This is a genomic window from Microbulbifer sp. CNSA002, from assembly GCF_047324085.1.
Classification (GTDB): Bacteria; Pseudomonadota; Gammaproteobacteria; order Pseudomonadales; family Cellvibrionaceae; genus Microbulbifer.
Map to the genome: position 1 here is coordinate 1,556,030 of NZ_CP172449.1, position 57,043 is coordinate 1,613,072.

Here is a 57,043-nt window from a genome sequence, read left to right on the forward strand (position 1 = left end):
AAAAAACGGTACTTTTCACTTAACACCTTGTATCCATACCTTCCAGTTACAGCGGCTTCTGCCGCAGTGCTATTTCTTGCTCTATGGTGGCCCAGTTCTGTTATCAATAATGAAAGTCGTACAGAGCTGCTAGTGAGTGGTGATTGGCTGCTGGACGAAGATATGGATATCGAGATGATTGAGGATATGGAGTTTTATCAGTGGTTGGCGGAGGAGTTGGATGGGCACTCTTCGTAGTGTTTTATTCATCATATCTATGTGTGCGCTCGTATTTCCAGGTACTACCGAGGCGGAGGAAGCTGAGCCTCTGCCGGAGGAATTCCTGTTATTCCTGGAAGAGTGGGTCGATGAACAAGGTGATGTCGTTATCCCTGAAGATCCCGAGTTGGTTCAAGGTCCCGGGCAACCCCAAGAAGGCACCAAAAGCAAAGATATATGGCTGGGGGACAGTCATGACTAAAACCCTGGTCACAACTTGTTTGATGGCAGCCTCACTGCTTTGGGCTGGTATGGCGTGGTCGGTGGAGTGGAAAAGCCTAAGTGATAGTGATCGCAAGCTGTTACAGGGTATGGAAGAGCGCTGGCCCAACATGTCTGATAGCCAGCAGGAGAGGTTGTTGCGGGGTGCGCGTCGATGGAACTCAATGAGCCCTGAGCAGCGTGACAATGCTCGGCAGCGCTATGAAAAATGGCAGTCTCTGCCCCAGGAACGCCGTAATCAGCTGCGGGAATCTTATCGACAGTACCGCGCCCTGCCGGAAGGCAGGCGTGAGAGTATCCGTGAGGCTCGTGAGAGATATCGGCAGATGTCCCCCGAACAGAGAGAGCAAGTGCGCGAGCGCTGGCGGGAAGCTAGGGGCGATAGGAGTGAACCGCAAAGGCCCAGGGGTGATAGGGCTCGGGGAGAGCGAGCGCAAGGGGATAGACTCAGGGAAGATGGGCCTAGGAGGGACAGGTCCGATGAAAATAGACCTAGAGGAAACCGGCACAGAGAAGACCGACCAAGGGGCGACCGGGCGAGAGGAGATAGGCCCAGAAGGGAGCACGAAAGGGGGAGAAGGCACCAGGATTCTCGGCCTAGGCGTGATCGAGAGTCCAGTGACCGACGAGAGGGTGATGAGGAGACTGATAGTTCATCTGGGGCTCCTGAATAGTGCCCTGCCATTCAAATTCCAATCCTGAGAGGCTGGCTTATCGTTTTACCTCGCTGCTACGCTGGTACGACAGTGTAATTCAGCGTCTATTCAGATCATCTTAAGTAATCTGGCTCCCGTTGATGACTAGCGGGAGATATATCGTGCAACTATACAAACAGCTAATCGCGGGTGCGGCAGTTGCGGCACTGGTGGGTCTAAGTTCTACTGCCAGCGCGGGCCCCCGAGGCTATGCTGCGGGTGGCTATGATTATGCGCGAGTTACCGAGGTTACTCCCGTCTACACCGATGTTCAGGTTGTTACACCGACGACTCAGTGTCGCGATGAACAGGTTGCCTATCGCGAGCCGACTTCCCCGGCAGGTACTGTAGTGGGGGGACTTATAGGTGCTGCAATCGGCAATAACTTAGGCGATCACGGCCACCGTGGACGCTACGGTTATCATCGCAGTCACAATCGTGGCGGCGCCACAATCGCAGGGGCTTTGGTGGGCGCCCTGGTAGGTAACCAGATCAGCCGTGCCAATGCTCCAGTCCACTATGCAACAGAGTCCCGTTGCCATGTTGTAGATGAATACTCTACAAGAAGGGAATTAGTCGGATACGATGTCCGCTATCGGTATAATGGGCAAGTTTACTTGACTCGCACTGACCATCATCCGGGCGATAGAATCCGGGTCCATGTCGACGTCTCACCGGCTCTTTGAGCCCGGTTGAGGGCGGCAGGGAGTTTATAAAGGGTGGAAAATTGGATATCCACAGGAGCCGCACCGTGAAACTGAATCGTACCTTACTTGGCTTTATTGCTTTTACCGCTGTGTTTTTGCCGGCGCTCTGCAGTGCCACGGTACACAGCTACCCCGCTTATGAGCGGGAGAGTTTTCAGCCCCACTTTCTTCGTGTTCAAGGGGGAGAAATCTCAAGGGATCGGGCTGCTTCAATCGTAAAACAACGCTTTGGTGGAAAAATTCTCGCCATTTCTGAGACCAAGAAACAGGGGCGAGCCGTGTATCGGGTGAAAGGACTGTCGGCCAAAAGCCAGGTTTATGTGGTGTTTGTCGATAAACAGAGCGGCAGTATATCCCGCTAGCAGAATAATTGAGAGCCGCAATAAGGTAATTACTATGCGCGCACTACTAGTTGAAGATGAAGCATTACTGCGGCAGCAGCTGGCGGAATCCCTGCGAACGGCCGGGTACACCGTTGACGAAGCCCCCGATGGAGAAGAGGCACTTTATCTGGGGAGGGAATATCCCTACGACGTTGCAGTAATGGACCTGGGTTTACCCAAAATTGATGGTATCCAGGTTATTGAAACACTGCGCCGTGAAGAGAAGCATTTTCCTATCCTGATTTTAACGGCTCGGGGACACTGGCAGGAAAGGGTCTCCGGCCTGGAAGCTGGCGGGGACGATTACCTGGTAAAACCCTTCCATACTGAAGAACTGCTCGCACGGTTGAATGCCCTGGTTCGCCGTTCCGCAGGTTTCTCATCACCGACGATTAAAGCCGGACCTATCGTTCTGGATACCAGTGCGCAACGGGTTAGTGTGGATGAAGTTGAATTGGACCTGACTTCATTTGAGTACAAGGTACTTGAATACCTGATGCTACATCCGGATGAAGTGGTGTCAAAAACCACCCTGACAGAACATATCTATGAACAGGACTGTGACCGGGACAGCAATGTGATAGAGGTGTTTATTGGACGCCTGCGGAAAAAAATTGATGCGGCAGCCAAGCTTAAGCCTATCGAGACTCTGCGCGGGCGCGGCTATCGCTTTGTGATTCCGCAGTGAGATCCATCAATTTCCCCCTGCTTTCCTATATTCTGGGTTCCTTAAAGGGGCGTCTGGCCCTGGTTACCAGTCTTGTGCTGGTCGGCTTTATTCTTCTTATCTCTGGAGTCCTCGAGCACGCCTATCGCACGTCCCTGAATGAAGCCAAGCAGCGGGAGCTGCAGGTCTACATTTACACCCTGCTGGCGGTTGCTGAGCCGGAAGGTAAAACCCTGATTCTGCCCCCGAGTTTGCCCGAGCAACGCTTCAACCAGCCTGATTCCGGTTTGGTGGGCGCTGTTATTGATCGGGAGGGTGAGATTATCTGGCGTTCGGAGTCAGCCCTGGCAATGCCGCAGCTGGAGTTCTATCCGCTTTCACAGGGGCAGGAGTCCTATTCGCAGGTATCGGTTCCGGGAGAAGAGGGAAGTTATAGCAGTTTCCGCCAAGGGGTTGCCTGGGGGCTGGAAGATGAAAATTTGTTTACCTTTGCAGTGCTCGAGGATGCGGCCCCGCTACAGGCTCAAGTGGGGCAGTTTCGCTCAACCATGTGGCACTGGTTGGGGTTGGGAGCATTGTTATTAATCCTTGCACAGTGGTTGGTTCTGCGCTGGGGGTTTGCTCCGCTGACAGCCCTGGCTAATGCGCTTCAGGAAATGCAGCGTGGGGGTGCTGATCGATTGGAGGGTAATTTTCCGCGGGAGCTGCGCCCACTGACAGATAACTTAAATCTGTTGATTGAAAATGAGCGCCGCCAGAGAGAAAAAACCCGGCATACATTAGCTGACCTGGCCCACAGCCTGAAGACGCCATTAGCGGTATTGAAAGGTCTTAAATTTTCTGGAGATTCAACAACCGCCGGCAAGACGCTAACGGATCAGGTGCAGCGGATGGACAGTATTATCAGTTATCAACTGCAGCGGGCAGTAACCAGTTCGCCGAAATCCATTATACGGGGGACACCGGTTGCGCCACTGCTCCATAAAATACTGGATGCGCTTGAAAAGGTGTATCGCAGTAAGCCGTGTGATGTCGAAAGTTCCTGTGCTGAAAACACCCTGTTTTATGGTGACGAAGGTGACCTGATGGAAGTCCTGGGTAACTTGCTGGATAACGCTTATAAATATGGTGACGGGAAATTATCGGTTGCCGTTGAGAATATGGAAGATACTCGCAAACTGTCTATTCGAATTAAAGACAATGGCCCAGGGCTGGACAGTGAGAAATGGCAAGCGGTTACCCAGCGGGGCGTTCGTGCCGATGAACAGCAACCTGGGCAGGGTATTGGACTTGCCGTGGTAGTGGATATTGTTGAGAGCTATGAAGGGCAAATAAATGCGGCCCCTCTTCCTCAGGGAGGTACGGAAATTACGGTACAACTGTAATTTCCGTTTTGCTCGACAAGTCGTTTAACTAGAACCAATTTTCCTGCATGTCGAAAGGAACGCTATTGCCTGATTTCAGCAGTGCGATAGCTGTCTCTGTTTTTGGTAGCTCCCATTCAAAATAGTATTTCGCAGTGTGTAATTTACCCTGGTAAAAATCCTGAGCTTCACTATTAGGATTCTTTTCCAGTGCTTTTTCTGCGATAACTGCCTGCTGTAGCCACAACCAGGCGACTACGGTACAGCCAAATAAATCCAGGTATAGGGTGGCATTACCCAGGCCGCGATCCACATCTTCCTGAAGCTGGGAGAATAATGCAAAACTTGTCTCATCCAACTTTTCCAGGGCTTCTTCCAGCATTTTGGCCATCGATTCGAGCTTAGGTTTATCCCTGGCCTGCATAATCGTATTGCGGATCTCTGCCTGTAACAGTTGGTAGCCAGAAAGATTCTTTGACGGTACTTTCCGGGCCAGTAAATCCAGGGCATGGATGCCTTCTGTACCTTCGTGAATTGCGTTAAGACGATTGTCTCGATACAACTGCTCTACCGGGTATTCACGAATATAACCCGCTCCCCCCAAAACCTGAATCGCCAACTCATTAGCTTTTAGGCAGTACTTGGAGGGCCAGGATTTTACTATGGGAGTTAGCAGATCGAGCAGTGTTGCAGCATTGTTGCGCTGCTCTTCTGTAGGGGCTGTATGTTCATCCTCGTAAAGTGAGGTGGCATAAACACTTAAGCTTAAGCCACCTTCAGCATAGGCTTTTTGCATCAGTAGCATACGGCGAACATCGGCATGCTGGACGATAGGGACCTGTTTGGATTCAGGATCTCGGTTAGAGGGCATACGCCCCTGCGGGCGGCCTTTGGCGTACTCAAGAGAGTAAGTGTACCCCTGGTATCCAAGTACAGAAGCGCCAGCTCCCACACTGATACGAGCCTCATTCATCATCTGGAACATATACTTCAGGCCCTGGTGGGGTTCACCGATCAGGTAGCCTACAGCGCCACTGTCCTCACCAAAGCTCAATACCGTTGATGTGGTATTGCGGTAGCCCATTTTATGTAGCAGGCCTGCGAGTTTTACATCATTGCGTTTTGCTGGATTCCCCTGCTCGTCCAGAAGGAATTTGGGAACCAGAAAAAGTGATATTCCCTTCACACCTGCGGGTGCGCCTTTAATTTTTGCCAGAACCAGGTGAACGATATTCTCCGTGAGGTTTTGATCGCCACCAGAAATATACATTTTCTGTCCGTGAATGCGGTAACTGCCGTCTTCTTCTGGTAGGGCGCTAGTGCGAATATCTGACAGCGCGGAGCCCTGATCCGGTTCAGTTAGTGCCATAGTCCCGGCAAAACGCCCGTCCAACATTTGTGGAAGGAATTGCTTTTTAAGCGATTCGCTGGCGAAAGTGCGTACCAGATTGGCCGCGCCTATGGTCAAGAACGGGTAGCTAGCACTGGCAACGTTTGCTGCAGCCATATAAGCGAGTGCTGTGCGCAGAATAACTTCTGGCAATTGCAGCCCGCCTTCCTCAGCATCACAGTGAGCGGCAAGAAATCCTGCAGAGGCAAAAGCATCCCAGGACTGTTTGGTTTCTTCGATAACGCTGACGTTTTCACCATCAAAGCTCGGTTCAATCTCATCGCCTTTGGCGTTGTGATTAGCGAAAAATTTTTCTGCAATGGTGTGTGCAGTATTCAGTGTTGCATCAAAAATTTCACGGGAATGCTCACTGTACCGAGGGCGATTGATTAGGGCCTCGGTATCTAAAAATTCGTAAAGCAAAAAATCGATTTCACGCTCGTTGAGCAGCTGATGGGCCATGTTTACCTCTTACATTATTCTTTTTGGGTAATCCGTTTAATTTCCAGGTAGTTTTCCATTGAATATTTTTATGCTGGAACACTACGATTCAAGTGTATATGTAAACGTGGAGAGGGTGCACTGGGCAATGACTGATTCTATGAATAGACTTGGCGATTATTAGAGTGCTTTTACTCGGATATTCTTTGAAATACTGGTGCTGCGTCTGCAACGGGCTTTGGTACCACCTTGCGCCACAGCTGGGAGGATAGTTCAGCTGGGCTTTGTCGGCACCCGGAAGCAATCCAGTTGCCCAGTGATTGAGCCACATCAGGCCAAACTATCCGAAGTGGAGGGGGGCAGTTGGTTAGCCACTTGTCGATCGTACAGGCATTTATCTGTTTTACGATTGTGGCCAGTTTGAGCTGATCGAGTGCTTTGGCATTGGCTTCCTGCTCAAATTGATTGGCGAGAGGCCTACTGAGAATGGGTTTTCCCAGAGCCAGGGTTTCAGCCAATAATTCAAATCCGCTATTACAGATTACTGCTTTAGAGGTTGCCAGATCCTTCTGAAAGCCATTAATTGAGGGGGCCTTAACTTGAATATTACTAGAAGTAGGTAAATTGTGGGGTATACCGTAGACGATAAACCGATAGGGCAGCCTGGAAAGTTCGTCCAGCATCGGAATAGGCTGTTCGAAAGGCAAGTAAACTAGAATATGTTCACCCAATTCTTGGGAGAGTCCAGGTTTCTGAGGGACGATTGGTGGTAGTATTGGGTTGCCGAAGTGGTGCCAATGCAAACCGATACTCTCTTGTGTTGGGGCAAATGATCTTAGTACTGTGCGGGATGCCCACTTATTGCGAGGTGCAGGGATCGGGAATTCAAAGGCGTATTGATGGCCGATACCGATGCTGCGTTTTTTCTTAAATTTCGCTGCCCAGGCCGTAACAGGTTCATAGTCACTGATAATTAAATCAAAATTATTAACCGGCAGTGTTCTTATATCCTTGATGAATCTTACTGCATTGATGTTTCGTAGTGTTGCGAAACTATTCAAGCGGCCGTGACTGTGGATAAAAGTCATTCCCTCCCGCCACCAATAGTCTCCAAAAGAAGACATCTCAAATAAGCTTTCTCTTGGACGGCCTGAAAATAACCACTGGACCTCGAGATTTGGATACTTTTCGAATTGCTTAGCCAGCGCACGGGAGCGACTGATGTGCCCATTACCCGTGGATTGAACGCCGTAAAGTATCTTCATAAAAAGGCAGCACTCACAATTAAACTGACACTGGTCCCCAAAATAGCGCCGGCACAAATATCAGACGGGAAATGAACTCCCAGGCCAACCCTGGCGGCTCCGACACCGGTGGCCCAGATATAACCGAAGCTCCACATAGGGCTCACCTGTATAGACATCGCGGTTATAAATAGGAAGGCGCATGAGGTGTGGCCCGACGGTAAGCTGAAACGATCGTGCGCCACAATTACGGGACGCATGCCCGGGATTGCTTGGGGCGGGCGAAGTCGTCGTGTCGTGTTTTTTATCCCCCAGTACAATCCGCGCTCCAAGGCAACTGCGGTACATGCTAAGTACAGCAGTTGAATGGCTGAATTGAGCCATACATAGGTGAATAAAAGTGCCCCGGCTGCCCACCCATCCCCAGATTTAGATAGCCACAGATAGCGCCGGCGAGAGCTGGGGCGTGATGCCCGCTCAACCATATACAGCACTATGGACACATCAAAACTCTTTAGATTCATCGGTAAGCCTCGCATGCCGACAAGTTACAAATCGATTATTGCACGGACTTGACCGATTTATGTCGCAATAATGAAATCTTGACCAGGCGGGAAGAATAGAATGAAAGAGCTTATTTCAAAGGCTGAAAGATCCAACGAATAGTTGGCGCAAAATTATTCCAAATCAAAATTATAAGTAATTCGATTAATAAACGCTGGGGGTTTTCGGGGTCAGTTGTAAGCTGATAGTACACCTAAGTACCAGCAAGTTAGACAAAAGATTGAGTTGGATTGGGTGCAGATATAACTGAAGAAAGTTGCTTATCTTATTGGAAAAAATAATAGGCAGATAAAGTGACTTTGGAGGAAGCATGGCCCCTCCAAAATTAATTATATTTCAGGCAGGTCAGGCAGCTATGTCAAATGCCTGGACTAATTCAAAGCGTGGAGATTTAACGCCGTTTTTAGAAACTGTTTCATTAAATGTTCTTTGGGGTCTCACCCAGACGCCATAGCTTCCATAAAGGGCTCGGTACACAACCATAACCTCTTCGGATTCGCTATGTTTTGCGGTATGTAAAACCTCGTACAGATTTCCTTTGTAGTGACGATATAGGCCGCGTTGCATGGGTACCTCTAACTTACGTGGTGGGGGGCAAGCTGTAACTGTTGGATGCGATTCCCGTGAAGTACAGCGGTGCCTGAATAGCGATGTTCGCCTGTAGAAGTAAACTCAAACTTGTAACTGCGGTGAAGGCTGAAAAACCCCCTCTTATCCTTTTTGATTCGAGTACGAACCAAAAGCACGGTGTCGTCTAACAGTTGGACACCGAGCTGTCGGCAGTGATCAGAAGCGGCTCGCCGGACGTGCTCTTTAGCGGCCATACTGGCCCAGATATACCAAAGAACCACAAAGAACAGGGAAAGCCACAGTATGTCGCTGAGAGTGTAATACATTGCTATACAGTTGCTATGATCGCTTTCCCGCAAGAATACCATTTAAGGAGCACCAATGTCCGGCACGATTTTAATTACTGGCTGCAATCGGGGAATTGGGCTTGAGTTGTGTGCCCAGTTTGCCGAAATTGGCTGGAAGGTCCTGGCTTGTTGCCGGGAACCGAAGAAAGCCGCTGAGCTCGCGGTGTTGCAAGAACGCTACCCCTCGATACAGTTGATTCGCCTAGATGTGACCGACTACGAACAGATGATCTCTCTAGGTAAGGCCTTTCAAGGAGAGCCGATAGACATATTGCTCAACAATGCAGGTTACTACGGGCCGAAGGGCGTGGGATTTGGCGCTGTTGACCGCGCAGAGTGGCGTCGAGTTTTAGAGTCCAACACTATCGCCCCCTATATGATGGCAGAAACTTTTTGTGACAATGTTGCGGCCAGCGAGCACAAGCTAATCGCGGTGATGAGCAGCAAGGTTGGGAGTATCGCTGATAATCGCTCTGGCGGGGGATATATCTACCGAACTTCAAAGACAGCCGTAAACCAAGTCGTCAAAAGCTTATCTATCGATTTAGAGCCGAGAGGAATCACGGTTCTCGCTTTGCATCCGGGGTGGGTAAAAACGGCTATGGGCGGCCCCGGAGCACTGATTTCTGCTGAGGAAAGTGTCGGCGGACTAAAAAAGCTGCTTTTATCAGTAACGCCAGCAAAAACGGGTCGATTTTATAACTATGACGGGACAGAAATTCCCTGGTAACGCTTGTAATGGGCTGTGACAAAACTCCTTTGAGAATCTAATAGAATGCAGCTCCCACACTCTGCCGGCCTGAATACGAGGTCGCTTGAGTAGCCTTGATCAGTCGAATTTATGCATTTCAACTTTTTTGCATTTGGCCGGCGGGTGAGTCTGTTTTGTCTGCTTCGTGCTACTGCCTGCTGATTGCAAGATTGGGCAAGAATACGGAAGAAGTTTTCTATCCCCCAGAGTGGGAACTACCTGAAAATAGCTTCATATCAAGGAATGGTTCTGATAGATCCTTTCAGAGTGTTGGCGGGTTTTACGTTTTAGGCAAGGAATCTTACCTCTTATCAGGGTGTCCTCGAAGGAGTGGAAATCATGAAGTGGCCCAGTGTTTTAACCAAGCGTAAAAGCTTGTCCCCCCAGTTACTGAAGTCACCAATCCTTGCAATTCTCATTGTTGCGGCACTCGTTGGTTATCTGGGCGGAATGCCAATATGGGTAGCGGTGTTGGGTGTTATTGCCTATTACTCCAGGGGGCGTGATTGGCGGGCAGGTGCCTACAATCTCGCATGTGTGGTGACCGGGCTGGGGTTGGGGTTGGGCGCTCAAACAGCGGCACATAAATGGCAAATTGACCCAAGTATCCTGGTTGGGCCGATTGCACTTCTCTTCTCGATTATCAGTGTATGGGCAATGGGAATGGTGACCGGTATTAGGAATGTCACCAGCTATGCCATTGGTATCATTATTGCGTTTCTTGCGCAGTTGGACATTACCTTGGATGCCTATTTTCAACTGATTGCAACTGTATCCATCGGTGCAGCATTTGCCGGCCTAATTGATATTTTATGGCCGCGTCAGCAACGAGCAGTAAGGACTTGTTGAAAGATTAATCTGAGTGCTTGAGGGAAAGGGTTGTAAGGGGTTCAGTAAGATTGAGTAGAGGTGTAGTTCAATGTTAAAACGTATATTGCTATCTACAGCAATGGTATTTGTTACGGCTTTGGCGTTTACTGAACCCTATGAGTCTGAAAGTAGTATCGAAATGGAATACTACAGAACACTTCTTCATTGATGTAATTCGTTTCTTATCTATTTTTTACCTTGGATTGTAGGAGCCAGTTGTGAAGGAAGAATTTTGGCACGATAAGTGGAAAAGAAATGATATTGGCTTTCACGAGGCGGCCGGCAATTCGTTGTTGACAGAGTTCTTTTCCAGTCTCTCTCTGTCTCCGGGTGATCGGATTTTCTTGCCGCTATGTGGCAAAACGAAAGATATTGCTTGGTTATTAGAACAGAATATCTCAGTCGTTGGCTGTGAACTCAATGAGGAGGCTGTGAAGCAGCTCTTCAGTGAAATGGCAGTAATCCCACAGGTAAGCCAGGTTGGTAATCTGAAGTGCTACTCTGGTGCCAACATCGATATTTTTGTTGGCAATATATTCGATTTGGGTAGAGAGGAGTTGGGGCCGGTTGTAGCGATTTATGATCGGGCTGCACTGGTAGCCCTCCCCACAGATATTCGTGAGCAATATGTCAGACACTTAATGGCTATTACCCAAGTCGCACCTCAACTCCTCGTATCCTTCGAGTATGAACAAACGCAGATGCCTGGCCCACCTTTTTCTGTTGGAAGCCGTTTGATTTATGAATATTATGATGCCGATTATAGCCTACAAGTATTGGCGACAAGAGACGTTGTTGGTGGGCTTAAAGGCAAGGTTCCCGCGAGAGAAGAGGCATGGTTGTTAACACCAAAGTGATAATGGCTTTCTCAACAAGCTAAATTTCTGGCAGGGAATGAGAGCCAAGTATTAGTTTTTCCTTTTTTGATTTTGGCCACTTCTTAATGGCTATTTCCATTTTCAAGGCGGTTGATTTATCGGGTAGCCCCACAGAGAACACGAGCGTAAGGGGCCCCTTACCTCGTAGTGCTTTTGCCGCCTTTGGGCCATCACTACAGTGCTCAGCAAAACGCCTCTCCAAATCATTGGTTATACCGGTATAGAGTGTTCCTCTGGCCGTTTGAACAAGATAGAGAAACCAATTCACCCTCAGCCCTTCCTTCTTTTTTATATAGCCCATAGGTTCAAGAGAATAAATCCTGCTGCTCATTAGTGCGAGGCGGTGGCTTGAACTGTGAGCAATCCAAGGTAAGGCGCCGATGATCCAAACCCAGCTTTTTCATTGCCACTTGAAAGCGTCTCTGGAGTAGTTGAGCAAATATGCCAGTGCCAGTTCGCCTTTGGGAAAATTCACTTTGATAGTCCTTACCTGCACGGCTTTGCTGCACCAGGCTCATGACATGCTTTGCTCTTTCTGGGTAGTGTACCTCTAACCATTCCCGAAATAGAGGGGCAACTTCATAGGGGAGGCGCAATAGGATATATGCGGCTCTTACAGCCCCTGATTCCCGCGCAGCTGCAAGAATCGACTCCAGTTCACAGTCATTGAGAGCGGGGATCATAGGCGCAGCGAGTACTGCGGTAGGAATGCCCGCTGTACTCAGCTGTTCAATTGTTCGCAGACGAGCAGCAGGGCCAGCGGTCCTTGGCTCAAGCTTACGCTTAAGGGCATTATCTAGCGTGGTCACACTAATGGCGACTTGGGCCAAGTTATCTTGTGCCATTTCTGCCAGCAGTGGGAGGTCTCGCAAGATTAACTGGCTTTTGGTGACAATGGTTACCGGCTGGCGAAACTCCTGCATAAGCTCCAACAAACTACGGGTTATCTCTTTCTCTCGTTCCAGAGGTTGATAGGGATCGGTATTGGCTCCCAGAGCGATGGGACTGCACTGGTAGCTCTTCTTTCGTAGCGCTTTCTCTAAAAGCTCAGCAGCATTTGGCTTGTAGAAAATCTTGGTCTCGAAATCGAGCCCTGGCGATAAATCCATGTAGGCATGGGCTGGGCGGGCATAGCAATAGATACAACCATGCTCACATCCCCTGTAGGGGTTTATCGATTGGGAGAAAGGGATATCTGGAGATTGATTAGTCGAGATAATAGTTTTCGCCTTTTCCTCAATGGATGAGGTTATTAGTCTCACCGGCTGATCAGGCTCCACTTGCCAGCCATCAGTTTCACGGGAGCTGGAAAGTTCAGCAAAGCGCCCAGGGAGGTTAGAAGCGGTTCCTCGGCCCTTGCATGGGGATGGCGCTTTAGTGGAAGGATGATCTGACATTTTTTTAGCGATAACTGTATTAATGTACAGTTTACGCCTTAATTTTGAAGGATTGCAAGCCTTCGCGGATTTACCTGGAGAGGAAAATAAGCCTGGATTTGGTTTCCCCAAGAGGCAATGCCTCTTAGGGGCTAATTGTGCTCGTAAATACTGTTTAGGCGGTGACTGCGGGGTTATATTTCGATTCCATTGTCAGCCCGGGTCTTTCGTCATCCCAAATCATATGCACTACCTTCCAGGATTCGCCATCGTTCAATAGCTGGATACTATTTATCCCTCTTTTTAGGAATTGGGTTTTCTCCTTATCGCTCCAGGCCTCATAAATACTGAAGACGTGAGCAATATTTCCAAATTGCTCGATAATGTTGTGTATTTCAGCTTCATAGAAAGGGCGATCTGCAATTAGATTTTCAAAATTTTCTGGATATTCTTGGACGCTGAGGATCGTAGACTGGGGCTTGCCATTGCTATCCACAAATGTGCGAATCATTTTCGCATCAGAGGAAAATAATGATGCCTGTGTTTCCCAGTCGCGTTGGAAACCTGAAGGGCCAGAGATTCCACTATATAATGCATCGATAACTTGTTGTATTTCCATATTATTTTTCATATTTTTATCCTTGTCTAATTTCAATTGAGAGCTTTGATTATCTGGCTGGCGACTCTGAGTTAATATTTAATTATATTTTGTATGTTGAGAATACCAATGGCGACTTGTTTGAATATTTAGCGCTGCCATTAGTGAGCAGATTCAAAGCTATCATTATGATATCAACTGAAAGTAAGCTTATCTACAAAGCCGCTAGGTGTGCTTAGCTACGAGATAGTGTGTCACTTCACTTTTTATGTCGTAATTGTTTGATTTATATGTAGTTTTATTATTTTCTATAATTGGTATGAATGCCTTTTAGGTACAGTAGCTTCAACCATGAAATCGGAGATACCCTCTCGGGAGATGGGACGCCAAGAAGCTCTTTATGTAGAGCTGTCTAGGCAGTCAAAAGGGGGGCTGCAACTTATTTCTTTTATTCGAATTTGTGAGCCTCTAGCAATTGATACGCTACGTTCTGGCCTTGAAATACTACATCAGTATCATCCTCTCTTGCGAGCTCGAGTCGAGAAAGATAATAAATATCGGTGGGTTTGTGATGTGGATTTTTCCGAAATCCCTATAGATGTGTACCGGCTAGATGAGGACATGGATTTTGAGAGAGAATACTCAAATCAAGCCAGAAAATATATAGATAGTGATAGATATGCATATTGTCTAAGTATATTTTGCAATCATGAAGGTTTAGTGCAGTGGGTTATTGTCAACAACATTCATGCGATTATGGATGGTCGTTCTATTATGACTCTTTTTTTACAGTTGGATCAGTTAGTGCAAAAAAATAAACCCTTTATAGGCAATGAATCACAACCTCTTGGAGAAAGTATCGCTAAAATTTTAGAAGCTGCTGGATATGCAGGTGAAAAACATATATTTCATGATGCGGATGATCAAAAATTAAACTGGCCTGTTGAGAAGGTTGCACCGGCAAGTAAACGGCAGGCTGGTGCAATAGCGAGACTATTGTGTCCTGAAGATCTCCATCAGCTAGCAAAAATAGGTAAAGACCGGGGAGTAAAGTTAACCGCAATTCTTTGTGCAATTGCTTCCATTGCTTCAGTAGTCCTACCAACCTATAAAAAGGGAGAGGAGATTATTTTAGCTTTGGATGGAAGAGGCTTATGTACCCCCCCGATTCCATTAGAGCATATTGGTTCGTTTTCGCAAACTATTCAGTTATCTATTCCTGAAGATCCTACATCGGTTGATATTATAGATTTTGCTGAAAATTTACAGTCCCAAATATACAAGGTATTAACTAAACAACGTCCGTTGGCAAAAAAAATAGTGTCTGCATACACTGTTGCTGAGGTGGAGGCTATGGCAAGAGAGACAATCTCTGGCTCTGAATCCTTCTTTGCTGGTATTTGCATATCTAATGTAGGAAGTTTGAATAAATTAGGTGGGAGGATGAAATTTTTTGATATCGAAAAAGGAATGGTGACTCAAACTAATGGAATAAACCCATTGATGGTAATTTCGTATACAACCAATAAGAATTCAGTTTTTGTGTTTGGTTACTGTGAACCACTTTTGAGTCGAAATAGTGCTCTTCTGTATATAAAGCGGTATATGGATATTATTAGTGGTCTAATTCGTTGATTTTTAATCAGGGTTTCTAGGATGCTTTTTTGTTTTTATGTAAGGGTTTTACAATAAAGTTTAATTTTCCTTATATTGTGTTGTTAATAATATCAATTTAAATGCATAGCTTGCTAAGCGTATTTGCTATTTTGTACTCGGTTGCGGTGAGTTTCTCCATCGTAGTGATGACGGTTTGGTGAAAAGAAATCCTTGTAGAGGTTATTAATGATCGATTTTCATACGAAGGTTAGTTGAATTCTATTTAAGTGAGGGATAATAAGATATCTATCCATTAGCAATGTATTTTTAACCTTTTAATTTGTATAGACGAAGGAATCAATTGACTGTTAACTAGATTGTGATTGTGCTGGCTGTCTTAGTGATCCGCTCTCTGTATCAATAGCCAATATCAACAAACAGTTTCTAACTATTTTCCTATACTGAGGAGAGTGCTTCTTGTATCACAGGTGATCTACCTATTAGCAAATGTGAGGCCTGCATGGAGAATGAGCCGCTCTCACGTGAGTTGGGGCCCCAAGAAGCTCTATTTATTGAATTGACTAATAAGTCTCGCGGTGGAACTCAGCTAATATCGTGTGTTCGCCTCCGCGATTCTGTTACTTTCGAGCAATTTTGCAGAGGTTTTACCTTTATCCATAGAAGACACCCAATGCTTCGGGCGAGGGCCAAGAAGGGCACCAAGGCTTCTTGCATTTGTGATGTTGAATTTGAAAAAGTACCTCTAATCATAAAGCATTTAAATAAATCATTAGGCTATGAGATTGAATACCTTTGGCAGCAAAATCAATTTGTTGACATAGAAAATTGCGCCTATGGGGTTACCTTGCAAGTTAACGTGAATGATGAAGTTGAGTGGGTCATCATTGTTAGCAATCATACTGCATTGGATGGCCAGTCAAGATTGGTACTTTTTTGCGATCTAGACAGGTTTCAGGAGAGAGAGGGAGGCTATATTGACCAAGAACCTAAACTACTAAGAAAAAGTACGGGTGAGTATTTTAATTTGTCTGGATTCAAGGGTGTCGATCTATTTAATGTGCGGAAATCCAATAGCTGTAGTAAATGGAAAGTAGAGCAAGCGGTACCCATTATAGGAAGAAAAGGATACTCAACACTTAAATTGATATCCCCTGAAGCTATTGCCGTTTTTGCTGCGCAATGTATACCTACATTCCCTGAAGTCACTGTATTCCCTGTTGGTATTTGTGTTTCTAATACCTGTAATATGCAGCGATTATCTGGTGGGCTTAAATACTTTGAAAATGAGTCAGGTATTGTCGTACAAGTCCACGTTACCCACCTACTAATAGTTATTACGAGAAATACCATTTTTGTATTTGGATACTGTGAGCCCTTAACTAGCCATGAGAGTGCACATTTGTATGTGGAGTCATACTTAAAACTTGTAAAGTCTCTACTTGTAGATGAGTGTGTTCAATGAGAGTGTGTCTGTATTCGAAGTGCGAATGCACTGGCAATGGGAGTGGATAGGTGAATGATATAGTCACTGTTGTAGGGCAGGGGTTATATCTCGCTGCCGCTGCAGTTATTGGACTGGGCATTGCAAGGATCTTACGTATTGATAATACACTTGGCTGCCTTGTCGCAGGAGTGCTGGCGGCTTTGCTACTTCCCATAATTGACTATGATACAGGTTTGCGTGCAACCAGTATCAGAGAGCTGGTATTCTTTGTCATTTTACCGGTATTAATTTTTGAGTCCGCCTGGCAGCTGGAACCCAAAGTCTTAAAGCGCTGGATTGGACCTGTACTGTTATTCTCTACACTCGGTTTGGTTATTTGTGCAGTTCTTATTGCAGCAATTACTTATTACGGCATTGGTCATCCGGAGGGTTTTCCTTGGGTAGCGGCCATGCTAACCGGGGCTATTTTAGCGGCTACTGACCCTGTTTCTGTAGTTAATAAGTTGCGTCAGGAAAAAACAGGAGAAGATCTCTTAACCTTGGTGGATGGAGAGAGCCTCTTCAATGATGCTGCAGCTGTAGTGCTCTATTCGTTAGTATTAGGGCTAGCTACCTATGGTATTGTAGAAAGCTCGTCGATGGGGGCTGCAGCTCCTTCGTTGGACGCGACTTCAGTGACACTATATTTTTGCATGGTATTTTTCGGTGGCGTTGCGATTGGGCTTATTTTTGGCTTGATAACCACTCTTGTCATATTGTTTCTACGATCTCCCAGTGCGGCTTTAATGACTTTAGTAATCGCTGCATTTGGTAGTTTCTATTTGGCGGAAAGTATCTTTCATGTATCAGGTATCATTTCGGTAATGATATGTGCAATTGTTGCTCGAGCGTGCTTAAGCAAGCAAAATAACACCTATTTGATTCATGCGGGTCCAACCTGGGAGTGGATGGGGTTGTTTTTTACCGGCATTATTTTTGTGATTATGGGATTGGTGATAACTTTTGAGATGTTTACCCACCAATGGCTGGCAATGCTTATTGCTACAGCGGCTGCTTTAGGAGCTAGAGCATTATCTGTATTCTTAGTGGCACCTCTGACTCGCTTTGTTGGCCCCCCGATACCTAAATCCTGGCGTCTGTTAATGAGCTGGGGCGGGCTCCGAGGGGTTATTGCGGTCGCTTTGGTGCTTTCTCTTCCAGTTGAATTGCCCTATTGGTGGACAATTCAATCTATGGTATTTGGCGTGGTCCTTTTCTCCTTGTTGGTACAGGGGACTACCAGTGGCCGCTTGATTCATAAATTAAACCTTTGAGCTAAGGTTCCAAGTCATACAGCCTTTAGGCTAATAGCGGTTGGGTTATCAGCAATTAACCACACAGCGACAAGAAGCAGGCTGAGTGCAAAAAGCTTGTTTTGCAGATTTCTATTTTTATCGCTGATAAGTGCTTTCGATAAGGTCCGACCAAAAGCGATCCATGAGAAATGTGTTACAAAGTTGAGTATGGTGATCATAATGATCAAGGTGATAACACTGCTTTCATTGCTCTCCTCTTGCTTTGGTGCGAATACAGAGAACATAGTAATTACTATCATCCAAGCTTTAATATTCATACTTTGAATCAGCATTCCCTGCCAAATACTTACCGATTTAGTGGTAGTTTTTCCAGGCTTTCTATTAGGCTTTATAAAAACGTAAGCAAGGTAAATTAAGTAGATGGCACCAGTCCACTGTAAGATGGTCATTACCATAGGGTAGTGAATTAGCCAGCTCATAAATCCGAAGCCAACCAATAAGGCCTTCATTAGAAATACAATGTCTATGCCTGCCAGTAAAGGTAAGGAGCGACGAATACCCAAGCTGGCTCCGGCTGCTGCAAAGGTGATATTGGCAGGTCCCGGGCTAAAAATTAGTGGGAACATTACTGCCAGCCAGGCTAATAGAAATTCTAAGCTCATATATATTACTCATGTCGTAGAAGAGATATCGCTATGAGAAATGCTTCACACCGTTTAACGGTGCGCTTTGTTTTCCCAGAGATAGGTGAGCTTAGAGAGAGTAGAAGGAAGGTTCTTGTACAAAATTGCGCTGAGCAGACTTCAAGTAGCGAGCAGGTGTGATACCGAATGCACGCTTGAAATTTCGACTTAAGTGGCTCTGATCAAAAAATCCACAGTCGATAGCCACCTCAGCCACCTGGGCTCCCGTACGAAATAATGCGCGGGCCCTTTGGGTTTTTAGGAGGATTAGGAATTGATGTGGAGGAACGCCAAACTGGGCATTAAAACTACGAATTAGCTGATATCGACTCATGCCAGTTAATTGGCACAACTCATCCAGTGTCACATTTCTTTGCCAGTTTTCCTGTAAATAAGCGCGGGCCTTCAAGACTCCTTGTTTGTTAGACGATGACTTCGGGTAGATCTTTTGGTCGCCGTGACGGGCAAAGAGCTGGCTAATTGCCAGGGTGAGTAGAGAGTCTGTTGAAAGGGATAAAGCGTTCATTTCAAGACTGCTATGTAGCTTGTAAAGGAGCTGAAAAAGCTCGGGATCATCCAATAGTGGCCCCTTCAAAAATGGTACGGGTGTTTGGTTAAGTAGAGCGTGTTCCCTGAGGGTTTCCTCAATGAGCGCCGTGTCAAAGTAAAACATACGGTAGTACCAACCGGAGTCACTTCCGGAAAAACCGGTATGAATCTCCCCTGGATTAAGCGCAGCAAGGGTTCCCTGAGGAATAGTCACTGTTTCACCGCGATAATCGAGCTTTTCTACGCCAGAAAGGAAGATTCCAATAGCGAGTTCATCATGCCAATGCTTGGCAAAGGAAAACTTATGGAAGTAGGCGTGAAAAAGCTCTATGCCGCAATGACTCGGACTTCGCCAAGCCTTAGAGAATTCCTTTCGCACTGATAACCCTCGTATGATAAATAACCATCACTTTACAGAAAGAAAGGGTGGTAAGGCAAAGTTACAGATGGGTGTGTAACAATTGAATAGTGGAGAGGTTCGAAGTGGTACTTTTGATGTCGAGTGCCTTTGTTTGGTAAGTATTTACCTTACGAAATATAAATTGCCCATTCTTACTTCATAGCTCACTGGTTTTATCCTACCCGTGTACCAGCCAGGATTTGAAACCATTGTTCCGTCCAAAGAAAACCAACCACCTTTACCCTCCTCAACGAAGGCATATTTCTTCCCATTTGAATAAACTCCTGATCTGTATCTGATCAATCTATAGTACTCGGAGTCATCATATTTAACAGAAGCTTCCAATACCACAGGATCACCAGTAGCAGAGGAAATATAAATAAAGACTGGCAATTCATCTCGCCCAAATAACTTTGGCTTATCTACCAATAAGTTATCTATTGGCACAACTCTAAATTGATTTTTCCTTGCGTAATCTATAGGTTTATTTGACCTGAATACAATTGACATATAGAAAACTATACCTGTTAGGAAAATAATTAAAGTGATTTTGGTTAGGATTTTTCTTCGAATTTTATTCATATTGCTTAACGCCATGATTTTGGGTCCCGTGAGGAGGCGAGTTCTTTAATTGAAGCCTTCGAAGCCCAAGAATGGAGATCCAACCCTCATAGTAGGTGGCGTTGACTAGTCTTGTAAAGTGTAACGATGTTACTTGAGTAATTTCATTACTAGTATGCCCCTCTTTTTTGTAGATGGCTCCTTAAGAAAGCCTATGATAGGCTGGGAACGATTTTCTTATATATTAACAACCGATCACCTTGCCGAAATTTAACGCATTCGATAAGCGGTTTTTGGAAAGTAGGGTGAGTTTTTCATTGCCGGGGCAGTGTAATCGAATGCATTGCTAAACGCCCTACGCTACGCCTTGCCATTTTTCTTTGCCAGGTACTCCTTAAAAGTCCAATACTGTACCCCCTGCATTTCTCTCTCCAGCTCATCCATATCATCGGGTCCAATCTCACTCGGAAACGGTTTTGAAAGCATCGAGCGTACTTGCGCTAGCCTATCACTTACCCTTGCAGTCTGAAAATAATCAATAATTTCATTCTTCCACGCCTCTTCACCAAACTCGTGGTGTACTTTATTCATTTGATCCAGTGAGACCACGAATTCATTGATATCTCTAAGAACCGACAGGATCTCTTCTTTGCTATATATTAGTTCATCCACTATAAAGGTCTCTTTCTATAGGTCTTAAATGGGCGGCCGAGCAATCTGTTGTGAAGGCACGCCTGACTTGATTGTTAGATTGAATTTCGTATATCAGTCCTCGCGGGCAATAGTCAAAAGACAAATCGCCAAGAGTAAGGTTGCAAGAACACCCGATGCTCCGGCAATGGAAGAGGGTAAATAGGAATCACGTCCAAACGCAATCGAAATAGCATTAGCAAACATTGCAATAACGCCAACTGAGGCAGTTAAACCTCCCAGCACTTTGGAGTTCCCATTCATTTTGGCAACTCCAAAAATAAGAGCAGCAAAGCCCAGCAAAAATTTCGCCGCGTAATAGATCATAAATGAAAAAGCCACAACGGCCCCCGCTGTAGCTCCAAGCGCCTCTAATTGGCTAGCGACCTCCCGAAATGGCATAAACATAGTGGCGCCAATGCTCACTTGCATCACGTTGAATACAGAGCTGAATGCAATAGCGGACCACCCTACATGGTGGTTTTTAGCCTGCACCATGGCCGCTCCAGCAAAAGCTGAAAGAATGGTAAATAGCAAGCCCTCCAGCCCCCAGAAAAGTTGCCGTGAGGGGTTAATCTCTGCAACATACAGCATGGTAAAGAGTGCCTGTGTAACTACTAGCGCCAACAGCAGAAAAGCTATGATTTGGATATTTTGCGTACTGGTGAGCTTCATAGTTAGATGCCTTGTATTTTCTATATATGGATCTTTCTTCTAAAAATAGGGGTTGGCCTTATTTATTTTATATCGAAATATTGGGATATGCGGATTGCTCGAACCTAACTATATATTTATATCGGGTCATAGGAAAGCAAGCGTCCCCAACAAAAATTTTTAGATTATATGTGTCAAAGTCTACTTTTTAGGATCGGACCTCGCGATTGAGGTCGCATCATAGCTTAGCAAAATAATTGTGAAAAAGAAGCGATTGTAAAAAAGAGCAATTTCTTCATTTTATTATCATATTGTTAAATGGATATGTGAATGGTATTAGCGTAACTATCTACGCCTAAAGATCTGTAAAAGAGAGCTCGAAGTGAAGCATAGCTCGTCTAGCCCGTATGTTTTTTGAGCGGCTGTTCTGTTCCAGTTGCTGTTTATGATGTGTTTAGCCTTTCTGCCAGCCTTTGATAATTGAAGCAACTAAAGCTATGAAAATAACTAATAAGAAATAGGTAGTTGCACTCGCCTCATAAATTAATGTTTGATCTGGTATGTTTGGCTCATCATCCCAAGCAGCAGGGCCAGCACGATTTGCTGATGCGATAGGGCTGTATATAGATGCACTATGAGTCGAACGAAAAATGAGACGATCATTTACAATGGTTTCGATATAACGTCCACCAGGGGCAAACACCTTTTCCACTTTAATTCTTCCGACAGCAGTACCTGATCGACCATAAATTTTGTCGCCGGATACCTGAAGCGGTTTTCCATTTTTGGGAATAGTCTCATTCTTCCCTTGTGTATTCACCCAACGCCTTGCGAAGGGGCGAGGTGGGCATCACTTTGTCCCGATTGCGTAAATTTTTAGGTCCTTACTCCGTAATTTTACTGACATGACAATTTGCCCGAATAGTTCTGCTTTTTGTATTCATCTCCCCTTTTCTAGAAACCCACATGTGGCCGGTAGTGGAAACCTGAGGGATCATGAATCTCTGCATGCAATCTGGCATGTATTCTCGCCAGTGGAGCATGAATTTAACACTTGTTGATCCACTAAGTGGGAACTTTTCATACCAAGGGGCGCGACAACCTTCTATAGCTTCGAACTCTCCAAATATGGCATAGCTATGAGCCATACCGATATTGTCGCCTTGGGCTGTTTCATAAAAGTAACCTTTTACCCGGAAACTCGTCTCACCTTCAATGGGCTCACAAGAAAACATAACCTTAGTGTCTGCGATACATATTGCAGGTAAGGATAGTAATAAGATGATGAGTAGCCTCATGAGCACCTATAACCGTCGGGAACGGAGTTAGTTTAGTTCTGCTAGCGTAGCGATAAAGCACAGCTAAAGCAATGCAGTGACCGTCCAGCTCACATGCGAACGGTGGTTGATGGCTCTATTATGAGGCTAAAACTTGGGTTTAAAGTAGATACCCTAAGCCAAGTGCAGCCACAGCCAAACTAATGAAAACCTGAACAAAAAGACTAAAAAAGAAATTCAGAGTACCATGGGTGAGTGTGATTTCGATGATACCATTCATTTTACTTACATAAGTAAAGCTACCATCAATTGAATCTATGACAGTTAGTATGCATAGCAAGAAGCCTGCTATAGCCAGGGTTGTACCACCAAATTTATCTCTCATAGTGCGTATGCGTCATAATGCCTCAATATGGCGAGGCCATGCTATTAAGGTACAGCGATAAGGTAACATTGATTGACTTGTTAGGTTTTTCCTTGCTTAAGCATTCCTTCATACTGCTTTTTTGCTAAGTAACCATAGGAAAATGATAGGGCGAGAAAGTAAATAAGTGACAGTACTACAACTATAGCGATGATGATCATTAGATTTACTGATTTTATAGATTCTAGTATTTCAGCATCCTGGCTACCCGCCAAAAGTAATATGCTTATCAGTAATAATGATACTATCCGAGATGCTAGTAGCGATATTAAGGCAAGTCTGTTCTTCTCTGATTTAGTTGGTGGACGCTTATTATCCTGAACAAATTTTATTGCTGTCGCCATAGCCGAACCCATGAGTGCCCCCATTGTTGCGCCTGAATTTGAGTTAATTTCAAGAATGCTCAACACTATTGCCATGCCTACCAACAATAACAAATAGATAACTCCAAAACGAACAGCATATTTACCTAGCTTGACTTGATCTTCCATACTTGATCTCCTTGCCTTCAATCTAACGCTAAGTTCAGCTGAGCGAATCCAGGGACGCGAAGCGGCGGCGGATTTGGGTCAGCAGGAACTACCTGTTAGAAAAATTCAGATTGAGTCTAAAAATGACGTAATTTTCTGGATTCTTTCTTTGGGATCTCCCCTAATCTCAATAACTCGAAAGCCACTAGAATCTTCAAATTCATATATTAGATCTTGAAGTTGAATATCGACTTCTTTTCTCAGTTCTGGATTTTCCGATTCAGGACATCTAATTCTATCAGGGTTTTCCACCGGGACAAAAATGACAATATCGATTAGCTCCATCGCTTCTTGAATTTGTTCGCGGTATTCTTCTAGTGATACCGAGTTATTATTTATAGTATTTATATAAGCGACGAAATCTAATGGGCAACGTTCAAACAATCTATTGTTCTGACTACTTGTAATCAATTCAATGGAGTAGTCTAGCTGAGATATAAAATCATCTTCACTTGGTGAGTCGCTGAATTCATGTCCCTTCTCTTCAAGCAGAATGTATGGCTCCTCTATAATTTCAAAGTTATCAAGCGAACCACCGAGATCGTCTAAAATAGTTGTCTTTCCTGTGCAGTGTGAACCTGATATAGCAATTTTCATATTCTATTTTATTCCAATTGTTTTCTAATACGGCAATCAAGGCAGTATAGTTTGAGTGCTTTTTGTACAAAAAGGGGGTGCAGCAACTGTGCAAAAAAAATGCATAAGGTAAGACATCGGCTGCTTTGCGTTGTTATGGCGCAGTTAACTTCACGTCTATGGAAGACTGGGTAAACAGCTTCTCTATGCCTTCGGAAATCTTTCCTTCTTTTTTCCAACGCTCAATATCTTTTAATCTAAATGAAGGTGTTGCGATCTGAATTTGTCGTATTGATTCCTTAAACAGTTCTTGCCCGTGTGCATCGGCCATGGATAGACTATCCAGTAACTCTGGAACGAGATTATCTTTGTTCGGAACAATCCCGATATGTTAAATGCCGATTAAACTCGATACCTATCCCAAAACTATCTAAGGATTTGTTGCCGCCTGAGTTTGATATCATTCCTGAGCTGATCAAGTGATTAAAATGAGATGTGAATTTTTCACAAATCACGTCTTCATTCTCAGATACTGATATCCCTATATTTTCTAGAGCCAAGAAATATCCAGATACTTTCAACCCAACTGTCGCTTTCAGAGGGGCTATCATCTGCCTTATCTATTTCCATATAACCTCACTAAAATTATAACGCTTTGCGAAGGGGCGAAGGGGCGAAGGGGCGAAGGGGCGAAGGGGCGAAGGGGCGAAGGGGCGAAGTGCGCAGCACTTTGTCCCGCTTGCACAATTTGTTAAGTGATTTTTACGGTATGGCACAAACATTGGTGGCTTCCAGTTTTATTTTTGTATGGTCATCGGGCAGCGAAACTAGTTTAAATGCCTTGCCCTTGAAATAGCTTACGAGGTGTTTCGATCTGGCTAAAAGTGCCTCGCCTTCTTCCCTGTTTGCCGCAATACCACTTTGAAAATAGTCGCCTCCAGCGTCACCGCTACCAAGATCAACGTACTCGCCATCTTTCAACTCAAATAAGTAGTAGGTACTTGAGCCCGTTTTTTGGGGATACATAATACCCAGAATAGAGTCTTCGTACTTGCAATACGAGATAAACGCTTCGACGGCACTAGCTTGTAGCGGAAAAATTAGGAGCAGAACTATCAGATATCTCATATTCACTTAATACCGCCATAACCGGCAGCCATGCGTGAAGCGCGCTTTAGGCTGTCCAGCCACGAAGTGACGTTGATTGATGGCCTTGTTATGCATTTACTCGTACCTTATTAAAGAATAACAATGGCAGGCCAATAGATAATGCTAACGACCAGTCATAAAAATAAAAACCTATTAGAGCATGAGAGCCTATAACATACATTGTTTGTTCAGGGTATTTTCTTAGGAAGAGAAATACGCCACATACAAAACAAACAAGCATTGATGCAATACTCAAATAAAAAACTCTGAACCTTCCTCTGTAAGTACATAGATCAAGCTACCCTTTGCCGCTTCGTATGTGCTTAGTGCCTTTGGTTGGGCAACAAGTAATAGAATTGCCCAGATAGCAAGAAAATAAAAGGCGCAAAGAAAATTTAGTGCTCCAGATATTTTAAAACCCATAACCTTCTCATCATGTATAACGAGGGTGTAGAAAAACTCACCCCACTTTTCATATTATGGTTGTACGTAAAAAATTGAGTCTTTGTCAGTGAAAACTCAGCCAGATTTCATGTAGGATCACGATTTTTGATCGATATTTAATCAACCTCAATCTCTCACAAGTATAATTTAGTTTTTCTACAGTCTGAACGCCCGAAACAGGGGCGGGCAAAGCTATGCTTGCGTTTGTTAATGCTTGGGCGAGATATCTTCGATAATCTGTGCATCGACCCAGTAAATGTTGGCCTTTTCTATTTTCCCTTCCTGCCACTCAATTCTGTGAAAGAAGAAATACTTTCCATCCGACGTAACACTGCCATATCTATCCTCATGCTCAGTATTTATATCCTCGCCCATATTAATAGCAGGGCCCCACGAGTCATCTTCTTGCCGAAAACTTATGTATAAATCTGCATTTCCGTACCCATCTTCCCTTATGCTATCCCAGATTATGTAACTTTTATCTGGTGAAATGTAGGGATGACCTGTTTGTTTTCCTGTATTAAATTCATTGCTAAGCACCTTCGGCTCCTCACGTTTTCCATCAATCAATCGGGAGTATCGGATGGTCCCGATTTCGTCTCGTTCATCAAAAATATAAGTATCATCCTCTGAAGCGGTAAGGCGCATAATGGGAAACTCTTCGAAAATTGGTCCTAAGCTTTTGACTTCTGACCATCCTGATGCTGTTCTCTCTCTATATTTGTTACCCAGATACATCGTATTGCCGTCAGTCGATATAAAAACTTCACCCGAGCGGGGCTCATCCATAAACTTTTTCCACACACCATCTTCATATTGAAAGGCGTGGGTTTTAACTTCGTTGCCTTTAACCTGCCGAGTAAAATAGAACTCGTTCATGCCAGGAGCAAAGACACCTTCAATTTCAAGATTTTCAGTTGAAATAATACCGGGTGCGAATAGTTTAGGTATCAAGCCTGGTGGTTGTTGGCCAAGGTAGGGCCCTTCGAGGACCGATAACTCATCTTGACCATAGCTTCTGTTACTCATAATGAGGATAAAAAAAAGCAGAATAATTTGGATGCTAAATTGTTTCATAGTCTTCTCTTTATATTTCAACGAAACCAATTATCGCATTAACGCCCCGCTAAAGGGCCATAGTTGAGGCAAACTTTTTGGGGTAGCGTAGCGTAAACCCCAAAACGAGCGCCGGAACGGAGGTCCAAGCCGCAACGCGGCTGAACTTTGAGCGGTTTGTTATGTGCTCACTGATAATCATTTATTGTGCCCGCTGCCAATATCACAACTGATCTTAACGCACTATAAGTTTTTCTACTTCATCTGCTTCTACACATAAGAATTCCGCGACATCTTTTACAACCTCCGGAATTAACAAAGCCAGAGGAGGATGTTCTTTGAGAATATTGACAAGATTAACTTCGCCTTCCTCACGTATTTCAGACCAGAACCACCTAAAGAGATAATTTCTCTGCTCAAATTCTGGTAAGTCTGCCCATTTAAATCCACTCATCTTTTTGCCATACTCACATAACGGTAAACTAATTTGACGAAACGGAGGCCTTCAATTTTGTGGTAATAACCACAAAATTGAAGGCCGCAGTGTAGGTCAAATTGAGCGCCTTGTTATGTGTTGAGTTCATTTTACTTTGCTACTGACTTTTTTGGTTTTTTATCGATCAAAACATCTTGTTGCCATTTGCCAGGCTTCTTGTCCGTGCGATGTATACACCCCACCCAGCAGCAGGGTCGCTTTTTCCCCTCCAGGAGTTCCTCAGTAGTTCGAATGATCCGTTTTACTCTGGTTTTCTCTTGTTTGGCATCTTCAACCCAGCAAATAAATTCGTTCCGACCAATTGGCGACAAGGCTTCCCAGATACTAATTATGTCTTTTTCAGTTAATACCTTAGCCAAATCAACAGGTAATTCGTGTACTAAGCCACCAGAGATTTTTGGTTTCATATTTAAAACCTACTTTCTACAGTTATGTTTATTACTGACTATTCGAAACACATAACGCCAAAAGTACGGGCGCCTTGGCGTCCCGTGCCTTTTCTTGCTATGTATCACTCGCTAAATTCACTTACTATTTGTTTTGCAATTCCATCAAGCCCAGGAAACATAGTTTTATGGTTAATCCCAAGCTGATTCAACTGTTTTCGAAGTTTTGCCTTTTTTTCTTTAGGAATTATGATCGTTTCGCCTAAATAAAGTTCAGTTGAAACATAGCTTTTTGGATTGCTCAAGCTAGCCATTGGACTCATTTTATTGGGGTAAGGAAAAGCCATAAAGCACCCACTTTGAGCTGCTACTCTTGGATTTATATGCTTTGGATAAAATGAGATTAAATGAGGAATTCTATCAATATCATCTGAGTCCATATGCCATGTCTTAGGGGTTCTTGAATACACCGCACCATCGCAATCATCATTGCCTTTTTCTGACAATGAAAAGTATAAGGCTACTAGTGGGTTTGTAGTCCAATCTAGCAGCGGTGTAGGTAAACCATGATGTTGCGCATGAATCAACCACTCTAACTTGGTAGCAGGAGTGAAATTCATATACGGAGCAGCTTGACTTTTGAACTGAGATAGTAAGGACTTTTCTAAGCTTTCCCAGTTACCATAAAGAGTATTGTGATTATCTAGCTGATCATACAATCTTCCAATCGTGGGCATTAACTCCCATCCTTTATTGGCTTGCCCCCGGTAAATCGTATGCATAGAACTATCATCTAAGGCGTTAATATAATCCGATATATTCTCGATCTTCATTCAAACTTCCTGAGCTGGTCTTGCCCACAAAAAGTAGACACTCTAACTATGCGTATTTTCGTTCATACTCTGCTGGACTTACATAGCCCAATGCAGAGTGCCTACGAATCCTATTGTAGAAAATCTCAATGTATTCAAACACCTCAGATTTTGCTTGCTCTTCGCTTTCGAATGTTCCGGCATAGACCAGCTCGACTTTTAGCCTGCTAAAGAATGATTCCATTGCCGCATTATCCCAACAGTTAGCCTGGCGACTCATACTCGGCTTGCACTTGCTGTCGGACAAGAGATCCTGGTATTTCTGCGATCGATATTGCACACCCCTGTCAGAGTGAACTATTAGTCCAGGCTTTATTGGTCGTCGCTCTAAAGCTATTTTCAATGCTCGACGTGTCAATTCATCGGTCATCTGCGAGTCAAATGCCCAACCTACAATACGTCGAGAGTACAGATCCATAACTACCGCGAGGTATAGCCACCTCTCCAGAACCCAGATATAAGTAATGTCACTGGTCCAGCGGCAATTTGGTTGATCCACATCAAAGCAACGCTTAAGTAAGTTGGCGGAGACGTTAATGCTCCCCTCTACGGGCTGACTATATCGAAAGCCTTTGCCGTTTCTCGCTTTAATATGCTCCTGTTGCATAAGCTTAGCGACGTAGTTCCGCGAGCATGGCTCACCTAACTCTTGAAGCTCGCAAGCAATTCTAGGCGCGCCATAACGACCTTTAAACTCAACAAACATCTCTCGGATTTTCTCGATTGTTCGTATCTTTCTAATCGTGCGAGCAGATGGCAATCGCCCCCGCCATCGATAATAACCCGATCTTGAGACATCTAAACACCGACACATCAAGCTAACCGGGAATGACCCTACATACTCTTGTATCAATGCGTACTTTACTCTTGGTGGTTCGCAAAGTACGCAGCTGCCTTTTTTAGAAACTCAACCTCCTGACGAGCTTCATGCAACTCCTTCTTGAGCTTGCGAACTTCAGCGCTTTCCTGTTTGGAATAGTCGACACCGTCTAAACTATTGAACTGCTTATCAGACAGCCGATTAAATTGACGACGCCAGTTGTAGATCTGCTGTGCGCTGACGCCTAGCTCTCGCGCCACAGAAGCCGTTGTTGCTCCAGCCTTTTCCGCTCTCTTAACTGCTTCTCTGCGGAACTCCTCCGTATACGCCTGAGTTCTTTTCTTACCCATGATACACCTCCGTGTTAGGCCTAAACCTAACTATACAGGGTGTCTACTAAACGTGGGTAAGTCTTGAGCATAACGCCTAAATCAGGTGCGCCGTAGGCGTCACCTGGATTTACTTGTTAGGAATATCTATTTGACGAATGAGGAATTCTTTGCTCTAACCTTTTTTATAACTTTATTTGATTTCTTCTTAGTATTACTTTTTAAAGAGTTTTGAGTCTTGTTTTTTAGTTTCCATGCAAAATAGCATGGATTTTCTTTGACCTTCTCTTGATACTCTGTGAAAGATTTTGCCCCATGAAGAAGAGCTGCAAAAGTACCAATTAAGCTTGCTCCTGATGTTGCAAACCCAGCAGCAAGACCAGCAAATGCAATACCTGAATCTGCTAGCGCAACCCCACGCACCGAAGAAATCTTTGCATTGATTTTTTGGACTTGTACGTCAAACATCTCATGCTCAATATCTTCTATTTTTCCCTTAATCACTTCTGGACTTGTTTCATGTCTTAGCTCACGGAGCTTAGACTCTAATTCTATCCTGAAATTATGGAACTCTTCACCATCATTCATCCTTAGGCTCATTAGATCAGAAGAGCTTATTCTCTCTAAGAATGGTAATTCCATATTCAAGATGCAGTTTGCAGTGTTTTCTTTGATCCCGCTTTTCGTATCGAAAAAGTTCTCGGATAAAAGGCTACTTTCTAGAGGTGATGCACATGTAAATGCAGAATTCAAATGATGTGATAATTGAATTCGCTTGCTTGTTTCGACGAAAAACTCATAAGCGCTTCTATGAATCGATTGTCTAACCCATAAATCGAATTGTTCTTTATCTGGAGGGGATTCAGGTTGTATTACTGCGAACTTATATGTACCGTCATTCTCATTAAATGATAGAATTTTTTTCTCTAGAAGGTTGTAAATTTCAAGGTCACTACTCTTTTGTCCATTGAATTGCACTCCAATCTCCCGGCATAAATCTAGTGTGTCGCCAACGATAAGCCCTTCTTCTGTTCTCTGTAAACTCTTTACAGTAGCTCTTTCTACAAAAAAATCCATAATAGGGGACGGCAGCAAATCTGAAAATCCGACTTCCGAATAACCTCCAGGTATTTCCATAGGAGGCTCTGATAAAAGCGATACGGGAAAGAATTTTATAAAACTTCCAGCTACCATTGGGCGCATTGAAATTACTTTCTGAGCTGCTAATGATAATCCCCTTCGATCGATCTCACCATTACTACCCATTCCAAGCATTGATGAGAAAGTATTTGATATTTCGCTCTCTGGTGTTGTAAATGGAAAAATAGGATCAGGAATAATCATTTGATCAACATATAAGGCAGATCTTTTTAGATCATCTTCATTCGTAATAGATTGTGAGCCCAAGCAGCTTAGATTCGTATCGTGACTACTTATGACTTCACCAATGTTATCTATATTTTTTAAACAGTGATCTCTGTAGCTTGAAAGCTCCTTTGAGATTTCTTTTTCAGAAATTCCATAGTAGTTATCCCTGATTAATGATTCATCTAAAATTAATGAATCGTTTAAAAATTCAAAAACGTAACTACCCATATGAACTCCTATTCCTAACGCCGCGCTAATGGGCGCCGTTTTTTGGCGTCCCAGCAGGCGAAGCCTGCGAATTGAGTGCCTTGTTAAATTTTTTGTACAGGTAATAGCAGGTAACTGCTGAAACTATACCTGACACAATGTAATACAAACCAACTATTGAGAACATTAGGCATTTCCCCGACAGCATAGATATAACCAGGCCACCACCCACAGCCCCAGCAATAACCACAATTGGCAATGAAAATAGTCGGCTCTTGATTAGGGCAATACCCAGCAGGTAGGCAACTATCACGATGGTTGGCGCCATTACCATAAACAATATTGGCATCCATAAAAATATGGAGCTGAAATTGTAATAATGAGTAACAAAACCATCAGGTGTAATCGTTTTTCCATAGCCTGAAAAAAAACCATTACAACGGTGCTCACAATTGCTGAAATTAGCACCGACTTCAAGAGAGCTTTGTGATTAATGTGAATATGGCTCATAGAAATTTAACGCCCGGCTTAGAGGCGGATTTGTAGCAGCGAAGCTGCGGAAAAGGAAGCCTCCCCCCTTAAAGTAGACGCCACCTTATATTCATCTTATGCGGCCATTCTTTCATATTCATCTGGGCTTTTGAACCCAAGTGAACCATGTCTTCTTTTAAAGTTATAGTACCTATCAAGATACCAAGCTAAGTTGGTTCTTAGCTCCTCAACGGATTTAAAATTAAATCCTTTGAAACTCTCAGTTTTCAGTGTTTGAAAAAATGATTCCACATACACATTATCATTCATAAACCCTGGACGGTTCATGCTCGGCTCAATATCCAGCTCTTTGAGTCGGTTTTGGTATGCATAAGCACCGTACTCAGAACCTCTGTCGCTGTGAAATATTAGATTTGATTCTATATTTCTGCGACGGACAGCTTTATTTAGCGCTGACAGTGTTAGCTCAACAGTTCGAGTATCCGACAGCTCCCAACCCAACACTTTCCGGGAGTAAAGATCAATAATCACAGCTAAATATTGCCATTGCCCATTGATCTTCAGATAGGTTACATCACCAGCCCATTGAGAGTCTGGTTTACTCGGCATACCATGCTCTCTTTGTAAATTTTCAACCTTAATACAAGGATTTCCAGGCAAAGGGCGTCGACGATAGATCCTTCCAGCTTTCCCCACGATTCCAGCCTCTCTCATAAGGCGTTCAACGCGTTTGTGATTTATTCTTTCACCATTAGCTTTCAGCTCTGCGCTAATTCTTGGACTTCCATAATTACCATCATGCTGTGTATAGATAGCTTCGATACGCCTTAGAATTCGCCTATTCTCTATGTCACGAGTGCTCTCATCTCGATTGAGCCATTTATAAAACCCTTGGGGTGAAACATTCAAGTATCTACATAAGTACCTGACACCAAAGTCTGATCGATTAAGAGCTATGAATGAGAATCTTTCGGCTTTGGATCTTTCAGGTACATTTCCCACTTTTTTAGGAAATCATTCTCCTTTTGCAATTTCTCGACTTTCTTTTTTAGACGTCTTATCTCTTTATCATCGGTTTGAGACCGATTTTTCGTTGCTTTTGTCATACTTATTCTACGACTGGGCTTCTCGACCAGCTTGCCTTCTCTACTTTCCTGTCGCCATCTATACACCATTACTGGATGCAAACCAATAATGTTGGCGATAGTAGTCGTATCTACTTTCAGTTGATTAGTGAGAGCTACCACTCTAACTTTGAACTCTGTTGAATATTCAACAACCCGCTCTTCACTCAGTATTTTCGGCATTTTTTCCTATCCTATTTAAAAGATAGGCGTCTACTCAATGGGGGAAGGTTTCAAAGCCGTCCCAGCCATGCGAAGCATGGCGACTACAGCCGCTTGTTATACGTTGCGCTTTGTAACATGTAATGTACGTCTTTCTTTTGCGCTTATTACCACGTTGTTAAACTCAGCCTTCCAGGCTCCGAACTTTACGAAATTGCTTCTCGCTTGACGAAGACTCAGATCATCGTTTAAATCAGATGCCGCATCCCAATCTGGGTTTTCTGGATCAAGACAGTCGTCTTCCCAGAAGCAGACTGGGCATACTAGGCATTTGCCTCGCTCCGCTAGTGAATAATAATCACAGCACGGACACTGCTTCATATTTTCACTCATAGGGAATTCCTTTAATTCCATCGCTTGGTCTCGACTTACGTATAACGCCCATAGCAGGCGCATTGATGGAGGTGATTGTTTTTATGCAAGCGTAGCGGATAGCATAAAAATCAAACACCGGAATTGATGTCGACCTGACTATGATTGTTAAGTGGTAAACGCAACCAGATGACTGCGATGTAAAAACCTACAAAACCATAGATGGGCCAGTGCCACAAAAATGGATTACGCCAATCAGGTGCTGGGAATAAAGCAAACCAGCTTATTGCCAGCAACACTATAGCTACCGAATAAATCTTGATAGATATCTTTTCTGAAACTAAGTGGGATACTACGGCACTGATTGCGCCAGAAATAGCCGCAGAAAGGATAATGTGCGAATCCGAAAATAAATCGCTAGCCAACTCTGCTAACAGCATCATAATGATACCGAAGCTAGTGCTGGCTGAAGCTATGCCACACCAAATGCCGAGAAGTTGCTTTTTCATATGTACACTTAAACATTTATATAGTAATCATTCTGATCACTATTATCCTGATTACTATCTCGGAATCAATCTAGTTGGAGAGAGATAAATTTTCATTTTAAATCAGAAGGTTATGCGAATTTGGGCTAATCGTACAAAATGGAAAAACGATCATTATGACTACTATCAAGCAATATCAGAAATCTCTTAACTTGTTGAATTATATACTATTTCAGCGTTATTTCTCGCTAGTAAGAAAATAACGGTCATGATGATCGAAAATCTGACGAGCTAGCGCTTGCTAATTTTATTTGGACCTCGTGTAAGATAGGTTGAAACGGCAAAAATATACAGAAAGTGGGCTATAAACAGAGTGGAATCCTAGGAACAGTTACTCTGAATAGCTGACGATTGAGTAGTAGAAGTCTTGTGGGAAAAATCAGCTCTATTTTTGTTTGAAGTAGTAATTTATGTGGTGGTTATCTACTTAAAAGATCAAAGTATTAAGGCGGCTAAGGAGAGGTTCTGGCTCTCCTTAGCCGAGTTAAGGGCGTGAAGCAGCTAAAGGGCAAGGCTGTGTGTAGTATTGTTGCTTGACACTGATCATTGAGAGCTGGTTGAGCGGCTAGCTTCTATAGTGGCGATGTGAGTACATTATTGAACTTACGTGAAAGCTATTTTTGAGTGTTAGTGATTTTACTGTACGCAGGATGAGGATCTCGATAGATCTTGCTGGCTTTGAAAGCCTGTCAATTCAATCAAGCATGGGAATTGAAATACTGTACACAAAGCCGCTGCTTCAGCTCTTCCCGTTGTAGGGTTTACGAGCTATAGACTCACTAAGTAGTACAAAATCAAACTTGTGATCAGTAGCTATTATCTATTACCGCTTGTTCTTTTTAATACGCAGATAGACCTCCTCACGGTGCACGGATATTGACTTTGGGGCGTCTATGCCGATGTTTATCTGGTTTCCCTTAACTTCCAATACTGTGATTGAGATCTTTGCCCCAATTCTGAGGTTTTCACCAACTCGGCGGTTTAAAATTAACATATTTCGTTCCTGCTGAATTGCAAAATAGAAGATGGTCTTCCGTAGTGGGAAGATTCAAGAAGTAATGTGTGGGATTTGAAAGAGGTGGGGCGCGAGAACGATAGGCATAGAAGAAGAAAAGGCGGGCGCAACGCTCCCAGAGCTTGAGGACACTCTCCAAGCTGCTGAATCTACTCCACTTTATTGAAGACGAGCGGGTATCTAGCGTATGATGCATATAGCCAGTGCGTCCTGAGTATTTTTTTTTATTTATTTTTTTATAAATAAAAAAATACGTGCTATCCAGGAGATGGAGGTCGGCCCTCCGTTATCGCTTTGCAGGAAGTGGTAACAAACCGCCTCAAGGTGATCGGAGTAAAGAGCTTTGGTTAGAAGCGATTGAGGAAAAGGCGTACGAGATACGTCAGGTATGTTGTGTAGAGACGAATGCAAATGAACCACTGATGAGGTGTCGAAAGCGTATTACCAAGATGATGTCAAAACCCGTGCACTGGCTAAGTGCGGGGATAAGCTTGGAGGTTACCTGTTTACCGACCGAGTGGCATCCGGCATAGAGGTGGCGTGAACACACAGCAGGCTTTTGGGTGGAACAGGAGAACCTGTCGTCCAGGTGTTAAGGAAGAGCGTCAAGTAGAGGCCCTACAAGACGTTGAGTACCAAGACTGGTCACAGGGGCGGAACAACCCGTAGTAGTGGAGAAGCGGCTGTAATGGACGTGGAGCGAAGGGGTTGTCGTATTCGGCGACTAACCGTGTAATCAACCCAGATGGGGAGGAATTAACGATTAGCGCAAAGCCATTCAATATTCCCAAGCGAGCGGTTTGGGAAGCGTGGAAGCAGATCAAGGCTAATGGCGGCGGAGCGGGGATTGATGAGATAACGATAGAGCAATACGAGTCGAGTCTCGTCAAAAACCTTTACAAGCTATGGAATCGGATGTCATCTGGCAGCTATTTTCCATCAGCCGTCAAACGAGTGGATATTCCGAAACTCGATGGCAGCCTGCGACCACTGGGTATCCCCACAATCGAAGATCGCATTGCACAAATGGTGGCTAAGCAACTGCTGGAGCCAGAATTGGAGAAGGTATTTCACCCTGACTCCTACGGCTATCGGCCAGGCAAATCTGCTATAGACGCAGTGCGTCGAGCTCGACAACGATGCTGGGATAGAATCTGGGTAGTTGATTTAGATATCAAAGGTTTCTTTGACAATATTAATCACGAACTTCTGCTGAGGGCATTAGATAAACATAATAATCATCGGTGGGTCAGACTCTATGTACAGCGCTGGTTAACGGCTCCAGTACAACATCGGGACGGACAGCTTGAAGAGCGAACACAAGGTACTCCACAAGGGGGTGTAATCAGCCCGCTACTGGCAAACTTGTTTTTGCACTACACGCTGGACGCCTGGATGGTGAGAACGCACAGAGATATTCCTTTTGAGCGTTACGCGGATGATGCTGTTTACCATTGTCGTAATCCTCGTGAGGCGGATCGCTTACTGGCGGCTCTAAAAGCACGCCTGGCTACCTGCGGGCTTGAGGCTCATCCAGAGAAAACGCGCAAGGTCTATTGCAAGAATAGTAATCGTAAAGACTCCCACCCAGTGATCCACTTTGACTTTCTGGGGTTTCGATTTGGTCCCAGAAAAGCAAGGAATCGCCAAGGACAGATCTTCACCGCATTTAGTCCTTCAATGAGCCCTAAAGCTTTCAAGAGGATCAAGGATAAGGTTAGGCAGTGGCGTGTGATTAACTGGGTGGATCGATCACTATCTGAAATGGCAAAGGTACTTAATCCCGCAATACAGGGTTGGCTGAACTATTATGGTCACTTTGGGCGGAGATATGGTGTTTATCGGTTACAGAAGTATCTTGATCAAACGCTGATGCGTTGGGCTAGGAAGAAGTTTAAGCATCTGAAGCGAAGCTGTTTCAAGAGTTGGGCCTTTATTGGAAAGGTTCGTCAACAAATGCGCGGCTTGTTTGCACACTGGAGAATGGGAAGATTGAAAATGTGCTGAATACGAAGAGCCGTATGAATTGAGAGGTTCACGTACGGTTCTGTGAGAGGTCGAAGGGGAAGTTCCTTTGGTCTACTCGACTTTTGATAGTTCGAGTATCAATGTGGTTAGCTGGCCCCTGGTGTTGGTAGCACCTTGGGTCAGCGCCTTTTACTTATTCTTATATTGCTCTAGCGTTCTCCTTTAAGTAGGTGAGTCTTTTTCAGAGATCTTAGGTCTCTCTTGTAGCTTACTTGAACCTCATAGAGACTCATTCAAGTAACCTTTATATGCCGATACATATCCATCGATTTTACGTAGCTTTGATATTAAAACAAACTTAATAAAATCCAATAAGATCATTTTTGTGCCTATATTTTGTAAATTTGCACTTCGAACTCATTGAATCATTGGTAGTGAACCTCAGGTTAAAAAATCTACTTTTAAACTTTGGGTTTGAGGTTTGTATGGCTTACTAGCCGAATTAGATGGTTCTGAGTGAGGATATTAGTAGGTTTGGTCACCTTCACTTTGTGGGGTGACTATACCTTTTAATATGGAATTCCCTTCTAATTCGGCTGGGCTTTTATTTCGGGGGATACATTAGTAGTTTATTTAACTGGCATGGCCGCTAATAAATATAATTATCCACAATCCACCAAAAATAGAATTTGCTTTTCGATCCTGTGCTTTTAGCTAGCTCTTTCATTTCACTAAGGCTATATCTATCGTAGTAGCTCTGATCCAAAATTACCCCTAGGGGCTTGGTGAGTGTGTTTAAGTTTTCTCGTGGATCGTCTTCGAGTAATAATAGTTCGGCATTAAAGCCTGTGGAAACTAAGCCCACATTATTACTAATGCCCAGTGCTTTTGCTGGGTGATGGGTTGCTGCTCGCAATACATCTTGAACAGGAATCCCCACCTCCACTAATCGTTGCATTTCTTGAATAGTGCCCAAGCCGTTGGGCGTATAGAAGGTTCCTCCGTCTGACGCTATCAGTATCTCAACACCGGCTTGGTTTAGCTGCTTGGCCATATCTCCGAAAATGTTGGATTTACCCTGCCAATCCTGTTGCGCTTTAGCGCTATGTATCCCATTAACCTTCTGCTCACCCATTGCTTTTATCGCGGGGTGATTGAGCTCGAGATTATCAGCTATGCTGTGCCAGTAGTCTGGCCCATGCTGCGCGACCTGTGCTACGTTGTCATATACGATTAATGTAGGGCTAACTGGTACGTTGCTATCTAGTAGTTGCTGCACAATTTCATCGAAGCTCTCCTGCTGATAGTCGTAGTTCAAATGTGCCTGAAAGATCATTTCCACATGCTCTAATGACTGCGGTTTAGCCGATAAGTATTCATTGAGAGTAGTACCAAAAGGCGGGTGGCCAGCTAAAGGCATGCCGAGCTTCTTCGCCTCATCAGCTATAGCGAAGAAAACCTCACGGGATAAACCGTCATAAACTTTAACTTGCTGGTACCCCTGTTGATATTGCTGGCGAACCAGCTGGCGAGCCTCTTCTTTACTACCAATAAACTTGTGGTGTCGGCCACTGGCATAGTGGGAATGTTGATTTACAGGTGCACCGGATAACACCATATGAGGGCCGGCTATATCCCCAGTATCGATCCATTTTTTAAGAATACGCTGAGGGGAATTGCCAGCCATAACTCTTGTGCGAGTGACTCCGTGCGCTAATATAGCTAATAGATCGGACCGCCCCCATACATGGCTGTGCATATCGATTAAGCCTGGCATCACATATTTACCCAGGCCATTAATCCTCAGCTCGCCTTCAATCTCAGGTATTACATCGCTAGTTATTTGGGCAATTCTTCCATCTTGAATGACAAGGTTTTGGTTACTTACGGCTGTATTATGCTGGGTGTCGATGACTGTGATATCGGTAACTACAATGCGAGCATTCTGTTCAGCTAACCCGTAGGAAGAGGGAGGGATGTACCATGCACATCCCCAAGACCCGAGCGTGGCAACGCTAATGAACACTAAAATAGCTACCGCTGCTTTCCATGAACGAGCAAAATAGGAAGAAAACTTCATAATGACCTCTTTTGAATCAAAGAGGCCAAAATGCCAAAATTATCAGCTTCTAGCGTCCGAAATCCAGATTTTGCACGTCCAAAGTAACCATTATTGAGGTTTTGCTGCTAAATACTGAGTAGGAGTCATCCCAAGGTGGCGCTTAAACAGGCTGTTGAAGCTGGATTTAGAGTTAAAGCCCGCTTCAAGTGCAATATCGAGGAGACGAACTTTTTTGTCCGAATCACTCTCTTTTGCTGAATCAAGTTGCGAAACTACATCTGCCAAACGCTGAGCATTAACATAGTCATTAAAGTTACCGCCATAGCCCTGATTGATGGCCCAGGAAATATCTTTCTCTCCAAGCCCTGTATGTTGTGCCAAGTCCCGGAGGGATAGCCTTGGTAGGCGATAGAGCTGTTGACTATGAACCTGTTTGTTAAGCTCCTTGAAAAGCGTATCCGCCTGAGTCGTTTCGTCAGCTTTGCACTTTCTCTTGTCACAACCCTCTATTACGGATAAGCCCAGGGCTTGTTCACCATCTGTTAAACCCGCAAATAGCTTCGGTTCCCTAACTGCGCGAATTACAAGCAAAGCAACAATCAAAAAATAGCTCAGTTGCATAACAAGATACCATCTGAGCAAAAGAGGAATGGGTAAGTAAGGTTGCAAGTTATGCCGCACTGCATCCACCAGTGCAACGCCAACCATAACCCATAGGATACGCTTAACCCAATCAGCTCTCAATTTGTTAGCATCGGAGCGGTTTTGGGGCAAGATATGTTGATATCGAATAAGCGCTTTTATACTTAATGAGAAGTAAACAATCTGACTTAAAGTACCGGCTGCTAAAACCCACTGGGGCCAGTGATTAAATAATAAACTGATTGCTGCTGGTGCTAAGTGCACCCAGTGTTTACGTTGTTGTTGATAACTGGCGGATATTAATTGTGCAACTACGGCAAAAAATAATGGGCCCATCAATAATGAGAACGAAGGCGTGATTAAATAGCCAAGATTAACTACTTTCGTTTCTTCTACAAAATTAAATGTCATCAATAATGCAGTGGCGCCTAACAAGTATCGCATTGCTGTAAAACGGTTTTGCGCCCAAAGTAATGCAATACCTAGAATCGATAGGGTGATAAAGGCTATCTGTAAAAAATTAGATGCGGAGTAATTTACCATATTTGCTCAAATAATAAGCTATAAGCCGATAAGCAGAATTTCTTAAGTGGGAACATCGTTCGAAACTTCCTGTATTTGATCATACTGGGTGACTACTTATGGAGCCTCTTAACAAATCTGTAGGCCCTGAAGGGTGGGGGTTGAATGCCACAGCTGCTGCGTTTAAACCAGGTCATTTTCGGTGAACTGTACCTAACGTATGCAGCCTTCAAGATCCGCAGGGGTATTATGGAGTTATTCAGAGTCTCTCTAAGTGTAACTTCCCAAAGTATGGGGGGTGAAGCTGAGATCGATTACTTGAAGTACGCGAGTATACTTCTGCTTGTTGCGAGTCTTATTCAACACGACAAAAATATTCTCTAAACTCCCATTTTGTTACTGGCAATGAGTAGCAGTTATTTTCGTATTTTAAAATCCGTGTCTCATCAGAAGTGGAGAGTTCGTCGTAATATGTGATACGAATCGTATCGGCACTCAAGACTTCGATCGTATGTGGTGAAAATGTCAATACCTCAGGCTTTTCCCCTATGATGTAAGTTGCAAACGAATCTACTCGAACTACATTCACGAGACGCCCAAAGAAATTAGAGCGGAAGAGCATTTGGGTTTTCTCGGGTATGTCCTCCACGTTGTTCATGCTGGCTAAAGTCTTTTTTTCATTTGATTGCCAAGTTCCCACATAGAAGAGGTTTTCGTCTGCTATGACAAATGGTGTAAAAAGAAGTAATGCCAAAGTTAAATAAAGTTTCATGTTCTTACTTTTAATTCTTGTGCCGCGGTAAAACCGATCTTTATTATCCCGATTGTTATCTTGGAATCAATTGGAGTAAAAACCGGAAGACCTATGTAGGAGTAGAATGTGGTAGCGATCCGGTCCGATCGTACCAGGTTTATGCGCTATAAATATAAAGATGTACAGTAAAAAAGAGGCTTCAGGGATATTGAATGAATCGTGTGTTAGGTCGGCTGGAACCTAATGATTCAGGATTTTGAAAAAATAATCGAAGTTTTAAAAGATCTATTTCTGCCGCTAACTGGTTAAGCCGTAGCAACTGTAAATGTGTAGAAGCAGGCAGGTAGCGCAAAGATATTTTGGGGCAGGGGGAGTGGTAAATTGAGGGCAGGGAGAATGGCTGCGGGCGATTCCACAGCCATTGGGACTTATTTCCAGTTCAGGATAACCTTACCGGATTCACCAGATCCCATGGTATCGAAGCCTTGTTGGAAGTCATCGATCGAAAACTGGTGAGTGATAATTGGGGTTAAATCCAGACCGGATTGAATCAGGCTGGCCATTTTGTACCAGGTCTCAAACATCTCACGGCCGTAAATGCCTTTGATCATCAGGCCTTTAAAAATAACCTGCCCCCAGTCGATCGCCATTTCACCTGCGGGGATACCGAGCATAGCAATTTTGCCCCCGTGGTTCATTGCGGCGATCATATCGCGGAAGGCGACGGGTACGCCGGACATCTCCAGGCCAACATCAAAGCCTTCGCTCATTCCCAGCTCGTTCATCACATCGCTGAGATTTTCCTTGGCAACGTTTACGGCACGGGTAGCGCCCATCTTGCGTGCCAGGTCCAGGCGGTATTCATTGATATCGGTGATAACTACATGGCGTGCGCCAACATGTTTGGCGACTGCTGCGGCCATAATACCGATAGGGCCGGCGCCGGTAATCAGTACATCTTCGCCCACCAGGTCGAAAGACAGGGCCGTGTGTACCGCATTACCGAGGGGATCGAAAATAGAGGCGAGATCGTCAGAAATGTTATCCGGAATCTTGAAGGCATTGAGCGCGGGGATTACCAGATACTCTGCAAAAGCTCCGGGACGGTCTACACCGACACCGTAAGTGTTGCGGCACAAGTGGCGGCGGCCGGCGCGACAGTTGCGGCAGTGGCCGCAGGTAATATGGCCTTCACCGGAAACACGGTCGCCCACCTGGAAACCTGCAACTTCCTGTCCCATACCGACAACTTCACCCACATATTCGTGGCCAACCACCATAGGGACAGGAATAGTCTTTTGAGACCATTCATCCCAGTTGTAGATATGCATGTCGGTACCGCAAATCGCGGTTTTGTGAATCTTGATCAGCAGGTCGTTGTGGCCTGGTGTGGGGGTTTCCACATCGGTAAGCCAGATTCCCACTTCAGATTTCAGCTTGGATAGTGCTTTCATTGTTTTTAAAACTACAAATGGCAGGGCGCGGTGCCGCTCCGGTGAATTCCTTGTGAGAATTACCGTATCAGCACCGCTGTTTGGTTTAGATAATATTCAGTTCGCGGCCAACTTCAATGAAGGCATCGATACACTGGTCGAGCTGCTCGCGGGTGTGGGCGGCGGACATCTGGGTGCGGATGCGGGCCTGGCCCTTGGGCACTACCGGATAGAAGAAGCCCACTACGTAGATACCGCGCTCCAGCATCTTGTCAGCCATTTTCTGCGCCAGGGCAGCATCGCCAATCATCACCGGGATGATCGGGTGGTCGGCACCGGCCAGGGTAAAGCCGGCTTCGGACATACGCTTGCGGAAGTATGCGGAGTTGTCGCGCAGCTGTTCACGCAGCTCGCCGCCTTCAGTCAGCATATCCAACACCTTCAGGGAGGCGGTGACGATCGCCGGGGCTACAGAGTTGGAGAACAGATAGGGGCGCGAACGCTGGCGCAGTATGTCGATAATTTCCTTGCGGCCAGAAGTAAAGCCGCCGGAAGCGCCGCCCAGGGCCTTGCCCAGGGTGCCGGTAATAATATCGACGCGGTCAATCACATCGCAGTATTCATGGGTGCCGCGGCCGTGGTCTCCGAGGAAGCCCACTGCGTGGGAGTCGTCCACCATTACCAGGGCATTGTATTGGTCGGCCAAGTCGCACACGGCTTTGAGGTTGGCGATAACTCCGTCCATAGAGAAAACGCCATCGGTGGCGATCAGTTTGGTCTTGGCGCCAGCGGCGTCTGCGGCTTGTAGCTGCTTCTCCAGTTCCGCCATATCGTTGTTGGCGTAGCGGTAGCGCTTGGCTTTACACAGGCGCACACCGTCGATGATGGAGGCGTGGTTGAGGGAGTCGGAGATGATGGCATCTTCCGGGCCCAGCAGCGTTTCAAACAGGCCGCCATTGGCGTCGAAGCAAGAGGTGTAAAGAATGGTGTCTTCGGTTTCCAGGAATTCAGACAGGCGCGATTCCAGCGCTTTGTGAATGTCCTGGGTGCCGCAGATAAAACGCACCGATGCCATGCCGAAGCCGTACTGTTCGAGCCCCTCTTTGGCCGCTTCAATCAGGTCCGGGTGGTTGGCCAGGCCCAGGTAGTTGTTCGCACAAAAATTCAGTACCTGGGTGTCGTTGTTCACCTGGATCTCAGCGGCCTGCTGGGAGGTAATAATCCGCTCGCGTTTGTACAGGCCGTCTGCATCGATCTGTTTGAGTTCGCTGCGCAGGTGCTCAAAGAATTGTTCTGGCTTTGACATGGTATTGTTTTTAGCTCCTGTCGGGTGCTCTTGGCACAGGGTAACGGGCGCGAGCTCGCGGCGCCTGTTGGTTCTACTTTATCCCGCCAGTTCGCAGGCCTCATGGGCCGAAATAGGGTGCTCACTGGCGCGGCAACTGGTGGCAAATTTTAATGCCTCTTCGGCAGTGTCGAACAGTAGTTGCCACAACAACTGACGATCACCTCTTCTCACCGCGCGTACTGCCGTGTGGCTTCTTTGGCTGGCGATTTGAATTTCGATAATGTCTTTACTGGAAAACGGTGATTCGGACATGGTCCCTCCAATGGTAAAACTATGGAGGACTGACGTGGAAGCGGCGAAGTGATGTTCGCTAATCCGGTTGGTTTGCTCTGGTAGAGCCCCATCCTCCCCGCAGGCCTTGTGTGCCGCAGAGAGAGAACCACCTTGCCCCGGTCGGCAGGTTGGCGTTGGCGTCAGCCACTCTCGTGATGTGCGAGCAAAGATAACGGGGAGGGGATTAGCAGTCAACAGTACCGCCCCCATTAGAGGGCGGTGCAGAAGTTTATGCGGGAAGCTGCACGGATTTCAGTTCGATAAACTCACCGAGACCGGCCTCACCAAACTCGCGTCCGTTGCCAGACCGCTTGTAACCACCGAAGGGGGCGTCGTAGTTAAACTCACCGCCGTTGACAAAGCACAGGCCCGCTTCAATACGACGAACGATAGGCATGGCGCTTTCGGCGTCTTTAGCCCATACGCCACTGGACAGACCGTATTCGGTGTCATTGGCAATGGCGACAGCTTCATCTATATCCTTGTAGGGGATCAGGCAGGTCACCGGGCCAAAGATTTCTTCCCGGGCAATGGCCATGTCGTTGTGAACGTCGGCAAATACCGTGGGTTTTACATAGAAGCCTTTTTCCAGCTCGGTGGGAAGATCGAGGCCGCCAGTCACAAGGCGGGCACCTTCTTCGATCCCTTTCTTGATGTAGCCGCGCACGATTTCCAGTTGGCGAGCGGAGGATAGGGGACCCATAAAGGCATTGGCATCAGTGCCCATGGCCACTTCTTCAGCCACCTGCTTGGCAACTTCCACCGCCTCTTCATAGTGCTCAGCGGGAACCAGCATACGGGTGAGTGCGGTGCAGGTTTGGCCACTGTTGATGAATACATCTTCGCAGCCCCAGCGAACTGCTGCTTTAAGATCCGCATCCGGGGTGATAATCAGTGGCGATTTGCCACCCAGTTCCTGGGTTACTCTTTTAACCGTGGGTGCTGCAGCCTTGGCAACTTCAACGCCTGCACGGGTGGAGCCGGTAAAGGACACCATATCGATTCCCGGGTGGGATGACAGCTCTGCACCGACGACCGAGCCAGCACCGGGGATCAGGTTAAATACGCCCGCAGGAACACCGGCTGCTTCGATAATCTCAGCCATGACGAAATCCTGTAGCGGAGTGGTTTCCGAAGGCTTGGTAATCATGGTGCAGCCCGCTGCGAGAGCCGGGGCCACTTTGCCGACAAATTGGTGCAGAGGGTAATTCCAGGGGGTAATAAAGCCACACACGCCAATCGGCTCCCGGATTAATACCGAGTGGGCCGCCTTTTCGGTCTCTTCCATGATTGAAGTGCGACCGGCGTAGTAACGCATGGCGTAGATAGGGCCATCCACATGTAACCAACGGGTGATATGGGCGGGGCAACCCAGGGTTTGTGAGATCGCCTGGATCAAGTCTTCCTTGCGCTCTTCCATACCGTCAGCAATGGCATTTAGCAGGGCTGAACGCTGATCTGCGCTGGTATGGCGCCACTTGCGAAAGGCGCTGCGGGCAGCGGCAACGGCAATATCCACATCCTCAGCAGAGCCTTCCACCACCTGGCAAATCATTTCTTCAGTGGCGGGGTTGATCACAGGATGGGAACTGGTGCCGAGGGGCTCGCGCCACTCACCATTGATAAACAGTTTGTCGGTATGCAGCTTGCTGAAATCTGTCATGTCACGCTTCCGTTTGCTTCGCGCCAGTTCAAGGGGCGGTGATTTCGATAATTGTTGGTGTTTTGCGTTGCAGGGCTTCTGCGACTGCCGTAGCTAATTGCTGTGGTTTGTCGATGCGACAACCTTCAGCGCCAAAAGATTTTGCCAGTGCGACAAAATCCGGAGTGCGAAGATTAACACCTTCTTGAGGTACTTCTGCGGCATCCATAAAGTCGCGAATCTCTCCATACCCGCTGTTATTCCAAACCAGTATTGGCAGGGGCAGTTGCTGCTCTACTGCAACGGCCAGCTCACCGAGAGTAAACATCAGGCCGCCATCGCCGATCAAGGCAACTACATCCCGCTCGCTGGATAACTTGGCCCCGATCGAGGCGGGCAGGGCAAAGCCCAGCGTGCCGTAACCGGTGGTACAGGTAATATGGCTGCGAGGGTGGTACAGCGGCAAGGCGTGGTTAGTGTTATAGGCCAGTTGTGTGGAGTCGGTAACCAGAATTCCCTCATCGGGCAGGGCTTCGCGCAGAGCTTCAACCCAAGGGAAGCGCTCCTCTGAACCTTCCCACCATTCTTTGCGGCAGTTACCGATTAATTGTGAAACTTCCTCTTCTGCGCGCAGTTTTGAGCTCTCCTCGCACTGAACCAGGGCTTCGCTTAATTGCTGAAGGCTTTCTGCTGCATCCGCGCAGATGGCCAGATCCGGCTGGGCATTGCATACCAGTTGAGCCGGATCAATGTCGATGCGGATCAGTTTGCCGGAGAAAGCGTAATCCTCTTTCACCAGATTGCGATCGGTTTCCGAAAGCTCTGTGCCAACGGCCAAGACCACATCGGCAGCTTCTACTCGCTCACGCACGCAGTCGAAACTGAGATTGGCTCCGCCACACAGAGGATGCCTTTCATCGACAACGCCTTTGGCCGCCAGAGACAGGAAGACTGGAGCTGCAATTTTTTCTGATACCTGTGTTGCCGCTTCTCCAGCAGATTGCGCGCCACCGCCCAGGAGAATCACCGGGCGTTCGGCAGCTTGCAGCCACTGGGTAGCAGTCGCGATAGCTGTCGCGTTGGCTGCCGGTACCATGGCACTGGCAGCCGCGCGGTAATCGTCCAGATTGCCGGACATAGGCGCCGGGAATAAATCGATAGGGATTTCGATATGGATAGGGCCGGGGCGGCTGGACTGCAACAGTTGGAATGCCCGTGCCATCACTTCCGGTAATTGTTCTGCCTGAGTCAGGGTGTGCTGCCAGATACAGAAGCCTCGACTGGCATCGCTTTGGCGGGGTAGCTCATGCAGGCGCCCACGGCCCATGCCAAGGTCTTCCCGGCGATTGACGGCGGAAATAACCAGCATAGGAATTGAGTCTGAGTAAGCTTGCGCCATCGCAGTGGCTGCGTTGGTTAGCCCCGGCCCAGTGATCAGGAAACAGACACCGGGCTTGCCGCTGGCGCGGGCATAACCGTCTGCCATAAAGGCGGCGCCCTGCTCATGCCTTGGCGTGATATGCATCAAGTCGCTACCGGGCAGGCCGCGATACAGTTCAATGGTATGTACGCCGGGAATCCCGAAAACTTTTTCTACCTGGTATTCGCGCAGCAGGCGCATCAGCACCTGGGCGCATGTGGGCGCAGAGGACATAAGCACCATTTTCCTTATTCGTGTAAAAATGCAGTGAGCCTAGCGGCCCACCAAAAGCCGTGCAAGCACCCGCAGAGTCTGCACCTTCACAGGCAATATCGCAGGAAAATTGAGATTCACCCGGTACTGCGGCAGGAAACTTTGTACGCTTGGGTTACTTTACCTGTCAGTAGATTTTGAGGAATTTGACGAGGTGGCTGCCGCACAATAGCCTTCCGGCACTTCGCTGAATAAACTTTGAGCTAGAACAACCGAGGAAGTATCACCATGGAAATCGATCAATGGCGTCGGGAATACCAAATGGGTGGTTTAAGGCGCTCTGAATTGAAGCCGACCCCCGTGGAGCAGTTTCGCAAGTGGCTTGCAGAAGCTGTTGAAGCAGAGTTAGTTGATGCCAGCGCCATGTGTCTTGCCACTACTAACGCGGACGGGCACCCCTCGCAGCGGATTGTTTTGCTGAAAGGCTTCGATGAGAAGGGTTTCGTTTTCTATACCAATTTACAGAGTGACAAGGCCCGAGATATGGCCGTTAACCCTCAGGTGTCGCTGTTGTTTCCCTGGTGCCGTCTTGAGCGGCAGGTGATTGTTTATGGGAAGGTGGAACCTGTTTCCCGCGAGCAGGCAGAGGCCTATTTCCAGTCGCGCCCCCTGGATAGCCAGTTGGCCGCGTGGGCTTCGCACCAGAGCCGGCCGCTCTCGTCCAGGGAGGAACTGGAGCAGCAGTTTGATAAAGAGAAGGCTCGCTTTGCCGGTAAAATAATTCCATTGCCAGAATTTTGGGGCGGCTACTGTGTGGTACCCAATGCGGTTGAGTTTTGGCAGGGGGGTGAAAATAGATTGCACGATCGTTTTATTTATCGCCGTGAAGAAAAGGAAAGCTGGAATATAGAGCGTCGCGCTCCCTAATTTTTATATTTATCTTTTCGTGGCCCAGCCCTTTGGGCCACAACTAACCGCTTAATCACGCCTCACTTTGTGAGTACCTATTCCCTGATATTGTGTTATAGCGGTGTCTTATCTGGCAATTTGTGGTCAAGGCCGCTTAGAATAATGCGCCATAAATATAGCTAAAACTAATGTCTTAAAAATTCTATAGATTCGATCGTTTTTGCAATTCGAATCCAAGGGTAGGTAGGGGAAATATGGCCATTATTGGTATCGACTTGGGAACCACAAATAGTGCTTGCGGGGTACTGACCGATGAAGGGGTAAAACTAATTCCCAACCGTTTGGGTGAAATTTTGACCCCGTCAGTTGTGGGGCTTGATGATTCTGGCACACTGCTAGTCGGCAAAACGGCTAAAGAACGTCTTATTAACCACAGTAGTACCACTGTAGCTGCGTTTAAGCGCTTGATGGGCACTGACCACAAAGTTTCCCTGGGGAAGCAAAAATTTAGTGCAACGGAACTCTCCTCGTTAATCTTACGTGCGCTTAAAGAAGATGCTGAAACTTTTCTTGGTGAAGAGGTAACCGAAGCGGTAATCAGTGTCCCGGCTTATTTTAATGATAATCAGCGCCATGCCACCAAGTTGGCAGGAGAGCTTGCGGGATTAAAAGTAGAGCGCCTTATTAACGAACCAACTTCGGCTGCCATTGCTTACGGTTTACACGATAAGCGCGAAGGAAACTTCCTTATTTTAGATCTTGGGGGTGGCACCTTCGATGTTTCCATCCTGGAATTTTTCGATGGCATTATGGAAGTTCATGCCAGTGCCGGAGACAACTTCCTCGGTGGAGAAGATTTCGTTGAGGCAATGATCGATGATGTCCTGGCTGAGTTTGATATTAAGAAAGAAGCCTTAAGCCCTCGCGATTTGCAAAACTTATATATGCAAATGGAAAGCGCCAAACGTCGAGTTAGCCAGCAGCCTGAGCAAAAACTTGAATTACAACTTGATGGGCGCTCCCTGCAGTTCCAGGTGACCCCAGAGTGGTTTGAAAAACTCAGCACCCCCCTGTTGTTAAGAGCGAAACGGCCAATTGAGCGGGCAATGCGCGATGCAGATTTGCCCCCACAGAAAATTGATGAGGTGGTATTGGTTGGCGGTTCGACGCGCATGGCCCAGTTTCGTTCAATGGTTGGTCGAATGTTTGGCCGTCTGCCAGCCTGTCATTTGGACCCGGACACTGTCGTTGCGATGGGAGCAGCTATTCAGGCTGGCTTAAAAGAAAAGAACTCGGCACTGGATGATATTGTCCTGACTGATGTATGTCCTTATACCCTGGGAACTGGTGTTATTAATGAAGATAATCCGCAGCTCGGTGCCTACTTTATGCCTATTATCGAGCGCAACACGGTTGTGCCAGTCAGTGTTGTAAGGCGAGTGTGGACTGCTCGGGATGATCAAACCCAACTTTGTGTAGACGTATACCAAGGAGAGAATCGCTTGGTAGCTAAAAATGTGTACCTGGGTGAGATGACAGTTCCTGTGCCGAAAAAGCCTAAAGGGGAAGAATCGGCAGATATTCGCTATACCTACGATATGAATGGACTTTTAGAAGTGGATGTGACTGTGGTCTCCACGGGTAAAACTTTCAACAAGTTAATTGAGTTTACGCCGGGAGCTCTCTCCGATGTACAAAAGGCTGAAGCCCTGCAAAAGCTGGCAAAACTGAAATTCCACCCCCGTGAAGATGAAAAAAACCAGGCAATCATTGCTCGTGGTGAGCGCTTGTATGAATCCAGTCTGGGCGAGCAGCGTGAGTATATTGCCAAATTACTGTCATCCTTTGATAGCGTCCTAGAAAGGCAAAACCCTACAGAAATTATTAAGGCTCGAACTGAGGTTAGTGAAATTCTGGATCGGTTGGATGGCGAGGATTGGATTTGATGAATCCCTGGGCCATTCTTGAAATTAACCCCATCACTGATGCTCGGGCGATTAAGCGCGCTTATGCAAAAAAACTAAAGCAAACCCGCCCTGATGAAAAGCCGGAAGAATTCCAGGCACTTCATACAGCTTATAAGCAAGCATTGAAACTGGCTGAGCAATTGCAAGAGGAGACTGCCGGGCATGCGGAAGCCTCCTTGGAAACTCCTTCACTAGGGCAAGCAGGAAGTACAAGCCATGAGAAGGTTAACAGTGAAAGGGTAGCTGTATTAGAAGGGGCGCAGGAAACAGAAGTGCGGCCTTCCACTGATGAAGTGTTAACTCCGCTCGCAGCTGAAGAACACCCAGCGAAGCAAGAGAGCGTTTCTGACCCCTTGGAACAGAGCGAAGGTGTATCCCCTGATACGCAGCCAAGTGAATCTCGGGAGCCGCAAGACCCGGATAGAGATTTGCGTATCGAAGAGTTTCGGCGGGTGCTTAAGCAAGTTGATGAAATGCTTAATAATCACTTGGAAATGAGCCTGGAGAGGAGTTGGGACTTTCTCACCAAGAGTCCCTATATGCTGGATGAGGAGTATAATTGGAACTTAGGTCTTTCTGTATTTGAACGCTTTGCCCAATTTAATCAAAATGCTGTAGAGGGGGGTAAGTCCGCAAGGTTTCGCCCGCAAGTAACGCCGAACATCCTGCAGTACTGTGACGAGCTGTTCGATTGGCGAGGGAATGCGTCTTACCTCTACCAAGCGCTTGATGAAAAGTTGTGCAATAGCATATTTAATAGCTTGGAAACCCATGAGTCCCGTATTGATCCTTTGCAAGGGCTTCGTGGCGGGGGCAAGGTAAAGGCACAAAGTGAGGCTGAATTTGAAGAGCGCTATGAAAAGTACTTTTTTGGTGATGTTGTACCTAGAGGCGTTGCATTCTTTTTAGACTTGGTTATGACTTATATGGCCGTAGGCTCTCTTGCAACTGCGGCGATGATGAAAATCTTTGGATTGCCGGAAGCTGTAGCAGCCGCAAAAGTCATACCTTTTTGTTTTGGAGCCTACCTGTTATTTGCTTGGTTGTTTGAGTGTTCCAAACTTCAGGCAACACCTGGTAAGTATATAATGGGCTATCGAGTAACCAGTCAAAAATTTGGGCGGATTGGATACTTGCGAGGGCTTTGGAGAACTGTGAGCTTTGCTTTCATTAGTGCATTTGGGCTTTTTGCATGGATTATCAACTTCTTCCTGGTTAACAAATTATTGCATGATCGGTTAAGTCGCACTTATGTTATTAATATGCGTAAGACTCATGAAGAGCATTTGCGCCGTTTGGGTAACATCTAACTCTGGGGTGGGGTTTTCCCCACTTTCATTCTATTAGGGTTTATATTCTTCTAAGAGTTATAAAGTCTTGTTTTCAGCTGATAGTAACACTTCCTGAAAACTGGTGAATAAAGCTTTATTGCCCCTTTGATAATGTTGAAAGGATTGTTGAGGTGAAATAAGTGGCGTCATTCTTACTGGAGATCAGAAAGTGTTGTATAGTGCGCAATTGAGGAGTGCTTCTGGTGTAGCTTCTGATTTGTCGCGCTAACGCTGATGAAACATTCCTGGGAGGGGATGATAACCCTGCATGAGTTTATGAAGTAAGACTGTTAGATTTTCCGTTTGACTAAATATGACATTTAAAACAGAAGTACTTAAGGCTGCTAAAGTATTGGAGGCCGATTACCCAGGTTGGAAATTTTTAGCTAGGAGATATAAGTCTCGACCAGCTAAATTTTGTGACTTTCTTATTGTACCTTTCTGGACTTTTTCTAGTCCTCCGGCGTCAGTTTTAATACAGCCAAAAGCTGGCATTTATCTTCGGGAGGTAGAGGATATAGTATCTGAATTAACTGGATTACCTCGGGGTAAGGTGCCAACATTTACTTATCCTATTGATTCTTCATTTATTGATGAATCCTGCTCAAAGAAGAATTATTACCCTAGAGTATATGTTAAGGATTTTGGCTCGCAAGAAGAAGCGGTAGAGGAGGTGATGAGGGGGCTTGATAACATTATTGAGACTGGGCAGGAGTACCTTAACAAACAATTTGCTTTAAGCTCTAAGGAATCTCTATATCAAAGTATACCGGAGATGACTCGTGGCCATCGATGCATTTGCTATTGTGTTGTCCGTGGCTTGCTAGGTGACACCGACTATATAGAAAGGGTGCTTCGTAAAGAGATTGATCCTAAAGGTTATCAAGATCTTGAAATTGTTGGTAAGGTATTAGATTATTTTTCCTGACTTTGATAAAAGTAAGGTATGCCTTCAATTTGTCTAGCCCTTGATTTATAGTGGTACACTGAATCCAATTGCCAGTCCGGTCAGTTCCGTCAAATTAATGTTAAGCTTATTATCATTATAGGATGTGACCTCTGCGTATGTTAAGGTGGGTAATATGCAGGTGAATACTATTTATAGTTTTTTCATCTTTTATTTTGAGCGCGATCGAGAACTGCGAAGGGAGGGGAACATGCCAGAAAAACTTTACTTTTAAAGTGGTTGCTATTTCTGAATTTAATAAAAAGTTCTAGAAAGAATATTTTCTAGGTAGTACCCTAGCCTTAAAGACCTTTTCTATCCCACGGTCATAACCTGGATTAACAACACTACCGTGATTCTCGTTATCAAATACACGTTTTCTTAGAGTAAGGCTATTGTAGTTACGGGACTTAAGTCTTTTTACTAGTTGAGAGAAGTCTTTTACTGCGCAAACTGAGTCGATTTCACTGCAAGTCTCCTCACCACCAATAAATAAATACACACTTTTTCCTAAATCGGCATTGCGTTCTGCATAGGCCAATTCACTATCTAAAATTTGCTTATCGGCCCACCAAATACTGGGGCTTCCAATGACATATCGGTCAAAGCTATTGGTGTGGTTAAAAAGTGCATGGAGAGCCAGAAGCCCACCCAGGGAATGGCCCACTAGGGTTTCGTCTTCTTCGTTACCTTTAAAATTATTATTGATAAAGGGTTTGAGTTCCTCTTCGATAAACTCAAGAAAGTGATCGGCGCCGCCACCTAGTTCGGCACCTTTGATCACACCAGGCACGGGGGTGAAATCCATTACTCGCTGGGCGAAATTCGGGCTGTCAAAAGCGTGGGAGATACCTACCAGAATTACAGGGGGCATTTTGACATTGCCAAACTCATCGGGAACCTGTTCCTGAAGAAGGTTAGGGGCTGTCATAGGGAAATGCAGAAAGCCATCGGTCATATAAATGACTGGATAGCGATCGGTGTTTTCCGGGGTGTACGAGAGAGGCAGCATTATGTCAATAACGTACTCACGCTCTAGTAAATCAGAGTAAAAGTTGTAGGACAGTATCCCCGGGCGGGTGAAAGTTGTGGGTTCGGCACTGCCGGCCACTGCCAGCTGGCAACAGGCACTAAGAATACCTATCACTAATAATCTAATTATTTTCATTGCTATCCCTGAGGGGCGCTGAAACTTACCTGTTATCGCCCTGCTTACTAGAGGTATCTATATGGAAGCCTAACAGATAGATAAAGGGAATCGCTAGCTGGGGAGGGGGTTACTGCCGCAGGAATCACTCTGCATAGCAAGTTTTTACCCAAGAAGTGGTCGTGATCACAGAAATAGGGATATTGCGCGTGGGAACCACGTCCTCTGAAAAGAGGATGGCAGGAAGGGGATGTCCCCTCCCTGGTTCAGGCAATGACGTTTTTAGTGTTGTATAGGTGCTGGGCCATCCGCAGAGAGCCGACTTCACCGGATCTTCCCACTAGTTTTGGTGCAACGATATACCGTTCAATATTACTTTCTGAGACTTGGGGAAAGTAACCACCGGCTAAGGCTAGGAATTTTTGTCTTACACGGTTGAATAGGTGCGCCTGTATCATCACTCCACCCCCCAGTATGATCCGCTGTGGTGAGTAGCAGCTGGTAAGGTTGACACACATAGTGGCCAGATACTCCGCCTCCAGGTCCCAGGCCGGATGGTGTTGTTCCAGGTGTTGGCCACGCAGTCCCCAACGCTCCTCTATCGCAGGGCCTGAGGCCAGCCCTTCAAGGCAGTTGTTATGAAATGGGCAGTTGCCTTTAAAAGGATCCTTTTGGCTTTCTCTAGGCATCAGCATATGCCCAATTTCCGGGTGCATAGATCCATTGATCAGCTGCCCGTCGATCATAATGCCGGCGCCGATACCGGTACCGATGGTGACGTAGACAAAGTTCTTTACATCTGTAGCGGCGCCGCAGAGGTGCTCTCCAAGGGCGGCGCCATTAACATCTGTATCGAAAGCAACTGGTACCGACAGGGCTTGGCTGAAGTAGCCAGCCATATTGGTATTGGACCAGCCAGCTTTAGGTGTTTGGGTGATATAGCCATAGTAGGCGGATTCTGGGTCCAGGTTTACCGGGCCAAAGCTGGCTATGCCCAGCGCAGAAACAGTGCCGTGGCGCTGACTGCTTTCGTGAAAAAACTGAGCGACCTTGGATAGCGTATGTTCTGGATCGGTGGTTGGGAAGCTGGCTCGCTCACGGATGTCATTAATCCCAGCAGCTACCACACAGTTAAATTTGGTACCACCGGCTTCAATTCCGCCGAGCAAGGTATCTACCGCATTGCCTTGCATTTCCATCCTAATCCGCTCCCCGGGTTACATAAGTTATTCGTATTATCAGTTGATGGTTGCTGAAATTACACTACTGATAGTTTATAGCTGGTTATATTGTTTCTGAAAGAAAAAAACCGAGCGCCGGTGGGGGCCAGACGCTCGGGGTTTGCAAAGCTATGGGCAGAACTGCAAACCACTTACTAGAGTAGGGAAGAACAACGATCAAAAAGCGTAATTGAAACTGACACTTGTGGAGCGGCCACTGATAGCCCGTCCGCGTACTATGTCTCCAACTTCTGCGTAAGACTCTTCAACTTCGGTAACAACAAATTCATCGGTGAGGTTGTTTACATTAAAGGAAACGGTAAGGTCCTCTGTCAGGTAATAAGAACCAAACAGATTGACCAGGACATAACCTTCCTGTTTCAACTGGTTGGAGTCAGAAACAAAATATTCTGTAGACCCTTGGAGGCTTGCACCAAATGTAAAGTCATCGCCAAAGTTATATTGCGGTGTAATCGTGTAAATGAAATCAGCTTGGCGGCGCGGCGTATTACCTACGACAGAACTGTCGTTGGCATCTTTTGAAATTTCGGCGTCGGTCCAGGTGAGGTTTCCATTTACGGAAAAGTCTCCATAACTGTAGGCTGCTTCCAGCTCGATTCCTTGGGCTTCATACTCGCGTACAAACGTTAAGCCGCTAGTGATTTCTGCGTTGGTCTCTTCAGTGACCGTATTGAAGTAAGTTGCAAAGAAATCCAGATCGCCGGTTGAGAGTTTGTATCCAATTTCCAGCTGGTCCACAGAGTCGAAGCCATCGGTGGTGTCGGTTAGGCTTCCGTCACTGTTGAGGGCGCCGCTAATTTGCAGGAGCCGATCGGCAATTGCTCGGCCACCCTCGCTGTAGCGGGCAAAAATAGCCATGCTGTCGTTGAGAATATAATTTCCACCGAGAGAGAAAGAGGTGTTGTCTGCATCGTAGTCAACGAGCTGGGTGGATCCATTGGCCATTGTGATGACGCCGCCGGTGAATCCAAAGGCATCGGAAGCGCTAGCACTTTCCACATCGCTGATAATACCATCGCCATTCAGATCGTAGTCTGTATCACCACCGCAGCAGCTGGAAACCAGGGAGCCTTTGGCGTTGACCATATCGTGGCGGGCGCTGACATCGAAGGTAAAGTCGCCGATGTCGATCGCCACATTCATATAGGGTGCATAAGTTTCATATTCCAGGTCCCAGGCCCAGGAAAGAAAGCTTGCAGACCAGACCCCATCATCTACCAGTACATCTCCGTTGGCATTGGCAGTTATGGTGAGGTTTTCAGAATTGCTGCCGTCAACAGTTTGAACTAGGGCATTCCAACTATTCCAGCTGGTTTTGATATTTTGGTTGGAGTAATAGAACCCACCGGAAACAACAATATTATCGCCAATTAATTTATCGACTTTAAAGTCGTTAACTATCAGACCCAAATCGTGTATTTCTGTATCAAAGAGCAGGTCGACATAGGCGAGGCCTTCGGCCTCTTCACCATTGGCATAAGTCACCGTTGTGCCGGCGCTACAGTCTATGGCCTCTCCGCTACTGCCTACGGCATTTGCACAAATGGTATCAGCCATATCCTGTGTGGATTGTGGTCCGTAATCGCCGAAAGTATCGGTAAAGGGGGAAATAAAGCTGCCGCTAACATCAGAAATTCTGAATTTGTCGGTAACAGTCCAGCCATCATTAAATTCGAATTTGGTTTCAAAGCCATAGGCTTCCACCAGAGATTCGATACCGTCGGATAAGTCGCGGGTTACCGGATTGCCGTAGGCATCAAAAGTGGAAATGTATCGATAATTATCGGAATGTAGGGTTTGGCTGCTGGCATCGAAGTTGGCAACCGTGCCGAATTCACCATCGCCCTTATAGGTTACAGGGCCAGGAAGATAAGTTGTTAACCGGTCATCGAGATGTTTGTAATAGAGGCGGACATAACCGTTATCAAACTCTTTGGTGAGGTTGGCCTTGAGTTGGCCGCCGGAATCCCCATCAAAGCCGGTCTCGCGGATGCCTTCTCCCTCTCTTAAAAATCCGCCGACATAGAATCGCAAAGTGTCATTCAAGTGGTGGCCATAGCCAAAGTCCAGGCGGGACTCATTGTAGTCCGCACCAAACGAAAGTCCTACATTACCACCTTCTTCTTCGCCGGTATTGCTGATCATATTGATCACACCGCCAGGGGAATTACTGGCAAAGGTGGAGGCAGAGCCGCCGCGTACGCTTTCTATACGTGCGAGAGAGGAGTCGGTGCGAACAAAGTTGTCAGTGTTACCGAAATTAATATCGCCGTATTCTAATACAGGCAATCCGTCTTCCTGGATTTGCATATATTTGGAGCCGCCAGTTGCCAGGGGAATACCCCTAACGGTGATATTTG

Annotated in this window: 61 protein-coding genes and 1 riboswitch (2 of these 62 cut by a window edge); of the genes, 18 read left to right on the top strand and 43 right to left on the bottom strand. The window is 45.8% G+C overall.

Features of this window, described 5'->3' with window-relative positions; genetic code table 11:
- From ACG1BZ_RS06920 to ACG1BZ_RS06950, 7 genes are all read left to right on the top strand, one after another.
- A protein-coding gene (locus tag ACG1BZ_RS06920; RefSeq protein WP_413664969.1) for a hypothetical protein crosses the window boundary here: on the top strand, positions 1-237 show its 3' portion. It extends 150 nt beyond the left edge of the window; the window shows 237 of its 387 coding nt (coding positions 151-387); its start codon lies beyond the left edge, outside the window; the stop codon is at positions 235-237.
- Positions 221-460, top strand: coding sequence for a hypothetical protein (locus ACG1BZ_RS06925; RefSeq protein ID WP_413664970.1), 240 nt, complete (start codon positions 221-223; stop codon positions 458-460). Before ACG1BZ_RS06920 ends, ACG1BZ_RS06925 begins: the two co-directional genes overlap by 17 nt.
- Complete coding sequence (locus tag ACG1BZ_RS06930; protein ID WP_413664971.1) at positions 453-1,154, top strand: DUF3106 domain-containing protein; 702 nt, start codon at positions 453-455, stop codon at positions 1,152-1,154. The genes ACG1BZ_RS06925 and ACG1BZ_RS06930 overlap by 8 nt, the downstream gene beginning before the upstream one ends.
- Before the next feature lie 143 nt (positions 1,155-1,297).
- Complete coding sequence (locus ACG1BZ_RS06935) at positions 1,298-1,861, top strand: glycine zipper 2TM domain-containing protein (protein WP_413664972.1); 564 nt, start codon at positions 1,298-1,300, stop codon at positions 1,859-1,861.
- A 65-nt stretch (positions 1,862-1,926) separates the two neighbouring features.
- Positions 1,927-2,244: a PepSY domain-containing protein gene (locus ACG1BZ_RS06940; RefSeq protein WP_413664973.1), complete on the top strand. Its 318-nt coding sequence runs from the start codon at positions 1,927-1,929 to the stop codon at positions 2,242-2,244.
- A gap of 34 nt (positions 2,245-2,278) precedes the next feature.
- Positions 2,279-2,953 (top strand): response regulator transcription factor, encoded by a 675-nt coding sequence (locus ACG1BZ_RS06945; protein WP_282931897.1) that lies wholly within the window; start codon positions 2,279-2,281, stop codon positions 2,951-2,953.
- The gene (locus ACG1BZ_RS06950; RefSeq protein WP_413664974.1) at positions 2,950-4,317 is read left to right on the top strand and encodes an ATP-binding protein; all 1,368 of its coding nucleotides are present in this window, start codon (positions 2,950-2,952) and stop codon (positions 4,315-4,317) included. Before ACG1BZ_RS06945 ends, ACG1BZ_RS06950 begins: the two co-directional genes overlap by 4 nt.
- Before the next feature lie 28 nt (positions 4,318-4,345).
- Here the strand turns inward: ACG1BZ_RS06950 and ACG1BZ_RS06955 are convergent, their stop codons facing one another.
- The 5 genes from ACG1BZ_RS06955 to ACG1BZ_RS06975 all read right to left on the bottom strand — a co-directional run bounded on the left by ACG1BZ_RS06955 (position 4,346) and on the right by ACG1BZ_RS06975 (position 8,873).
- Positions 4,346-6,148 (bottom strand): acyl-CoA dehydrogenase, encoded by a 1,803-nt coding sequence (locus ACG1BZ_RS06955; RefSeq protein ID WP_413664975.1) that lies wholly within the window; start codon positions 6,146-6,148, stop codon positions 4,346-4,348.
- Between the two features lie 170 nt (positions 6,149-6,318).
- Positions 6,319-7,392, bottom strand: a complete 1,074-nt coding sequence (locus ACG1BZ_RS06960) for an MJ1255/VC2487 family glycosyltransferase (protein ID WP_413664976.1) — start codon at positions 7,390-7,392, stop codon at positions 6,319-6,321.
- Positions 7,389-7,895 (bottom strand): phosphatase PAP2 family protein, encoded by a 507-nt coding sequence (locus ACG1BZ_RS06965; protein ID WP_413664977.1) that lies wholly within the window; start codon positions 7,893-7,895, stop codon positions 7,389-7,391. Before ACG1BZ_RS06965 ends, ACG1BZ_RS06960 begins: the two co-directional genes overlap by 4 nt.
- Positions 7,896-8,280: 385 nt before the next feature.
- Complete coding sequence (locus tag ACG1BZ_RS06970) at positions 8,281-8,502, bottom strand: DUF1653 domain-containing protein (RefSeq protein WP_413664978.1); 222 nt, start codon at positions 8,500-8,502, stop codon at positions 8,281-8,283.
- Between the two features lie 8 nt (positions 8,503-8,510).
- The gene (locus ACG1BZ_RS06975; protein WP_413664979.1) at positions 8,511-8,873 is read right to left on the bottom strand and encodes a DUF3301 domain-containing protein; all 363 of its coding nucleotides are present in this window, start codon (positions 8,871-8,873) and stop codon (positions 8,511-8,513) included.
- Between the two features lie 13 nt (positions 8,874-8,886).
- Here ACG1BZ_RS06975 and ACG1BZ_RS06980 point away from each other — a divergent pair, with 13 nt between their 5' ends.
- The 3 genes from ACG1BZ_RS06980 (at position 8,887) to tmpT (ending at position 11,330) form a co-directional block, all read left to right on the top strand.
- Positions 8,887-9,582 (top strand): SDR family oxidoreductase, encoded by a 696-nt coding sequence (locus tag ACG1BZ_RS06980; RefSeq protein WP_413664980.1) that lies wholly within the window; start codon positions 8,887-8,889, stop codon positions 9,580-9,582.
- A 360-nt stretch (positions 9,583-9,942) separates the two neighbouring features.
- A complete protein-coding gene (locus ACG1BZ_RS06985; protein WP_413664981.1) occupies positions 9,943-10,452 on the top strand; it encodes a DUF1097 family protein in 510 nt (169 codons plus the stop codon).
- Between the two features lie 239 nt (positions 10,453-10,691).
- On the top strand, positions 10,692-11,330 hold the full coding sequence (tmpT, locus tag ACG1BZ_RS06990; RefSeq protein ID WP_413664982.1) for a thiopurine S-methyltransferase: 639 nt from the start codon (positions 10,692-10,694) through the stop codon (positions 11,328-11,330).
- Between the two features lie 19 nt (positions 11,331-11,349).
- Here tmpT and ACG1BZ_RS06995 read toward each other — a convergent pair whose 3' ends face one another.
- The 3 genes from ACG1BZ_RS06995 to ACG1BZ_RS07005 all read right to left on the bottom strand — a co-directional run bounded on the left by ACG1BZ_RS06995 (position 11,350) and on the right by ACG1BZ_RS07005 (position 13,358).
- On the bottom strand, positions 11,350-11,682 hold the full coding sequence (locus tag ACG1BZ_RS06995) for a GIY-YIG nuclease family protein (RefSeq protein ID WP_413664983.1): 333 nt from the start codon (positions 11,680-11,682) through the stop codon (positions 11,350-11,352).
- Positions 11,657-12,748, bottom strand: a complete 1,092-nt coding sequence (locus ACG1BZ_RS07000; protein ID WP_413664984.1) for a PA0069 family radical SAM protein — start codon at positions 12,746-12,748, stop codon at positions 11,657-11,659. Before ACG1BZ_RS07000 ends, ACG1BZ_RS06995 begins: the two co-directional genes overlap by 26 nt.
- Before the next feature lie 154 nt (positions 12,749-12,902).
- Positions 12,903-13,358, bottom strand: coding sequence for a hypothetical protein (locus ACG1BZ_RS07005; protein WP_413664985.1), 456 nt, complete (start codon positions 13,356-13,358; stop codon positions 12,903-12,905).
- A gap of 345 nt (positions 13,359-13,703) precedes the next feature.
- Between ACG1BZ_RS07005 and ACG1BZ_RS07010 the strand changes: the two genes are divergently transcribed.
- The 3 genes from ACG1BZ_RS07010 (at position 13,704) to ACG1BZ_RS07020 (ending at position 17,699) form a co-directional block, all read left to right on the top strand.
- Positions 13,704-14,960: a hypothetical protein gene (locus ACG1BZ_RS07010; RefSeq protein WP_413664986.1), complete on the top strand. Its 1,257-nt coding sequence runs from the start codon at positions 13,704-13,706 to the stop codon at positions 14,958-14,960.
- Between the two features lie 481 nt (positions 14,961-15,441).
- A complete protein-coding gene (locus tag ACG1BZ_RS07015) occupies positions 15,442-16,404 on the top strand; it encodes a hypothetical protein (protein WP_413664987.1) in 963 nt (320 codons plus the stop codon).
- Positions 16,405-16,454: 50 nt separating this feature from the next.
- Positions 16,455-17,699, top strand: coding sequence for a cation:proton antiporter (locus ACG1BZ_RS07020; RefSeq protein ID WP_413664988.1), 1,245 nt, complete (start codon positions 16,455-16,457; stop codon positions 17,697-17,699).
- Positions 17,700-17,713: 14 nt separating this feature from the next.
- Here ACG1BZ_RS07020 and ACG1BZ_RS07025 read toward each other — a convergent pair whose 3' ends face one another.
- The 24 genes from ACG1BZ_RS07025 to csrA all read right to left on the bottom strand — a co-directional run bounded on the left by ACG1BZ_RS07025 (position 17,714) and on the right by csrA (position 34,844).
- Entirely contained in the window at positions 17,714-18,343 is a 630-nt protein-coding gene (locus ACG1BZ_RS07025; RefSeq protein ID WP_413664989.1) for a LysE family translocator, read from the bottom strand.
- A gap of 91 nt (positions 18,344-18,434) precedes the next feature.
- Positions 18,435-19,292 (bottom strand): AraC family ligand binding domain-containing protein, encoded by an 858-nt coding sequence (locus tag ACG1BZ_RS07030; protein WP_413664990.1) that lies wholly within the window; start codon positions 19,290-19,292, stop codon positions 18,435-18,437.
- Between the two features lie 144 nt (positions 19,293-19,436).
- On the bottom strand, positions 19,437-19,895 hold the full coding sequence (locus ACG1BZ_RS07035) for a hypothetical protein (protein WP_413664991.1): 459 nt from the start codon (positions 19,893-19,895) through the stop codon (positions 19,437-19,439).
- A gap of 339 nt (positions 19,896-20,234) precedes the next feature.
- Positions 20,235-20,546 carry a hypothetical protein gene (locus tag ACG1BZ_RS07040; protein ID WP_413664992.1) on the bottom strand — a complete coding sequence of 104 codons (312 nt, stop codon included), beginning with the start codon at positions 20,544-20,546 and terminating at the stop codon, positions 20,235-20,237.
- A gap of 93 nt (positions 20,547-20,639) precedes the next feature.
- Positions 20,640-21,239: a thiamine biosynthesis protein ThiC gene (locus ACG1BZ_RS07045; protein ID WP_413664993.1), complete on the bottom strand. Its 600-nt coding sequence runs from the start codon at positions 21,237-21,239 to the stop codon at positions 20,640-20,642.
- A gap of 433 nt (positions 21,240-21,672) precedes the next feature.
- Positions 21,673-22,038, bottom strand: coding sequence for a hypothetical protein (locus ACG1BZ_RS07050; RefSeq protein ID WP_413664994.1), 366 nt, complete (start codon positions 22,036-22,038; stop codon positions 21,673-21,675).
- 617 nt (positions 22,039-22,655) lie between these two features.
- Positions 22,656-22,880 carry a hypothetical protein gene (locus tag ACG1BZ_RS07055; RefSeq protein ID WP_413664995.1) on the bottom strand — a complete coding sequence of 75 codons (225 nt, stop codon included), beginning with the start codon at positions 22,878-22,880 and terminating at the stop codon, positions 22,656-22,658.
- 80 nt (positions 22,881-22,960) lie between these two features.
- On the bottom strand, positions 22,961-23,410 hold the full coding sequence (locus tag ACG1BZ_RS07060; protein ID WP_413664996.1) for an ABZJ_00895 family protein: 450 nt from the start codon (positions 23,408-23,410) through the stop codon (positions 22,961-22,963).
- Between the two features lie 105 nt (positions 23,411-23,515).
- Positions 23,516-24,046, bottom strand: coding sequence for an AAA family ATPase (locus ACG1BZ_RS07065; protein ID WP_413664997.1), 531 nt, complete (start codon positions 24,044-24,046; stop codon positions 23,516-23,518).
- A 133-nt stretch (positions 24,047-24,179) separates the two neighbouring features.
- Positions 24,180-24,356 carry a hypothetical protein gene (locus ACG1BZ_RS07070; RefSeq protein ID WP_413664998.1) on the bottom strand — a complete coding sequence of 59 codons (177 nt, stop codon included), beginning with the start codon at positions 24,354-24,356 and terminating at the stop codon, positions 24,180-24,182.
- A 431-nt stretch (positions 24,357-24,787) separates the two neighbouring features.
- Positions 24,788-25,153, bottom strand: a complete 366-nt coding sequence (locus ACG1BZ_RS07075) for a hypothetical protein (RefSeq protein WP_413664999.1) — start codon at positions 25,151-25,153, stop codon at positions 24,788-24,790.
- Between the two features lie 273 nt (positions 25,154-25,426).
- Positions 25,427-25,597 (bottom strand): hypothetical protein, encoded by a 171-nt coding sequence (locus ACG1BZ_RS07080; protein ID WP_413665000.1) that lies wholly within the window; start codon positions 25,595-25,597, stop codon positions 25,427-25,429.
- 228 nt (positions 25,598-25,825) lie between these two features.
- Entirely contained in the window at positions 25,826-26,695 is an 870-nt protein-coding gene (locus ACG1BZ_RS07085) for a hypothetical protein (protein ID WP_413665001.1), read from the bottom strand.
- A 214-nt stretch (positions 26,696-26,909) separates the two neighbouring features.
- Entirely contained in the window at positions 26,910-27,128 is a 219-nt protein-coding gene (locus tag ACG1BZ_RS07090) for a hypothetical protein (RefSeq protein ID WP_413665002.1), read from the bottom strand.
- Positions 27,129-27,259: 131 nt separating this feature from the next.
- A complete protein-coding gene (locus ACG1BZ_RS07095; RefSeq protein ID WP_413665003.1) occupies positions 27,260-27,577 on the bottom strand; it encodes a YdeI/OmpD-associated family protein in 318 nt (105 codons plus the stop codon).
- 104 nt (positions 27,578-27,681) lie between these two features.
- Positions 27,682-28,389, bottom strand: coding sequence for an FRG domain-containing protein (locus ACG1BZ_RS07100; RefSeq protein ID WP_413665004.1), 708 nt, complete (start codon positions 28,387-28,389; stop codon positions 27,682-27,684).
- Positions 28,390-28,435: 46 nt separating this feature from the next.
- A complete protein-coding gene (locus ACG1BZ_RS07105; protein ID WP_413665005.1) occupies positions 28,436-29,281 on the bottom strand; it encodes an IS3 family transposase in 846 nt (281 codons plus the stop codon).
- Positions 29,282-29,289: 8 nt separating this feature from the next.
- A complete protein-coding gene (locus tag ACG1BZ_RS07110; protein ID WP_282933834.1) occupies positions 29,290-29,598 on the bottom strand; it encodes a transposase in 309 nt (102 codons plus the stop codon).
- Positions 29,599-29,724: 126 nt separating this feature from the next.
- A complete protein-coding gene (locus tag ACG1BZ_RS07115) occupies positions 29,725-31,173 on the bottom strand; it encodes a hypothetical protein (RefSeq protein ID WP_413665006.1) in 1,449 nt (482 codons plus the stop codon).
- 585 nt (positions 31,174-31,758) lie between these two features.
- Positions 31,759-32,646: an IS3 family transposase gene (locus ACG1BZ_RS07120; protein ID WP_413662301.1), complete on the bottom strand. Its 888-nt coding sequence runs from the start codon at positions 32,644-32,646 to the stop codon at positions 31,759-31,761.
- Positions 32,598-32,951 (bottom strand): transposase, encoded by a 354-nt coding sequence (locus ACG1BZ_RS07125; protein WP_413662302.1) that lies wholly within the window; start codon positions 32,949-32,951, stop codon positions 32,598-32,600. Before ACG1BZ_RS07125 ends, ACG1BZ_RS07120 begins: the two co-directional genes overlap by 49 nt.
- A 96-nt stretch (positions 32,952-33,047) precedes the next feature.
- Positions 33,048-33,386 carry a CPCC family cysteine-rich protein gene (locus ACG1BZ_RS07130; RefSeq protein WP_413665007.1) on the bottom strand — a complete coding sequence of 113 codons (339 nt, stop codon included), beginning with the start codon at positions 33,384-33,386 and terminating at the stop codon, positions 33,048-33,050.
- Positions 33,387-33,433: 47 nt separating this feature from the next.
- The gene (locus ACG1BZ_RS07135; RefSeq protein ID WP_282931104.1) at positions 33,434-33,811 is read right to left on the bottom strand and encodes a hypothetical protein; all 378 of its coding nucleotides are present in this window, start codon (positions 33,809-33,811) and stop codon (positions 33,434-33,436) included.
- 862 nt (positions 33,812-34,673) lie between these two features.
- Positions 34,674-34,844: a carbon storage regulator CsrA gene (gene csrA / locus ACG1BZ_RS07140; protein ID WP_413665008.1), complete on the bottom strand. Its 171-nt coding sequence runs from the start codon at positions 34,842-34,844 to the stop codon at positions 34,674-34,676.
- Positions 34,845-35,573: 729 nt separating this feature from the next.
- On the opposite strand from csrA, the gene ltrA reads away from it, so the two are divergent.
- Complete coding sequence (ltrA, locus tag ACG1BZ_RS07145; RefSeq protein ID WP_413662121.1) at positions 35,574-36,872, top strand: group II intron reverse transcriptase/maturase; 1,299 nt, start codon at positions 35,574-35,576, stop codon at positions 36,870-36,872.
- Between the two features lie 610 nt (positions 36,873-37,482).
- Here ltrA and ACG1BZ_RS07150 read toward each other — a convergent pair.
- The 8 genes from ACG1BZ_RS07150 to ACG1BZ_RS07185 form a co-directional block, all read right to left on the bottom strand.
- Positions 37,483-38,913 carry an amidohydrolase family protein gene (locus tag ACG1BZ_RS07150; protein ID WP_413665009.1) on the bottom strand — a complete coding sequence of 477 codons (1,431 nt, stop codon included), beginning with the start codon at positions 38,911-38,913 and terminating at the stop codon, positions 37,483-37,485.
- A 90-nt stretch (positions 38,914-39,003) separates the two neighbouring features.
- Positions 39,004-40,080 (bottom strand): helix-turn-helix domain-containing protein, encoded by a 1,077-nt coding sequence (locus tag ACG1BZ_RS07155; RefSeq protein ID WP_413665010.1) that lies wholly within the window; start codon positions 40,078-40,080, stop codon positions 39,004-39,006.
- Between the two features lie 334 nt (positions 40,081-40,414).
- On the bottom strand, positions 40,415-40,831 hold the full coding sequence (locus ACG1BZ_RS07160; protein WP_413665011.1) for a hypothetical protein: 417 nt from the start codon (positions 40,829-40,831) through the stop codon (positions 40,415-40,417).
- A 410-nt stretch (positions 40,832-41,241) separates the two neighbouring features.
- On the bottom strand, positions 41,242-42,267 hold the full coding sequence (gene tdh, locus ACG1BZ_RS07165; protein ID WP_282933633.1) for an L-threonine 3-dehydrogenase: 1,026 nt from the start codon (positions 42,265-42,267) through the stop codon (positions 41,242-41,244).
- Between the two features lie 85 nt (positions 42,268-42,352).
- A complete protein-coding gene (locus tag ACG1BZ_RS07170) occupies positions 42,353-43,552 on the bottom strand; it encodes a glycine C-acetyltransferase (RefSeq protein ID WP_413665012.1) in 1,200 nt (399 codons plus the stop codon).
- A 78-nt stretch (positions 43,553-43,630) separates the two neighbouring features.
- Positions 43,631-43,846 (bottom strand): hypothetical protein, encoded by a 216-nt coding sequence (locus ACG1BZ_RS07175; protein WP_108732493.1) that lies wholly within the window; start codon positions 43,844-43,846, stop codon positions 43,631-43,633.
- A 58-nt stretch (positions 43,847-43,904) separates the two neighbouring features.
- Positions 43,905-44,031, bottom strand: a riboswitch (SAM-I-IV-variant riboswitch).
- 65 nt (positions 44,032-44,096) lie between these two features.
- Positions 44,097-45,530 carry an aldehyde dehydrogenase family protein gene (locus ACG1BZ_RS07180; RefSeq protein ID WP_413665013.1) on the bottom strand — a complete coding sequence of 478 codons (1,434 nt, stop codon included), beginning with the start codon at positions 45,528-45,530 and terminating at the stop codon, positions 44,097-44,099.
- 28 nt (positions 45,531-45,558) lie between these two features.
- Positions 45,559-47,163 (bottom strand): 5-guanidino-2-oxopentanoate decarboxylase, encoded by a 1,605-nt coding sequence (locus ACG1BZ_RS07185; RefSeq protein ID WP_413665014.1) that lies wholly within the window; start codon positions 47,161-47,163, stop codon positions 45,559-45,561.
- 267 nt (positions 47,164-47,430) lie between these two features.
- On the opposite strand from ACG1BZ_RS07185, the gene pdxH reads away from it, so the two are divergent.
- The 4 genes from pdxH (at position 47,431) to ACG1BZ_RS07205 (ending at position 52,277) form a co-directional block, all read left to right on the top strand.
- On the top strand, positions 47,431-48,069 hold the full coding sequence (gene pdxH, locus ACG1BZ_RS07190) for a pyridoxamine 5'-phosphate oxidase (protein WP_413665015.1): 639 nt from the start codon (positions 47,431-47,433) through the stop codon (positions 48,067-48,069).
- A gap of 236 nt (positions 48,070-48,305) precedes the next feature.
- Positions 48,306-49,997: an Hsp70 family protein gene (locus ACG1BZ_RS07195; protein ID WP_413665016.1), complete on the top strand. Its 1,692-nt coding sequence runs from the start codon at positions 48,306-48,308 to the stop codon at positions 49,995-49,997.
- Positions 49,997-51,328, top strand: coding sequence for an RDD family protein (locus ACG1BZ_RS07200; protein WP_413665854.1), 1,332 nt, complete (start codon positions 49,997-49,999; stop codon positions 51,326-51,328). The genes ACG1BZ_RS07195 and ACG1BZ_RS07200 overlap by 1 nt, the downstream gene beginning before the upstream one ends.
- Positions 51,329-51,662: 334 nt before the next feature.
- Positions 51,663-52,277 (top strand): hypothetical protein, encoded by a 615-nt coding sequence (locus tag ACG1BZ_RS07205; protein WP_413665017.1) that lies wholly within the window; start codon positions 51,663-51,665, stop codon positions 52,275-52,277.
- A gap of 286 nt (positions 52,278-52,563) precedes the next feature.
- Here the strand turns inward: ACG1BZ_RS07205 and ACG1BZ_RS07210 are convergent, their stop codons facing one another.
- The 3 genes from ACG1BZ_RS07210 to ACG1BZ_RS07220 form a co-directional block, all read right to left on the bottom strand.
- Entirely contained in the window at positions 52,564-53,463 is a 900-nt protein-coding gene (locus tag ACG1BZ_RS07210; RefSeq protein ID WP_413665018.1) for an alpha/beta hydrolase, read from the bottom strand.
- A 245-nt stretch (positions 53,464-53,708) separates the two neighbouring features.
- Complete coding sequence (locus tag ACG1BZ_RS07215; protein WP_413665019.1) at positions 53,709-54,641, bottom strand: ROK family protein; 933 nt, start codon at positions 54,639-54,641, stop codon at positions 53,709-53,711.
- Positions 54,642-54,839: 198 nt separating this feature from the next.
- Positions 54,840-57,043 carry the 3' portion of a TonB-dependent receptor gene (locus ACG1BZ_RS07220; protein ID WP_413665020.1) on the bottom strand. 301 nt of this gene lie beyond the right edge of the window, so only the last 2,204 of its 2,505 coding nucleotides appear in the window; its start codon lies off the right edge, out of view — the gene reads right to left on this strand; its stop codon occupies positions 54,840-54,842.

Coding starts and splice junctions, on each gene's coding strand:
- ACG1BZ_RS07195 (WP_413665016.1), top strand. CDS start 48,306: ATGGCCATTATTGGTATCGACTTGGGAACCACAAATAGTGCTTGCGGG.
- ACG1BZ_RS07135 (WP_282931104.1), bottom strand. CDS start 33,811: ATGAAAAAGCAACTTCTCGGCATTTGGTGTGGCATAGCTTCAGCCAGC.
- ACG1BZ_RS07025 (WP_413664989.1), bottom strand. CDS start 18,343: ATGAGCTTAGAATTTCTATTAGCCTGGCTGGCAGTAATGTTCCCACTA.
- pdxH (WP_413665015.1), top strand. CDS start 47,431: ATGGAAATCGATCAATGGCGTCGGGAATACCAAATGGGTGGTTTAAGG.
- ACG1BZ_RS07215 (WP_413665019.1), bottom strand. CDS start 54,641: ATGGAAATGCAAGGCAATGCGGTAGATACCTTGCTCGGCGGAATTGAA.
- ACG1BZ_RS07010 (WP_413664986.1), top strand. CDS start 13,704: ATGGGACGCCAAGAAGCTCTTTATGTAGAGCTGTCTAGGCAGTCAAAA.
- ACG1BZ_RS07110 (WP_282933834.1), bottom strand. CDS start 29,598: ATGGGTAAGAAAAGAACTCAGGCGTATACGGAGGAGTTCCGCAGAGAA.
- ACG1BZ_RS07085 (WP_413665001.1), bottom strand. CDS start 26,695: ATGAAACAATTTAGCATCCAAATTATTCTGCTTTTTTTTATCCTCATT.
- ACG1BZ_RS07075 (WP_413664999.1), bottom strand. CDS start 25,153: ATGAGATATCTGATAGTTCTGCTCCTAATTTTTCCGCTACAAGCTAGT.
- ACG1BZ_RS07035 (WP_413664991.1), bottom strand. CDS start 19,895: ATGAATAAAATTCGAAGAAAAATCCTAACCAAAATCACTTTAATTATT.
- ACG1BZ_RS07130 (WP_413665007.1), bottom strand. CDS start 33,386: ATGCGCCTGCTATGGGCGTTATACGTAAGTCGAGACCAAGCGATGGAA.
- ACG1BZ_RS07150 (WP_413665009.1), bottom strand. CDS start 38,913: ATGAAGTTTTCTTCCTATTTTGCTCGTTCATGGAAAGCAGCGGTAGCT.
- ACG1BZ_RS06970 (WP_413664978.1), bottom strand. CDS start 8,502: ATGCAACGCGGCCTATATCGTCACTACAAAGGAAATCTGTACGAGGTT.
- ACG1BZ_RS07205 (WP_413665017.1), top strand. CDS start 51,663: ATGACATTTAAAACAGAAGTACTTAAGGCTGCTAAAGTATTGGAGGCC.
- ACG1BZ_RS06975 (WP_413664979.1), bottom strand. CDS start 8,873: ATGGTATTCTTGCGGGAAAGCGATCATAGCAACTGTATAGCAATGTAT.
- ACG1BZ_RS07100 (WP_413665004.1), bottom strand. CDS start 28,389: ATGAAGATCGAGAATATATCGGATTATATTAACGCCTTAGATGATAGT.
- ACG1BZ_RS07125 (WP_413662302.1), bottom strand. CDS start 32,951: ATGCCGAAAATACTGAGTGAAGAGCGGGTTGTTGAATATTCAACAGAG.
- ACG1BZ_RS07200 (WP_413665854.1), top strand. CDS start 49,997: ATGAATCCCTGGGCCATTCTTGAAATTAACCCCATCACTGATGCTCGG.
- ACG1BZ_RS07065 (WP_413664997.1), bottom strand. CDS start 24,046: ATGAAAATTGCTATATCAGGTTCACACTGCACAGGAAAGACAACTATT.
- ACG1BZ_RS06980 (WP_413664980.1), top strand. CDS start 8,887: ATGTCCGGCACGATTTTAATTACTGGCTGCAATCGGGGAATTGGGCTT.
- ACG1BZ_RS07180 (WP_413665013.1), bottom strand. CDS start 45,530: ATGACAGATTTCAGCAAGCTGCATACCGACAAACTGTTTATCAATGGT.
- ACG1BZ_RS06965 (WP_413664977.1), bottom strand. CDS start 7,895: ATGAATCTAAAGAGTTTTGATGTGTCCATAGTGCTGTATATGGTTGAG.
- ACG1BZ_RS07090 (WP_413665002.1), bottom strand. CDS start 27,128: ATGAGTGGATTTAAATGGGCAGACTTACCAGAATTTGAGCAGAGAAAT.
- ACG1BZ_RS07160 (WP_413665011.1), bottom strand. CDS start 40,831: ATGAAACTTTATTTAACTTTGGCATTACTTCTTTTTACACCATTTGTC.
- ACG1BZ_RS06985 (WP_413664981.1), top strand. CDS start 9,943: ATGAAGTGGCCCAGTGTTTTAACCAAGCGTAAAAGCTTGTCCCCCCAG.
- ACG1BZ_RS07000 (WP_413664984.1), bottom strand. CDS start 12,748: ATGTCAGATCATCCTTCCACTAAAGCGCCATCCCCATGCAAGGGCCGA.
- ACG1BZ_RS07070 (WP_413664998.1), bottom strand. CDS start 24,356: ATGGCCGATGCACACGGGCAAGAACTGTTTAAGGAATCAATACGACAA.
- ACG1BZ_RS06945 (WP_282931897.1), top strand. CDS start 2,279: ATGCGCGCACTACTAGTTGAAGATGAAGCATTACTGCGGCAGCAGCTG.
- ACG1BZ_RS07055 (WP_413664995.1), bottom strand. CDS start 22,880: ATGAGAGATAAATTTGGTGGTACAACCCTGGCTATAGCAGGCTTCTTG.
- ACG1BZ_RS07185 (WP_413665014.1), bottom strand. CDS start 47,163: ATGTCCTCTGCGCCCACATGCGCCCAGGTGCTGATGCGCCTGCTGCGC.
- ACG1BZ_RS07060 (WP_413664996.1), bottom strand. CDS start 23,410: ATGGAAGATCAAGTCAAGCTAGGTAAATATGCTGTTCGTTTTGGAGTT.
- ACG1BZ_RS07005 (WP_413664985.1), bottom strand. CDS start 13,358: ATGAAAAATAATATGGAAATACAACAAGTTATCGATGCATTATATAGT.
- ACG1BZ_RS07115 (WP_413665006.1), bottom strand. CDS start 31,173: ATGGGTAGTTACGTTTTTGAATTTTTAAACGATTCATTAATTTTAGAT.
- ACG1BZ_RS07095 (WP_413665003.1), bottom strand. CDS start 27,577: ATGAAACCAAAAATCTCTGGTGGCTTAGTACACGAATTACCTGTTGAT.
- ACG1BZ_RS06925 (WP_413664970.1), top strand. CDS start 221: ATGGGCACTCTTCGTAGTGTTTTATTCATCATATCTATGTGTGCGCTC.
- ACG1BZ_RS06930 (WP_413664971.1), top strand. CDS start 453: ATGACTAAAACCCTGGTCACAACTTGTTTGATGGCAGCCTCACTGCTT.
- ACG1BZ_RS06995 (WP_413664983.1), bottom strand. CDS start 11,682: ATGAGCAGCAGGATTTATTCTCTTGAACCTATGGGCTATATAAAAAAG.
- ACG1BZ_RS07015 (WP_413664987.1), top strand. CDS start 15,442: ATGGAGAATGAGCCGCTCTCACGTGAGTTGGGGCCCCAAGAAGCTCTA.
- ACG1BZ_RS07175 (WP_108732493.1), bottom strand. CDS start 43,846: ATGTCCGAATCACCGTTTTCCAGTAAAGACATTATCGAAATTCAAATC.
- ACG1BZ_RS07170 (WP_413665012.1), bottom strand. CDS start 43,552: ATGTCAAAGCCAGAACAATTCTTTGAGCACCTGCGCAGCGAACTCAAA.
- ACG1BZ_RS07080 (WP_413665000.1), bottom strand. CDS start 25,597: ATGGGTTTTAAAATATCTGGAGCACTAAATTTTCTTTGCGCCTTTTAT.
- tdh (WP_282933633.1), bottom strand. CDS start 42,267: ATGAAAGCACTATCCAAGCTGAAATCTGAAGTGGGAATCTGGCTTACC.
- csrA (WP_413665008.1), bottom strand. CDS start 34,844: ATGTTAATTTTAAACCGCCGAGTTGGTGAAAACCTCAGAATTGGGGCA.
- ACG1BZ_RS07045 (WP_413664993.1), bottom strand. CDS start 21,239: ATGAAGCTCACCAGTACGCAAAATATCCAAATCATAGCTTTTCTGCTG.
- ACG1BZ_RS06960 (WP_413664976.1), bottom strand. CDS start 7,392: ATGAAGATACTTTACGGCGTTCAATCCACGGGTAATGGGCACATCAGT.
- ACG1BZ_RS07210 (WP_413665018.1), bottom strand. CDS start 53,463: ATGAAAATAATTAGATTATTAGTGATAGGTATTCTTAGTGCCTGTTGC.
- ACG1BZ_RS07155 (WP_413665010.1), bottom strand. CDS start 40,080: ATGGTAAATTACTCCGCATCTAATTTTTTACAGATAGCCTTTATCACC.
- ACG1BZ_RS06955 (WP_413664975.1), bottom strand. CDS start 6,148: ATGGCCCATCAGCTGCTCAACGAGCGTGAAATCGATTTTTTGCTTTAC.